Source organism: Enterococcus mundtii, from assembly GCF_013394305.1.
GTDB classification, from domain to species: domain Bacteria; phylum Bacillota; class Bacilli; order Lactobacillales; family Enterococcaceae; genus Enterococcus_B; species Enterococcus_B pernyi.
This window is the reverse complement of the sequence record NZ_AP019812.1, coordinates 1-57,671: the sequence shown is the minus strand read 5'-3', so window position 1 is coordinate 57,671 and position 57,671 is coordinate 1. Positions and strand designations below refer to the sequence as shown.

56 protein-coding genes and 2 pseudogenes (1 of these 58 running past the window's edge) are annotated in these 57,671 nt (G+C 34.0%); 56 read left to right on the top strand and 2 right to left on the bottom strand.

Annotation, left to right across the window (positions count from 1 at the left end; genetic code table 11):
- Positions 1-1,271, top strand: the 3' portion of a protein-coding gene (locus tag HZ311_RS15435) for a DEAD/DEAH box helicase (protein ID WP_178946900.1). It extends 1,237 nt beyond the left edge of the window; the window shows 1,271 of its 2,508 coding nt (coding positions 1,238-2,508); its start codon lies off the left edge, out of view; its stop codon occupies positions 1,269-1,271.
- Here HZ311_RS15435 and HZ311_RS15430 read toward each other — a convergent pair.
- Positions 1,268-1,541 (bottom strand): annotated as a pseudogene (locus tag HZ311_RS15430) (recombinase family protein); the annotation flags it as partial. The gene HZ311_RS15435 and the pseudogene HZ311_RS15430 sit on opposite strands and share 4 nt — an antisense overlap.
- A gap of 133 nt (positions 1,542-1,674) precedes the next feature.
- Between HZ311_RS15430 and HZ311_RS15425 the strand changes: the two are divergent.
- A complete protein-coding gene (locus HZ311_RS15425; RefSeq protein ID WP_178946899.1) occupies positions 1,675-3,051 on the top strand; it encodes a hypothetical protein in 1,377 nt (458 codons plus the stop codon).
- 30 nt (positions 3,052-3,081) lie between these two features.
- On the opposite strand, the gene HZ311_RS15420 is transcribed toward HZ311_RS15425, so the two are convergent.
- Positions 3,082-3,693, bottom strand: coding sequence for a recombinase family protein (locus HZ311_RS15420; RefSeq protein ID WP_178946898.1), 612 nt, complete (start codon positions 3,691-3,693; stop codon positions 3,082-3,084).
- A 281-nt stretch (positions 3,694-3,974) separates the two neighbouring features.
- On the opposite strand from HZ311_RS15420, the gene HZ311_RS15415 reads away from it, so the two are divergent.
- The 54 genes and pseudogenes from HZ311_RS15415 to HZ311_RS15160 all read left to right on the top strand — a co-directional run bounded on the left by HZ311_RS15415 (position 3,975) and on the right by HZ311_RS15160 (position 57,671).
- The gene (locus tag HZ311_RS15415) at positions 3,975-4,157 is read left to right on the top strand and encodes a hypothetical protein (RefSeq protein ID WP_178946897.1); all 183 of its coding nucleotides are present in this window, start codon (positions 3,975-3,977) and stop codon (positions 4,155-4,157) included.
- A gap of 193 nt (positions 4,158-4,350) precedes the next feature.
- Positions 4,351-5,826: a helix-turn-helix domain-containing protein gene (locus HZ311_RS15410; protein WP_178946896.1), complete on the top strand. Its 1,476-nt coding sequence runs from the start codon at positions 4,351-4,353 to the stop codon at positions 5,824-5,826.
- 312 nt (positions 5,827-6,138) lie between these two features.
- Positions 6,139-6,507: an LPXTG cell wall anchor domain-containing protein gene (locus tag HZ311_RS15405; protein WP_178946895.1), complete on the top strand. Its 369-nt coding sequence runs from the start codon at positions 6,139-6,141 to the stop codon at positions 6,505-6,507.
- A 4-nt stretch (positions 6,508-6,511) separates the two neighbouring features.
- Positions 6,512-7,300: a WxL domain-containing protein gene (locus tag HZ311_RS15400; RefSeq protein WP_178946894.1), complete on the top strand. Its 789-nt coding sequence runs from the start codon at positions 6,512-6,514 to the stop codon at positions 7,298-7,300.
- Between the two features lie 117 nt (positions 7,301-7,417).
- Positions 7,418-8,485 (top strand): DUF916 and DUF3324 domain-containing protein, encoded by a 1,068-nt coding sequence (locus HZ311_RS15395; RefSeq protein WP_178946893.1) that lies wholly within the window; start codon positions 7,418-7,420, stop codon positions 8,483-8,485.
- 18 nt (positions 8,486-8,503) lie between these two features.
- Positions 8,504-10,816, top strand: a complete 2,313-nt coding sequence (locus HZ311_RS15390; protein ID WP_232092515.1) for a WxL domain-containing protein — start codon at positions 8,504-8,506, stop codon at positions 10,814-10,816.
- A gap of 168 nt (positions 10,817-10,984) precedes the next feature.
- A complete protein-coding gene (locus HZ311_RS15385; RefSeq protein ID WP_178946892.1) occupies positions 10,985-11,338 on the top strand; it encodes a DUF7006 family protein in 354 nt (117 codons plus the stop codon).
- 452 nt (positions 11,339-11,790) lie between these two features.
- The gene (locus tag HZ311_RS15380; RefSeq protein ID WP_086335682.1) at positions 11,791-11,991 is read left to right on the top strand and encodes a cold-shock protein; all 201 of its coding nucleotides are present in this window, start codon (positions 11,791-11,793) and stop codon (positions 11,989-11,991) included.
- A 66-nt stretch (positions 11,992-12,057) separates the two neighbouring features.
- Entirely contained in the window at positions 12,058-12,273 is a 216-nt protein-coding gene (locus HZ311_RS15375) for a hypothetical protein (protein WP_178946891.1), read from the top strand.
- A gap of 458 nt (positions 12,274-12,731) precedes the next feature.
- Positions 12,732-15,197 carry a WxL domain-containing protein gene (locus HZ311_RS16100; protein ID WP_178946890.1) on the top strand — a complete coding sequence of 822 codons (2,466 nt, stop codon included), beginning with the start codon at positions 12,732-12,734 and terminating at the stop codon, positions 15,195-15,197.
- Positions 15,198-15,686: 489 nt separating this feature from the next.
- On the top strand, positions 15,687-16,292 hold the full coding sequence (gene fic, locus HZ311_RS15365) for a protein adenylyltransferase Fic (RefSeq protein WP_023520620.1): 606 nt from the start codon (positions 15,687-15,689) through the stop codon (positions 16,290-16,292).
- 15 nt (positions 16,293-16,307) lie between these two features.
- Positions 16,308-16,883, top strand: a complete 576-nt coding sequence (locus HZ311_RS15360; RefSeq protein ID WP_002300096.1) for a recombinase family protein — start codon at positions 16,308-16,310, stop codon at positions 16,881-16,883.
- A 159-nt stretch (positions 16,884-17,042) separates the two neighbouring features.
- Positions 17,043-17,246, top strand: a complete 204-nt coding sequence (locus tag HZ311_RS15355) for a hypothetical protein (RefSeq protein WP_010734340.1) — start codon at positions 17,043-17,045, stop codon at positions 17,244-17,246.
- Between the two features lie 549 nt (positions 17,247-17,795).
- Positions 17,796-19,262 (top strand): helix-turn-helix domain-containing protein, encoded by a 1,467-nt coding sequence (locus HZ311_RS15350; protein ID WP_074802078.1) that lies wholly within the window; start codon positions 17,796-17,798, stop codon positions 19,260-19,262.
- Between the two features lie 288 nt (positions 19,263-19,550).
- A complete protein-coding gene (locus HZ311_RS15345) occupies positions 19,551-19,910 on the top strand; it encodes an LPXTG cell wall anchor domain-containing protein (RefSeq protein WP_178946889.1) in 360 nt (119 codons plus the stop codon).
- 4 nt (positions 19,911-19,914) lie between these two features.
- Positions 19,915-20,721, top strand: a complete 807-nt coding sequence (locus HZ311_RS15340) for a WxL domain-containing protein (RefSeq protein WP_074802082.1) — start codon at positions 19,915-19,917, stop codon at positions 20,719-20,721.
- Between the two features lie 80 nt (positions 20,722-20,801).
- A complete protein-coding gene (locus HZ311_RS15335) occupies positions 20,802-21,869 on the top strand; it encodes a DUF916 and DUF3324 domain-containing protein (RefSeq protein WP_178946888.1) in 1,068 nt (355 codons plus the stop codon).
- Positions 21,870-21,874: 5 nt separating this feature from the next.
- Positions 21,875-26,164 (top strand): WxL domain-containing protein, encoded by a 4,290-nt coding sequence (locus tag HZ311_RS15865; RefSeq protein ID WP_229078148.1) that lies wholly within the window; start codon positions 21,875-21,877, stop codon positions 26,162-26,164.
- 177 nt (positions 26,165-26,341) lie between these two features.
- Complete coding sequence (locus HZ311_RS15325) at positions 26,342-26,695, top strand: DUF7006 family protein (protein ID WP_074802088.1); 354 nt, start codon at positions 26,342-26,344, stop codon at positions 26,693-26,695.
- Positions 26,696-27,142: 447 nt separating this feature from the next.
- Positions 27,143-27,346: a DNA helicase UvrA gene (locus tag HZ311_RS15320; RefSeq protein ID WP_169059075.1), complete on the top strand. Its 204-nt coding sequence runs from the start codon at positions 27,143-27,145 to the stop codon at positions 27,344-27,346.
- 109 nt (positions 27,347-27,455) lie between these two features.
- A pseudogene (locus HZ311_RS15315) lies at positions 27,456-28,244 on the top strand (Y-family DNA polymerase); the annotation flags it as partial.
- 123 nt (positions 28,245-28,367) lie between these two features.
- Positions 28,368-28,661 carry a type III secretion system protein PrgN gene (locus HZ311_RS15310; RefSeq protein WP_178946887.1) on the top strand — a complete coding sequence of 98 codons (294 nt, stop codon included), beginning with the start codon at positions 28,368-28,370 and terminating at the stop codon, positions 28,659-28,661.
- A gap of 212 nt (positions 28,662-28,873) precedes the next feature.
- Positions 28,874-29,692, top strand: a complete 819-nt coding sequence (locus tag HZ311_RS15305; protein WP_178946886.1) for a ParA family protein — start codon at positions 28,874-28,876, stop codon at positions 29,690-29,692.
- Positions 29,693-29,709: 17 nt separating this feature from the next.
- On the top strand, positions 29,710-30,117 hold the full coding sequence (locus HZ311_RS15300; RefSeq protein ID WP_142433693.1) for a hypothetical protein: 408 nt from the start codon (positions 29,710-29,712) through the stop codon (positions 30,115-30,117).
- Positions 30,118-30,437: 320 nt separating this feature from the next.
- Positions 30,438-31,484 (top strand): replication initiator protein A, encoded by a 1,047-nt coding sequence (locus HZ311_RS15295; RefSeq protein ID WP_178946885.1) that lies wholly within the window; start codon positions 30,438-30,440, stop codon positions 31,482-31,484.
- 178 nt (positions 31,485-31,662) lie between these two features.
- Positions 31,663-32,880, top strand: coding sequence for an AbiH family protein (locus HZ311_RS15290; RefSeq protein WP_178946884.1), 1,218 nt, complete (start codon positions 31,663-31,665; stop codon positions 32,878-32,880).
- Positions 32,881-32,990: 110 nt separating this feature from the next.
- On the top strand, positions 32,991-33,074 hold the full coding sequence (locus HZ311_RS16095; RefSeq protein ID WP_219336905.1) for a putative holin-like toxin: 84 nt from the start codon (positions 32,991-32,993) through the stop codon (positions 33,072-33,074).
- A 268-nt stretch (positions 33,075-33,342) separates the two neighbouring features.
- The gene (locus tag HZ311_RS15285) at positions 33,343-33,876 is read left to right on the top strand and encodes a hypothetical protein (protein WP_100495148.1); all 534 of its coding nucleotides are present in this window, start codon (positions 33,343-33,345) and stop codon (positions 33,874-33,876) included.
- A 438-nt stretch (positions 33,877-34,314) separates the two neighbouring features.
- Entirely contained in the window at positions 34,315-34,857 is a 543-nt protein-coding gene (locus tag HZ311_RS15280) for a hypothetical protein (RefSeq protein ID WP_100495147.1), read from the top strand.
- Positions 34,854-35,177, top strand: coding sequence for an arsenic metallochaperone ArsD family protein (locus HZ311_RS15275; protein ID WP_178946883.1), 324 nt, complete (start codon positions 34,854-34,856; stop codon positions 35,175-35,177). The genes HZ311_RS15280 and HZ311_RS15275 overlap by 4 nt, the downstream gene beginning before the upstream one ends.
- A 398-nt stretch (positions 35,178-35,575) precedes the next feature.
- Positions 35,576-35,662, top strand: coding sequence for a putative holin-like toxin (locus tag HZ311_RS16090; RefSeq protein ID WP_219842351.1), 87 nt, complete (start codon positions 35,576-35,578; stop codon positions 35,660-35,662).
- Positions 35,663-36,762: 1,100 nt separating this feature from the next.
- Positions 36,763-37,191: a hypothetical protein gene (locus tag HZ311_RS15270; RefSeq protein WP_178946882.1), complete on the top strand. Its 429-nt coding sequence runs from the start codon at positions 36,763-36,765 to the stop codon at positions 37,189-37,191.
- Positions 37,192-37,230: 39 nt separating this feature from the next.
- Positions 37,231-37,551, top strand: coding sequence for a DUF961 family protein (locus HZ311_RS15265; RefSeq protein WP_178946881.1), 321 nt, complete (start codon positions 37,231-37,233; stop codon positions 37,549-37,551).
- Between the two features lie 11 nt (positions 37,552-37,562).
- Positions 37,563-37,964, top strand: a complete 402-nt coding sequence (locus tag HZ311_RS15260; protein WP_023520783.1) for a DUF961 family protein — start codon at positions 37,563-37,565, stop codon at positions 37,962-37,964.
- A gap of 191 nt (positions 37,965-38,155) precedes the next feature.
- Positions 38,156-39,406 carry an FtsK/SpoIIIE domain-containing protein gene (locus HZ311_RS15255; protein ID WP_224435007.1) on the top strand — a complete coding sequence of 417 codons (1,251 nt, stop codon included), beginning with the start codon at positions 38,156-38,158 and terminating at the stop codon, positions 39,404-39,406.
- Between the two features lie 396 nt (positions 39,407-39,802).
- A complete protein-coding gene (locus tag HZ311_RS15250) occupies positions 39,803-41,026 on the top strand; it encodes an XRE family transcriptional regulator (RefSeq protein WP_232092516.1) in 1,224 nt (407 codons plus the stop codon).
- 104 nt (positions 41,027-41,130) lie between these two features.
- Positions 41,131-43,191, top strand: coding sequence for a hypothetical protein (locus HZ311_RS15245; protein WP_178946879.1), 2,061 nt, complete (start codon positions 41,131-41,133; stop codon positions 43,189-43,191).
- Positions 43,175-43,960 (top strand): class A sortase, encoded by a 786-nt coding sequence (locus HZ311_RS15240; protein ID WP_229078147.1) that lies wholly within the window; start codon positions 43,175-43,177, stop codon positions 43,958-43,960. Before HZ311_RS15245 ends, HZ311_RS15240 begins: the two co-directional genes overlap by 17 nt.
- The gene (locus HZ311_RS15235) at positions 43,957-44,355 is read left to right on the top strand and encodes a hypothetical protein (protein WP_178946878.1); all 399 of its coding nucleotides are present in this window, start codon (positions 43,957-43,959) and stop codon (positions 44,353-44,355) included. The genes HZ311_RS15240 and HZ311_RS15235 overlap by 4 nt, the downstream gene beginning before the upstream one ends.
- Positions 44,342-44,575: a helix-turn-helix domain-containing protein gene (locus HZ311_RS15230; RefSeq protein ID WP_178946877.1), complete on the top strand. Its 234-nt coding sequence runs from the start codon at positions 44,342-44,344 to the stop codon at positions 44,573-44,575. The genes HZ311_RS15235 and HZ311_RS15230 overlap by 14 nt, the downstream gene beginning before the upstream one ends.
- An 87-nt stretch (positions 44,576-44,662) precedes the next feature.
- Positions 44,663-46,222 (top strand): conjugal transfer protein, encoded by a 1,560-nt coding sequence (locus HZ311_RS15225; protein WP_178946876.1) that lies wholly within the window; start codon positions 44,663-44,665, stop codon positions 46,220-46,222.
- A 1-nt stretch (position 46,223) separates the two neighbouring features.
- The gene (locus HZ311_RS15220; protein WP_178946875.1) at positions 46,224-46,499 is read left to right on the top strand and encodes a TcpD family membrane protein; all 276 of its coding nucleotides are present in this window, start codon (positions 46,224-46,226) and stop codon (positions 46,497-46,499) included.
- A 3-nt stretch (positions 46,500-46,502) separates the two neighbouring features.
- Positions 46,503-46,898, top strand: a complete 396-nt coding sequence (locus tag HZ311_RS15215) for a conjugal transfer protein (protein WP_023520792.1) — start codon at positions 46,503-46,505, stop codon at positions 46,896-46,898.
- Between the two features lie 33 nt (positions 46,899-46,931).
- The gene (locus tag HZ311_RS15210; protein ID WP_178946874.1) at positions 46,932-49,436 is read left to right on the top strand and encodes an ATP-binding protein; all 2,505 of its coding nucleotides are present in this window, start codon (positions 46,932-46,934) and stop codon (positions 49,434-49,436) included.
- 11 nt (positions 49,437-49,447) lie between these two features.
- Entirely contained in the window at positions 49,448-51,175 is a 1,728-nt protein-coding gene (locus HZ311_RS15205) for a CD3337/EF1877 family mobilome membrane protein (RefSeq protein ID WP_178946873.1), read from the top strand.
- 26 nt (positions 51,176-51,201) lie between these two features.
- Complete coding sequence (locus HZ311_RS15200) at positions 51,202-51,465, top strand: hypothetical protein (protein WP_178946872.1); 264 nt, start codon at positions 51,202-51,204, stop codon at positions 51,463-51,465.
- Positions 51,452-52,597 carry a glucosaminidase domain-containing protein gene (locus HZ311_RS15195; RefSeq protein ID WP_178946871.1) on the top strand — a complete coding sequence of 382 codons (1,146 nt, stop codon included), beginning with the start codon at positions 51,452-51,454 and terminating at the stop codon, positions 52,595-52,597. The genes HZ311_RS15200 and HZ311_RS15195 overlap by 14 nt, the downstream gene beginning before the upstream one ends.
- A gap of 21 nt (positions 52,598-52,618) precedes the next feature.
- Positions 52,619-53,173 carry an EF0163 family protein gene (locus tag HZ311_RS15190; protein ID WP_023520796.1) on the top strand — a complete coding sequence of 185 codons (555 nt, stop codon included), beginning with the start codon at positions 52,619-52,621 and terminating at the stop codon, positions 53,171-53,173.
- Between the two features lie 81 nt (positions 53,174-53,254).
- Positions 53,255-53,656 carry a putative periplasmic lipoprotein gene (locus tag HZ311_RS15185; RefSeq protein WP_224435013.1) on the top strand — a complete coding sequence of 134 codons (402 nt, stop codon included), beginning with the start codon at positions 53,255-53,257 and terminating at the stop codon, positions 53,654-53,656.
- A gap of 223 nt (positions 53,657-53,879) precedes the next feature.
- Positions 53,880-54,161, top strand: a complete 282-nt coding sequence (locus HZ311_RS15180; protein WP_041684767.1) for a type II toxin-antitoxin system RelB/DinJ family antitoxin — start codon at positions 53,880-53,882, stop codon at positions 54,159-54,161.
- Positions 54,151-54,498, top strand: coding sequence for a type II toxin-antitoxin system PemK/MazF family toxin (locus tag HZ311_RS15175; protein ID WP_023520799.1), 348 nt, complete (start codon positions 54,151-54,153; stop codon positions 54,496-54,498). Before HZ311_RS15180 ends, HZ311_RS15175 begins: the two co-directional genes overlap by 11 nt.
- Positions 54,499-55,031: 533 nt before the next feature.
- The gene (locus HZ311_RS15170) at positions 55,032-55,184 is read left to right on the top strand and encodes a leucocin A/sakacin P family class II bacteriocin (RefSeq protein ID WP_039729568.1); all 153 of its coding nucleotides are present in this window, start codon (positions 55,032-55,034) and stop codon (positions 55,182-55,184) included.
- Between the two features lie 87 nt (positions 55,185-55,271).
- On the top strand, positions 55,272-57,350 hold the full coding sequence (locus HZ311_RS15165; RefSeq protein ID WP_178946870.1) for a peptidase domain-containing ABC transporter: 2,079 nt from the start codon (positions 55,272-55,274) through the stop codon (positions 57,348-57,350).
- 24 nt (positions 57,351-57,374) lie between these two features.
- Entirely contained in the window at positions 57,375-57,671 is a 297-nt protein-coding gene (locus HZ311_RS15160; RefSeq protein WP_023524142.1) for a bacteriocin immunity protein, read from the top strand.

The following is a 57,671-nucleotide window of genomic DNA, read 5'->3' as shown; positions in this document are numbered from 1 at the left end:
GACTTTTAATAATGGATGGTATTCCAATGGGTACCTCAAGTTATGAAATTTTTCGAGCAACAGCTTTGATGGGTGGGGATACTATTACAAGAATGATGACTCAAAGGATTGAACAAGGACTAGGTAGAGGTGCAAGAGGATCTTCCGATTATTGTATAGATATACTTGTAGGAAAAGATTTAACTTCATGGATTAGCTTAGAAAGTAATTTTTCTTATTTTACAAGTGCTACTAAAGCCCAAATTGAAATAGGCAAGAATGTAAGCAAAGAGGTAAAAAGCATTTCTGATTTATCTGAAGTTATAAATCAGAGTTTGAACAGAGATAGTGGATGGACTGGGTATCATTCTAGAGAATTAGTGGAGTATATTGATAGTGATCAAATTCTAGACAAAGATTTATCTTTTGCTATGTTAGAAAGAAAAATAGTAAATCTATGTAATAAGGGATGTTTAGATAAAGCTATTGAGAAAATAAATGAATTTTTAGAAAAAAGCAATTCTATAGACAAAAATGAAAAGGGCTGGTTGCAACAGCTTGCTGCTAGAATCGCATATATATTGAAAAATAAAAGTTTGTCTAAAGAATATCAAAATCAAGCATATTTTAATAATACCAATTTATTTAGAAGTAATAATTCAACTGTTGAATACATTCCACTAAAAATACCTTCTAGCCAATCTAAAATGATAATTAGAAAGTATAAAGAATTTAAAGAGCCGCGAGGAATTCTTGCTAAAATTGATGAGATAGAATCATTTATTACTCCAAAATCTAGTGCAAATCAATTCGAAGAAGCATTAAAAAATCTAGGTATTATTTTGGGGTTTTCAGCAGAAAGATATGATGATGAGGGAGTAGGGCCAGATTTATTATGGCTAATTAGTGAAAAAAAGGGTTTGATAATAGAAGCTAAAAGTCGAAAAAAAGAAAATAATGCTTTTAGAAAAGAGGAACATGGACAGCTTCTTGTTGCAGAAAAATGGTTTAAAGATAACTATTCTGACATAGAAGCATTGCCAGTTAGTGTTCATTCAGACAACAAAGCCACTCACTCTTCTTATGCAGAAAATGTTCTAGTACTCACACTACCTAATATATTGCTTATTATAAGTGAAGTTAGAAAATTTTATAATCAACTAATAGAATCTCATGTAGGTGAAGATGTTTTGGAGGCAAAATGTCAACAATTACTTTCCAGTTCAAATTTAAGCAGCGAGAAAATTACAGGAACATATCTAACTACTTTTGAGACAATGGAAGATAGCTAATTATTAGTATTTTTTATTCGATAAACTGTTTGTCTCGTAATATTATGGTCCTTTGAAATAGCAACCCCCTGATTTAAAACCTCAACGATGCTTTTATAAACAAGGCGACGTTGGGGATCTTTTGCGTCTGTAATATATAGGTTGCCATCCTTTGTAAACACCATTCGCTTTTGCAATCCTAATTCCTTGTGTCTGGCGGCGTTTAGATTCTGTACGTTCCTGTTTGGCAATCATGGCCAATATCTGAATGATTGAATCTTTAATCAATTCATGGTCAATAAACTGGTTGTAAAGACATGTACGTTTTATTTTTACAATTATTATTGAAACTTGAAACAAACGCATGTTTGTTTCAAGTGATTTAACATGATAATATAAATTTAGCTAGATGGGAGGGGATATTTTGTCTAATAAACTATTAATTAACTCGAAGGACAGAAAGTTATTACTTTTTAGTGATTTTGTTAAAAATACTGAACCAGAGATTTTTGGAATACTTGAGGAAAATAATACCATTTCTATTGACCTTGCTATTCAGTTAAATATATTTAATAAGATAAAACAAGGTTTACCGTTTTGGTTAGAGTTTTCTAGAAAAGAATGGATTCCAGACAAACAAAACCCAAGATTAGTAGCAAAAAATGGTGATTTTAAAAAATGCCAATTATGTGCTACTCCCAATAAATTTCAATATAAAATTGAGAACAAAACAAATGGCAATATTTTACTAATTGGTGGAGACTGTGTAAATTCTTTTAAAGAATTAAGAACAATGAAAAAATTAATAACAAATGATGAAGAATATACAAGGTATCAAAATTTATTGAGTTATAATCCGTATTTCTATGAAGTTCTAGTAACAAACACTAATATTTTAACTAGTACAGAAATTATTTTACCTTCTTACTATAAGGATAGCTTTAAAAAAATTCAAAAGAGATTGATTCAAAAATTACGTGGTTATATAAAACATGGTCAAGAACTTAATGAAAAAGAAATTAGTCATTTAATTGCAGTATATAAAAATGAAATACAAACAATAAATGAATTTGTAAATAAGAATAAAAATAATGATGACTATCTATCTAGGGATATAGCAGATAAAATTAAAAAGAATCAAAAAAATGAATTTGAAAAAATATTAGATAGTGTAGAGAATAATGGTGGGAGAATTCCAAAATTCACTTCGTTAATAATTAAAGTTGAATCGTATCTTGAATTATTTATTAAAAAAATAAAATATAGGTTACCAAAAAAGTTTAATCTAGTAAGAGCCCAATTTGGGGCATTTGAATTAATCGTTACAAATGAAAAAGTTGACTATAAGTTTAAAATTGATTCAAAGCTACTTATGACTCAATATTTTGAAAATAAATTAAAAAGTATTTCTGAGTTTTTTTTGAATAATATTGATGTACTCGTTATTAATGAACCATCAACTAGAGATAAACTAGTACAAAAAGGACAAAGTAAAATTTTAGAAGAAATGAGTGGAGAATTTTACGAGGCTAATATAAAAAAAATTATTCATATATATGATAAAAATCTAACCCCTAAGGAATATGCTGAGACTTACAATAAGGTTGAATCAATAATTGAAAATTTCTTTGTAATTAAAAATCCTAAAGATGAAGTTTTGAGTATTTTTCCTATAAATGATTTAATACCAATAGGTAAAAAATTACTATTTTCAGATGGTAAAATCAATCTAAATGAATTACATTATAGAAAAGTTACGGTGAAAAACTTCCAACAATTTATTGTGTCACAAATTGTTTAGAATAATATATCAAAGTAACATGGACAACTATTACTCATTGGGCATGCCATCTTTTTTGATTCTGTATACAGTTTGTCTCGTAACATTGTAAGCTTTAGCAATCTTTGAAATAGCAACGCCATTCTCAAGATCCTCAACGATGCTTTTATAAACAAGGCGAAGTTGGGGATCTTTTGTATCTGCGCTATATAACTTAGGACGTCCTTTGTAAACACCATTCGCTTTTGCAATCTTAATTCCTTGTGCCTGGCGTCGTTTAGATTCAGAACGCTCTTGTTCAGCAATCATGGCCAAGATCTGAATGATCAAATCTTTAATAAATTTATCCAGGAGAGGATTTCCAATTGCTTCAGCCATGATTGGTAAACTAGTGATGATTAGTTGTACATTTTTCTTTTTGAGGTAATTGACTGAGTCAATGATTTCGTCATAATTTCTGCCTAATCGATCGATGGCTTCGACAATAAAAATATCTTGTTCTCTGACAAACTCTAAAGCTTCCTGAAAAATCGGTCGTTGGGTGATCGTTGCTCCAGATTGTTTCTCGATGAAAATTTTTTCTGCGCCATACTTTTTCATTTCTTCAATTTGCCGTTGTTCATTTTGATCAATCGACGAAACTCGAATATAAGCAATTTTCAATTTTTTACCTACTTTCTCGAATTATTTAAAATACACCCTAATCATACATTAGAAATCGAGATTTTTCAATGATTGGCTAGTGTCTATTTAGGGTACGCTTGTGTCAGAAAATTAAAATTTTTTGACATCATTTTTTACTATAGGAGAAACACAGGAGAGATGAAAGAGAATTGTTATTAATTCCAATAATCAACTCACCACACGTACTTCTCAAACGGATCTTTTGGGTCGATCATGAAGAACAAATCGATTCATAAAAAGAGGAAACTGATTGATTACATATGCCCCAAATGATCAATAGTGACGGTGTAGCAATCGGTGTAAACGAAGCATGGATTGTTTCTTCCCCAATGAACAATACGTATCGAAGAAAAGAGATAGCTGTGCGTACTCGGATCCATAAAGAAAGATCAAAAGCTGTACTCTTTGGGGGTCTAGCACGGTTATGTGCTTTTATTATTTGAGTGGGTATATAAAAAGCTTGTTTGAACTTATTATTTGTCTCCTTAGTGAACAATTTCCAACTGTAAGCGCCCTCCTCCTGTTCTTTTTTACTTATTTATCAATTTTGATGAAAAATAAGGTTTATCATTTTCAACGATTATGCTATGTATGTAATAGTACTAGTAAGCATTCAATTGGAAATGAGGGGGAAACATGAGGGATCTACAATTGGCTTTTATCAGTAATCGCGTGACGAGTCGATTATTTAAACTATTAAGTGTCATCGAGCGTAATCGTCTCTTTACGATCGGTGAACTGGCAGAAAAAATTCAAGTGACGGAACGGACGATCGCTAATGATCTAAAATATATGCGAGATTATTTTGGGGAAAGTATCACATTGATGTCTGGAAACAGTGGTTTTGTATTTGAAGAAACAAGACCGTCGATTTATCAAGAACGAAAACAACATCTATTGGAAAATGAATGCTTGTTTGAAATCATTGGTAATATTTTTTATGGCAAGTTGTATCGAGTCGATGAACTAGCGGATTACTATCACTTTTCAGAGAGTTCGTTTCGCCGGATGCTCACGCAAAGCAATTCGGCACTAAAAAGCTACGGGCTGCAGTGGGCGTCAAACCCACTGACGATTCAAGGAGATGAAGCCAGTCTGCGCAAATTTTTCAAAGATTTTTATTACGAAGGAATCGAAACAGGCTACACCGTACTGCCAGACCCTGCCGTCCAAGACCTGGTTTTGACACAGTTAAATGGAAAACTCGGTAATTATAGGATTGGGTCAGGGACGACGCCAACAGCTCTTTACTATACGTGTTTTATTGCTTTAAAACGAGCCAGTTTAGGGTATAGCATAAACTTGCCTGAAAAATTGACAAACCTGGCTTATACCGGAGCTGATTTTTCGCTGATGTATTCTTTGAAAGAAAGCTTTGAGCAGCTATATGGAAACGAAATTCCCAAAGAAGAGTTTGCCTGGATTTATTTAATGACGATCGTCGAGCGTACACTAGGTCGTGAAGATCAGGAACAACTCTTTTATGATCATTTCCATCAAGAAAAAGAAAGCGCTCAGTTGACCGAGGCGTTCTTAAAAATGCATGAACTACCGCAAACCAACCGCCAAACAGTTGCCACGTTTATACGATCCTTTTTTTTATCGAGAAAACTCAATCATTTGATTGCACCTGCATTAAATAAGGAAATGACAGATATTAAAGAGCAAGTTATTTATTCTGATCATGAAACATACCAGAAGAATCTTCATTTTTTGGAGGAACAGGGACTTATTGCCTTTGGTCTATCTAAATATTTAGAAGATATTTGTGTTAGCTTAACACTGTATAGCGGGTTAATTTTAGACTTGTACTCACCAAAGAAAACCATTTACTTCCTTTTAGAGGGCGATCATTTCATCTGTCAGTATATTCGAACCCGCGCGATCCAACAATTTGGATCGAAACATAAGCTAACCTTTCTGCCATTACAGTCTCTAACAAGCGAAAGCTTACAACAAGATGAGGTTGATTTGATCGTAACTAATTATTCTCGCTACGTGTTGGACTCTGTCATTGAAACAGCGTACCTCTTGTTAAAAGAAGTGCCAGATGACCAAGATTGGCACCAATTAGAACAAACGATCGATCCTTACCGCAAGAAATTGAAATAACCGATCACGCCCATACCAAGCCGCTGTAGGCGTTGTTCGCTTTTTTCAGGCGTCGATGAAAAGAACGATTTTGTTTTTTTGCCTTCTCCAAGTATGATGATTCTTGTAAGGAAAACATGCATGAATACTTATAGAAATATTTTATCAAAAACCTTCGTTTTTGGGTAGACGACAAAAAAAGGCATCCGTTATGATTAGATGCCTTGAAAAAGTTGTTAGATTTGGTTTTCTAGAAACGGGTTACATAGATAATCACTACTCTGAAAAACGAAGATTTTCGAGAAATCTAAGAAAGATTATAGGGGGAGGGATATGAAACACAAAAAAAAATACATACTGAGTATAGGTATGTTGCTGATTCAAGTATATGCACCATTAGTTGTTTATGGGAAAGAAGTACGCTCTGTTGAAACTGAAGGGGAAATTGGGTTTACTGGCGTCTATGAAACACCAGGAACACCGATGCCAGCACCAGAAGTTGAGGTAAAACCAATCTTCCCTAAAGAAATTGCCCAATCACCCTCAGAAGGGAGAAAGAGCGAGCATAGAAGACTACCACAAACGAACGAGCGTCAGATGGGTACTTGGAAAATGTTGGGGATTCTGCTCATCATAGTCACACTTAGTTTTTGGTTTTGGAACCGCAAAAAGAAAAAAACAAACAAAGAAAGTAGGATTTAAATACATGAAATTCGTTAGATTAGCTACCATTGCAGCATTAACATCCACTATTTTAGTTGGAAGTGTCACAGCCTTCGCAGATGAAGTACGTAACGTCACTACGGATGGAACGATTGAATTTACACCAAATGAAGATGAAGAATTAGTCGTTGTGCCACCAGAAACAGAGCCCGAGGTTGAAATTAATCCTGAAGTACCAGTAACAACTGGACCGTTATCGATTATGAAAGCTGTCACAATGAATTTTGGTTCACAAGTGATCTCGAATCAGGATCAAACATACGACATGATTGCAGAAAAACAACAAAAAGCGGGTACGACGGGTGAAGCAAACAAAATCCCTTATGTCAGTTTTGCACAAGTACAGGATGTCCGTGGAACGAATGCAGGTTGGGATTTACAAGTACGTATGACAGATTTTAAAGCAACAAAAGAAACAGTCAATGATACCTTGCTTGGGGCAGAGATTTCATTGTTAAGTCCAAGAATCCAGTATGAAGGAAGCACGACTGGGAACGCGCCAGTAGCTCATACCGATGGATTGAAATTGATACCAAATGCTTCTGCTGTGTCAGTGATGACTGCAGAAAAAGATAAAGGCGCTGGTGTCTCTTCCGTAGTTTGGGGAAACCAGGCCAACTTAAACACACAAGAGGCTGACCCAGAAACGGATGTAGTAACTAACAATGCCATCCAATTATTTGTGCCAGGCTCGACAGCGAAAGATGCGGCACAATACAACTCTACACTTACTTGGGAATTATCTTCTACTCCTGATAATATTGAGGCTTAACCAGGTTGAAATAATGGATTATAATCCTGACGAAACCAACGGTTTCAATTGATCGAAGTGAATGATGTAGCGTTACAAATTTGTAACGCTACTTTCTTTAAAGGAAGGGGTAAACGAATGAAACAAGTAAGTACATATCGAAAAAATAAAATCCAACAAGCAGGGCTAATACTGCTTATGGTGTTCGTTAGTTTGTTGGCACCAATGCATGTGGGCGCAGAAGAAGGAACGTTGAATTTTTATGTAACACCGGAATTTTCAGACAATCAAAAAGCAGGAAATGAACGTTACTTTCATTTAACACTTGCACCGGATGCGATAGAAAAGTTGACATTGAAACTACAAAATGCCAACGCAGAAGCAAAGAAAATCAAAATTACGCCACATACTGCGTATACGAATGTGATGGGGGTCGTGGAGTACGGACAAGACGCGGAAAAAGCTGATCCCACACTCAAGTATTCGCTAGATGAGTTGATTGAACAACCAGAAATCATTGAACTTGCTGGAAATGAAACGAAAACAGTGACACTTGATCTGAAGATGCCAAAAGAAGCCTTTGAAGGATTTCTAGCGGGTGGCTTACGGATCGAAGAAGTCAAAGAAGACACAACGGAAGAAACGAGCGATGGAGAAGGCGTCGCCATCCAAAATGAGTTTGCGTATATCATCGGTGTGGTTGTGAGCAACAAACAAGACGCCGTGCAACCTGATTTAGATTTGCTAGATGTTTTTGCCGATCAACTCAACTACCGTAATGTGATTAGTGCGAATCTACAAAACTTCACCCCGACATTCGTGAACCGTTTAGAAGTTGAAGCAACGGTACAAAAAGTAGGCGAAGAAGAAATTTTATATCAAGCCAGTCAAGAACAGATGCAAATGGCGCCAAACTCCAATTTCAACTTTCCGATTTCCTTAGAAGGGGATCGTTTTCGCAGTGGGGAGTACCTGTTGAAACTAAAAGCTACCTCAGGGGAAGAGGAATGGCAATGGGAAAGAACCTTTACGATCGATGCAGATGAAGCCCGAGCATTGAATCAGCAAGATGTCACGATTGATACAGGTATTAATTGGTGGATGATTGGTTCAATCATGTTACTTGTGTTATTACTTGGAATCAATCTTTATTTATTTTTCCATAAAAGAAAAAACGAGCAATCGAATAAGAGTAATGAAAAGTAATGAAAAGGAGTGAATGCAGTGATCTCAAGATTAAGAAGAGTAATGCTTGTGTTAGGGACGACCATCTTGATTATGCCAGCCGTATTCATGCCAGCTGGAATGGTTTATGCAGAGACAATGACTGATACAGAGGAACAAGAACAAATGAAGTTATCTATCTTTCAAAATCCCATTGAGGAACTAGCTAGTGATCCTAAGTTTTTCTTTCATCAATCTCATTTACAAGGAACGGTGGAAGAACCCCTTCAAGTGACATTCTTTTCTGATCAAAAAGTGTCCGAAGCGAGTGTATTCTTACCAGAAGAAGCAACACTCTTAAAAAATAAATTACAAACAGGGATATCAGTTTCGGAAGGGGCGCAGCCTAATGAATGGATCGTTCAGTCAGGAAGGGCGCAAAATACGTTTGTTCTTCCTCTGGTATTCGAGGTAACAGGGATGTATGAGGTTACTATGGCAGAAGATACAGTGAAAATTGAAATTTCTGATCACGAAAAAACACAAATGGATGAGGACGATTCAATTGAAGAAAAATCAGATCAAGATTATGTTACTGAGTATGATTTGGGTTATCAGAAAAATAGTGCCGCTCAACTTTCTGAGACTTCACCAAGAAATTGGAATATTAATAATTTCCCCTTGATTATAAGTAGAGGAGACCAATTAATACGTCCGGAATTGATACCAGATACTTATCATTACGTCCAAGCACATAACTCTAGCCTGCCAGCAGGTTTTGGTTGGATGAGAGCATCCGATCGTATGGCGCTCAACTCTGGGAGCCTGTCAGCTATTAAGTATATTTTCCCCGATATTGTTCAAGATACAACTGGAAGCAATCTAGATCTATTTTTCGATGTTTCACAAAGTTCAGATATGTTGATACGGAGTAACCGTGGGTGGTTGTGGAGTAATGGTAATGGTTGGTCTGTACCAGCAAGCTTTACCGCCGATATATCACTGGAGAATTCAAACGGTTTGGCAGTAGAGGCACCTATATACTTTTATCATTCCAATTCGAGTTATACATTGCACATCAAGAAAGATGATCTTATTGGGGTGATACTTCCTTCAAATATAAATACTTTTACCGTAGTTGAATCTGAAGACTCTTACGCAATTGATGTAGCTGCTATGGGTTCTAATACAACCGGATGGATTATTAGAAATGGTGCACAATTTCGGGCAACTACTACTAGAGGACAGGGTTTTTCGATGTTTTCACCTAGACCTTCAAATTCTGCAGTCAAGAATTTAGCGTTTGAAATTTTTCCTATAGAAGGGGGAAGTGCTGAGTCAAACAAGACTTCTGTGTTTCAAGGGGAAACAGTGGGAATTAGCGCATTTCCTAATCCGGGCTATCAATTTAGCCGGTGGGAGATTGCATCTGGAACAGGCGGCGTGATTGAAGATGTAGAATTAGAGAATACTAATTTTACTATGGGAAGCTCTAATACCGTTCTTCGAGCAATATTTGAAGAAATTAAATATGAGGTTGTTTTAGAAGCCAATCCAATAAATGGAGGAACGCCTGAAGTAGAGACACCCCAACTATCTCCAGGGGAAAAAACAGTGATTCGTGCAAATCCAAACCAAGGATATGATTTTGTTCGATGGGAAATCATTAATGGAGAGGATAGCGTGATTGACAATGACTTCAATGCAGTAACAACTGTCACAATTGGAAACGAAAATACTACGATTCGAGCGGTTTATGAAGCGAAGGTTGTATCACCGGTAGATCCTTTGGATCCAGAAGTAGAGGTAGCTCCAGAAAACATACCGGAATTGCCTGAGGATCAAGGTCAACTAAGTATAGATTTTATTTCGTCCTTCGACTTTGGTTCACAAGCTATTTCTGTTCATGACCAAACCTATTATGCCAAACCGCAACGTTTACTGAATGAAGATGGAACGGTTAACGAGACGAAAGAGCGTCCAAACTATGTGCAGATCAGTGACCGTCGTGCCGCCAATGAGCGCAATGGATGGCAATTATCAGTTACTCAGAACGGACAATTCCGTAATGAAAGCGGACATGAATTGATTGGGTCTGAAATCCAGTTATTCAATCAAGAACTAGTGACTGCACAAGGTGGAACTATACCTGAACTAGAAGAAGAACCTGTGCAGCAAATCTTACCAAATACAAGAAAAGTACTCATACAAGCAAACGGAGAATCTGGGACAGGAACGTGGATCTATCGTTTTGGAAATCAACAAACGGCAGATAAAAGTGTCGGTCTATATGTCCCTGGAGGGACAAATCCAGAAGCGACTAGTTATTCGACCAAGTTGACATGGGAATTAAGTAGTGTTCCTGAAAATTAGAAAAGAATACCGTTTTTTCTCTAGTTTTATCTTTAGAATCTCTGATAAATCAAATTTTTATCCAGAATGATGAATCTACAATACTGTATCTAGATCAATAAAAAAGTAGAAAATTTTATCAAATCAATCAGAAATGAAGGAAAAGGGCAAGAGAAAGGAGCATACAACATGAACCCATCTCTAACGAAAGATGAATATATGCGTCAATTTCAAGAAAATACACCACAAGATAAAAGAAAATCAGAAGAACTGAATGTTTATCTGGCACAACAGTTCGAACAACTTGACCAATTGACAAGCACAATTTCACCAGAAAACTTTTGGGAAAATCTTCCTATAGTTCTAGGAATTGACGCAAAATTAAGTCTAATCACCGAGCTAATTCATTATGACTATAATAAATTACCAATAAATGAAATCTTACGAATTGTTGAGAAAGATTATCGCACGTACTTCAAGGAACTTTGTGGGAATAATTTAAGTACAAATAATTACTATTCGATGGTATACAATCTGAAATGAAAATAGGCTAAAAAATTGTCCAGAAAAAACTTTCTGGGCAATCTTTTTTTGTTTGTATACTTTAGAAAACTCATTTTCCATCATAAAATCCCTTAAATAATTTATGTTCAGTTAATCAATACATTCAAGAGATAATATGGGTCCAACAAGGTATACTCTATTGACCGTTCTTTTTGATAAAATATATAAATCATTATGAGAGGTCATGTAGGTTGGGCAAAATCATTTCTCGAATCATAAAATATCCAAGATTAATTTTTTGAGAAAAAGTATATAGAAAATGACCAAATTTTATAAAATTAGAATACAATCCAATTGTGTGGTATACTGAATGTAGTGATATACTTTGAAACGTATTAAGAGTGCTATGCTTCCATTTATACTCTCCTTTTGCTTATCAAACATTTATTGCAACAAAACGCATACGTAGTGATGCACAAGGAGGAAATAGGATGAATAATGGTACAGTAAAATGGTTTAATGCAGATAAAGGTTTTGGTTTTATCACCGGAGAGAATGGACAAGAGGTCTTTGCTCATTTTTCTGCGATTCAAGCAGATGGCTACAAGTCTCTTGATGAAGGTCAAGCAGTCACCTTTGATACTGAAGAAGGTCAACGTGGCATGCAAGCCGTTAATATTTGCACAGCATAAATGATTTGTTTAACCGTCTCAATTGCTTGAGACGGTTTTTTTAATACTTAAAAAGGGGAGATTATTATGAGTTTTGGAAAGTGGAAACCAATAGAACCATCGATCGAAGGCTTGGCTTTTAAAGAAAATCAACTGGTATCATTTAAACATAAAAAGAAACAAGTCGTTGGAACCATCGTATTCCTGCTAAACAATTCGGCCGTTGTCACTCTAAGTATAGCCCAAGTAAGCGTTACTTCAGAAAAAACGGTGATCAGTTATAAAAATTTAATAGCTATCTGAATTAAGTGCTATTCGTTGAAAAATGTAATATTGTATTTGCGAAAGCGGATTTCTGTTTGGAATAAGCTAAATGTGTAAGCTCTTACTTTGATAAGAGCTTTTTTTATGGTTAATTATCATCTGTTTTTATAAATGTGTAAATAGCTTATGGGAATACTTAAAAAGGTCTGATAGGAAACCAAGGGATCAATTACGAGTCTTTTATGTATTGATTTTTCTATTTCACTTTATATTTTTTTAATTGAATTTTTTGTTAAGTGAGTATAATTCAAAAACAGAAACAACCCCTTCGATGATATTCAATGTGGTATAATATCAAGGGATATAACAGAATGAACTACCAGAAAGTTTTTTTAGAAAAATATAGACTCAAGCAAGAAAAAAAGAAAGATAGTGACTAAAAAATACGAAAAGAGGTTTGAGACAATTATTGGTAAATCAATAAAAAGGAGAGAAAGATGGACAAAAAAAATATGACAATGACCTTAAATGCTCTAATAATACTATTTTTAGGGCTACTAATAATCACGCCAATCGAAGAAATACATGCCCAAGACCACCAAAAGGGGAACACCAAAATACAAGAATCAGCTTGGTTAGATGCGACGGATCAAGAAATCTTTGGCACCAATGCGCTACATAAAGAGAGTGCCTTTGATCAGTCAGTAAAGCTACAAGCTATTATCGATCAGGCAATGACACAGACAAACAAAGTCTATATTCCTGCAGGCATCTATATCCTTGATGAAAATGTGACATTACGAAGTGGACTAAAACTTAAAGGCGATCAATCAGCACCCACGATCTTCAAAAATACAACCAGTAAGAATGTCACTCTATCTGATGAAGATTATCAAACGAGTCATAATATTGAACTCAGTCAATTATTTTTTGATGGGATCGGTATCTTTACTCGTCGATCCAACAGTATTGTAATCAAGGATAATGTCTTTTATCACCCGGTTTCTTTATACCCAATCAATTTACAAGCATCCAATGGGGCAACAATACAAAATAACATCTTTATGAGAGATCATGAACATTCGACTCCTGATACTGAAAATCGAGCTATTTATATTGGAGGATTTGCAACATCGGGAATCTATGAATATATGAAAAATGTACGCATCAATGATAATTTGTTTGGTTTACGAATCAATGAATTAGATGCAATAAAAAGCTTTAGTAATGAAGCGATTGTTCAAACTATCAACCGTCTCCAGTCTGCGTTACAGTCACAGGAAATAGTCCTTGCACATAATGACCAAAACTACCTTTCTTGTGGTGTAAATTCTTATAATAATACAAAAAATGTGTTGATCAAAGATAATTTTTTTCAACAAATGTATGAAAATGAGGATCGTTTTGGGGTCGTAGGGGATCATGCGATTTATCTTCGAGGATCACAAAGTGTCCAAGTTGTCGGGAACCACGTTCGTGGGCTACATAATGGCCCCTATGGGGGATTTAAGTTTAAATCCGGTCGTGATATCACAATTATGAATAATTATCTTCGTAATACGGGTCTTATATTGTATGAAACACCAGAATTTGGGTTAGGGGATAGTTTTGCTCAAGGAACGGTGGCAGAGTTATCGAATTTTCTGGTTGCCAATAATGTCTTTGATTTCAAAGAGTGGCAGGATCGCTATGCAATTGGGATGGAATATAACCGACATACAGGGATAGATAATGTTTTTAATGGGGTCTTCATCGATAATCACTTTGTAAATTACCACAATATCCCGGCAGATCGTAGGCGAGAATTGCTAATTATGAATGGGGCAAGGGAAGGATTTAAAGGAGCATCCACCTTTGTTTCTGGTAATACGCGTGATGATACAGCAGATCGAGTATTGAATGTTGAGTACTGGAGGTCTGAAGACTATCAACAGATGCCCGTCTCTTGGACAGACCTCATTGATCCAACAGTTTATGAGCAGTACAAAGACGTGCGAATTCCAGTTTCTAATACTTTTCCTATTGGTCTAGAGGTAGAATTAATTCTGGGGAAATCGTACGATCCGTTTGACTTTGTGTCTCAAACGCATGATAGTGATGACGAGAAGCCGGAGATTACTCTTATCAATCCAGAAGTTCTAACAAAAGTCGGGCAACATCAATTAGAATTACTTCTCACCTATGCGAATGGTCGCGAGGTACGCGTTTTTTCAACTGTAACGGTCGTTTCTCAATCAAGTGATGAAACTGGATCAAATACCCCTACCAATAACGTTAAAACCCAAGGGCAAATTACATTTCTGCCTAACTCAGAGGAGTTAATCGTCATTCCTCCAGAAACGAGCCCTGAAGTAACCATTCCACCTGAGATCCCGGGTGGAACAGGCCCCTTGTCGATTATGAAAGCAATATCGATGGATTTTGGACCCCAAGTGATTTCTACAAAAAATCAGACCTATCAAATGAAAGCAGAAATGGCTGATCTAGAAGATGGAACTGGTCAAGTACCTTATGTCAGCTTTGCGCAAGTACAAGATGTCCGCGGAACAAATGCAGGATGGGACTTGCAAGTTAGTCTAAGTGACTTCACATCAACTACTCAAAACGGAGTCTTGACTGGTGCAGAGATCGAATTTCTCGACTCTCGTATCCAATACGAAGGAAGCACTACTGAAAATACGCCTACAGCACACGAAGCAGGACTAAAATTACTTCCAAACGGTGCAGCACAATCAGTGATGACTGCGGCTCAAGGACAAGGTGCAGGTGCTTCTTCTGTTATTTGGGGGAACCAATCAGACTTGAATGCACAATTTGCGAATGAAGAGGTTGAAGTTGTAGAAAATAGCGCAATTCAATTATCGATTCCTGGATCAACTGCGAAAGATGCGACGAGGTATACTTCGACATTGACTTGGGAATTGGTCATGATTCCAGATCTTAATGAGTTACTCTCAAATTGATAAAAACCAGGACAACTAGGCATTTAGTATTTGTTCTACAAAATTTTGATTCATTTTTAATTTGTCACTTTTCACACTTTTTGTTATTAGTAATGCAAAAACGTTAATCATTGTATTTAATGATGCTTTCATCCAAAATAATATTGGCATGCACAATTAGTTAGTAACAGTAGAATTCGGATTGACAACAAAAATAAGATGTGTATTTTTAAAAAATGATCTTGTAGATAAAGAAAACCGAGAGGGTACAGAAAAAACTAATTTCTGTACCCTCTTTTTTAAGTATTGTTGATATTTGTTACTATATTTTTGTGTCAATTAACTCTCAGACAAATCATTGTTAATTAAAAAAATCAGATTCATGAGTTTTAGAACAATTCTTCAATAGGTGTCAGAAACTTAATAGTTTTTGACACATGGTTAAATTCGCGATATAATAGGCTTGAGAGTGTTTCATAAACTTATGTCATAAAGTTAAGGGGATTTTGCATGATTTTAGAGAATAAATTGGGTTTAACCAATCAAGTTGAGTTGGCAAAAGCAGAAGAAAAACTTAGCAAGCAAAAAGCGAAGGAATTATACGATTCGGGGAAAATAAATGAAATCGAAGTCGGCACGTTTAAAGGCTTATCTGAAATTCATGATTTTCTCTTTTCAGAAATCTACGATTTTGCAGGAAAAATTCGAACGGTCAATATCGCAAAAGGAAATTTTCGATTTGCACCGGTCATGTACCTGGAACATTCGTTAAAGCATGTTGATCAAATGCCGCAAACTTCTTTTGACGAGATTATTAAAAAATACGTAGAAATGAATATCGCTCACCCGTTTCGTGAAGGAAATGGACGAAGCACTAGAATTTGGCTGGATCTCATTTTGAAAGAAGAATTGCAAAAAGTTGTCGACTGGAACTTAATCGATAAAGCAGACTATCTTTCCGCAATGGAGCGCAGTCCAATAAATGACTTAGAAATACGCTATTTAATTTCTAACGCTCTGACTGATAAAATTGACGATCGCGAGTTATATATGAAAGGAATCGATGTCAGCTATTTTTATGAAGGATACTCTGAGTATACGATAGATGATTTGTAAGAGCAGGTGGGTTAAATGACAAAATATGGCTATGCACGTGTCTCAACTGCTTCTCAAAGTACAAAGGAGCAGATCCAACAGCTGCTTGAGAACGGTGTTGAGAAGAAGAATATTTTTTCTGAAAAATTTACAGGTACGAAACGAGATCGACCAAAGTTTAATCAGCTGTTGGCTGGTCTGAAGCCTGGAGACGAAATCGTTGTTACGAAACTTGATCGATTCGCCCGTAATACAAGAGAAGCACTAGAGATTATTGAACCTTTACTCGATGATAATGTCACGATTAAGGTATTGAATCTTGGAACGATCGAAAATACGTCAATGGGTCGAATGGTTACACGCACGTTGTTGAGTGTAGCTGAAATGGAACGTGATATGATTGTAGAACGTACTCAGGAAGGGAAATTGTTTGCGAAAAAGAATAATCCTAATTTTAAAGAGGGACGTCCGAAAGCAACAATTACACCAAAGAAGAGGCACGCATATGAATTGATTACTTCCGGTAAATCGTACAAAGAAGTGGAAGCCATAACGGGGTTCAGTCGTAGCACGCTTTTTAGAATTAAGAAACAAATAGAAGCGAGTGAGTAGAAGATTTATAAAATGAATATAAAAATCTCTTTCAAATCAAACAGATCGTTGTTTATACGAGCATTCTAAGATCAAGTTCACTTTTTGAGATGTATCAGTGGCCAAACAAAGCGTTATACTAGCTACGAATAGAGATATTTTTAGAGAGGAATGAAGTAAATGAAAGAACAACAATTAGGCTATACTTTTTGGGGACGTCCATTATATGGATTAGAACGAAGAACGGCTGTATCGATCGATTGTGCTTGCGGTGAGCTGATTCAGCAAAATATTCAAACGAAACAATATCATTGTAAAAATTGTGGGAATTGTTACCAATTCATTGATCAAGACTTCCAATTGCTAAACGAAAAAAACAAGTAGGTGTATGATAGTCAGACAGTTGTCTGGCTATTTTTCTGTTTAGAGAAGATCCTCGTTGTAAACACGAATGTATGTTTCCGTAACGTGAAGGAAGATAGGAGAACAACTGTCATTTTTATGTTTAAATGGAACAAATTTTTCTAATTATTTGTCGTTTAAATATAAAAATGACAATGATCGGCTAGTGTCTATTTAGGGTAAACTCTAATAATACACATAAGTAATATTATACTAATAAAAAGTATAGTAGCTTATAGATAATTATTTGAGATTATTTAATGATTTTATTTGGTATGTATATTACGTATAACTAAATCTGGATTAAAAAAAGCTTTATTAAATTCTTTTATATGCTATGACTAAACTTTTTTTATTGAATTAAATAATATTAAGAATAGTATAAGTCTAAGAGTTACTTTGAGATAACTAAATAGAAAATATATATTATAATAAAATTATTAAATAATCGTATTATTATTTTCAATTTACAACAAATAGATTTATAAGTTACAAGAGTAAAGTTCTAATGATGAGTTGGGGGAGTATACAATGAAGGAATTTCAGTTAGAATTTTTAAGTAATAAAAAAAATAAGCGTTGGTTAACTATATTAAATTTTTTAGAACTATCTGAAGTAATTTCTTCAACGGATTTATCGAAAGCCATAGGAGTTGCAGAAAGAACAATAATATTAGATGTAAATCAAATAAAAAATGAAATTTCAAAATACTCAGAAATTACTTCATTTCATACGGGATATACTCTAAAAATAAAAAATATGGAGAAATACTTATCTTTTAAGAAAGAGCTATTGAGTCAGGAACCGTTGTTTATCATTTTAGAAAATATTTTTTATAGTAATCTTTATTCTATTGATGAATGGTCCGATAAATTATATATTTCTAAAACAACATTAGTGAGATATTTAACTAAAGTAGAGGATATTTTTACTAAATATAAGCTTTCAATACAATATAACCCCTTGAATTTTGTCGGTTCGGAAGTAAATATACGTAAATTTTTTGTAGATTTCTACTATATTTCTAATTATACTCCTCATACTGTCTTTCCAGATTTGAAGGTAGTAGAACTTGCAGAAACTTTATTTAAAAATGAAAAATTTCAAAATAATACTTCTATTACTTCTTTAGAGCTTGCATATTATATATATATATCGATTGAAAGATCCTTGCAAGGTCATATTGTTTCATTGTCAAAAGAAAGTAATAAGATATATATCAATAATAATAACAATGAATTTGAAAAATTAGATAGGTATGTGTATATGGTCTATAATCACCAATTACCTGTCGATGAGTTAGCTTATATTTATTATCTATATATTAGTAACCGAACGACAAATCAATCAAAAGAATTAGAATTCTGTCATCAATTTTCAAGTTATTTTCAAATAGATAGTTTAGTAAAAAAAATTTTTAATGACCAAAGAATATTTAGTGAAAACAAGCAACTAGATTTTATTTTTCTAACCTCATTTTTTACGTCTGTCAAAATAAAACATTTATTGTCATCAGTCTATTTGATGAATATAACTGATCATACTACAGATAGTATAAATTATAATTTAGTAGCGTATGAAAATTTATATCCGTACGTTCAACTAGTACTTAAAAAATTGAAAATAGACATTTATAAAGAGGATATTGTTAGTAATTTTTTAAGATTAAGACAAACGCTGAGAGATATATATGTAAAGAAACAAAAAAATATCGTGTTTTTACTAGAAGGTGATACGTTTATTAGACAAAACATTAAAGCAAAAGCAACTAAATATTTTTCATTTCATAATTTATTTTTTATAGATAAAATGTATTTTGAAAATTTTATGGAATCTAATTACATCGACATAGTCGTTACCAATTACAGTGAATATTTTGAAAATATATCGACAAAAAAATATATATTATTTAATACAATACCTAATATTAATGATTGGGAGACTTTATTAATTGAAATTAGCTCAAAAGAAGATCTTGAATTTCTTCTAAAAAAATAAAATTCTTTTAGAAAATAGTTTTAGTAGGTAAATGTAAGGAATCTTATCAATAATCAGTCTGAGAGAAAACCGTCTCAGGTGGATTCTTTGAATAAAAATTGTATTGGTAGAAAACAAGATTTTTTCTACCAATACTACATATTAAATAAATAAAACCGTAATTATCATACATGCCTGATAATTACGGTTTTATTTGTGAATTATTTATAGTTATTCTAATTAAGAAGATTAAGAAGTTAATTAAAATTAGTTTCTTAATTATTCAAAGACTTATAAAGGAGGAGGGATATGAAATACAAAAAAAAATACATACTAAGTATGGGTATGTTACTGATTCAATTTTATGCACCACTAGTTGTTTATGGGGCAGAGGTACGTTCGGCGGAAACTGAAGGGGCCATTGGTTTTACTGGTGTATATGAAACACCTGGAACACCAGTTCCGGCACCAGAAGCTGAGGTCAAACCAGATTTACCAAAAGAAATTTCCCAGCAACCGTCAGATACCGAACACGGAATATCCAGAAGATTACCGAAAACAAATGAGGAACAGAAGAGTATATGGACAATTTTTGGTCTTCTGTTGATCATAGCAACACTTGGCTTTTGGCTATGGAAAAAAGAAAAAAATGAAGAAAGTAGGATTTAAATAAATGAAATTTGTTAGATTAGCAACCATTGCAGCAGTAACATCCACAATTTTTGTCGGGGGTATCACAGCCTTCGCAGAAGAAGTACGTAATGTAACAACTGATGGAACAATTGAATTTACAGCGAATGAGGATGAAGAATTAGTCGTTGTTCCACCAGAAGAAGGTCCAGATGTAGAAATTTCTCCTGAAGTACCAGGAACCACAGGACCTTTATCCATCATGAAAGCTGCAACGATGAATTTCGGTTCACAAGTTATCTCTAATCAAGATCAAACCTACAATATGATTGCAGAAAAGCAACAAAAAACGGGCACGACTGGTGAAGAAAACAAAGTCCCTTATGTCAGTTTTGCGCAAGTACAAGATGTGCGTGGAACGAATGCTGGTTGGGATCTGCAAGTACGTATGACCGACTTTAAAGCAACGAATGAAACAGTCAATGATACATTGCTTGGTGCAGAGATTTCATTGTTGAATCCAAGAATCCAGTACGAAGGAAGTACGCCTGAGAATGCGCCAGTGGCTCATACGGATGGATTGAAATTGATACCAAATGCTTCTTCTGTATCAGTAATGACAGCAGAAAAAGATAAAGGCGCAGGTGTCTCTTCAGTCGTTTGGGGCAACCAAGCAAACTTAGATGCACAAGAGGCGGACGATGCTACTGACGTAGTAACAAATGATGCGATCCAATTATTTGTTCCTGGTTCTACAGCAAAAGATGCGACACAATACAAATCAACACTAACTTGGGAATTATCCACTACACCTGATAGTAGCGGTGTAGATGAAGAGAACGAAGCATAGTCTTTACGAAACTTATATAAGTACATGGAGTAGCGTTACAAGTTTGTAGCGCTACTCTCTTCAAAGGAAGGGGTAGAAGAATGAAAAAAACAAATACATATCGAAAAAATAAAATCCATCAAGCAGGGATCATACTGCTCATGTTATTGGTTAGTTTTTTGTCATCGATGCGTGTGGGCGCAGAAGAAGAAACATTGAATTTTTATGTGACACCGGAGTTCTCAGAAAATCAAAAGTCAGGAAATGATCGTTATTTTCAATTGAATCTTGCACCAAATACGACAGAAAAACTCACGCTGAAACTACAAAATGCCAATGCAAAAGCAAAGAAAATCCAAATTACTCCACATACTGCTTATACCAACGTGATGGGAGTAGTAGAATACGGACAAGACGCGGATAAAGCAGATCCAACACTCAAACATTCACTGGCTGAGTTGATTGAACAACCAAAAATCCTTGAACTTGCTGGAAATGAAACAAAGACCGTTACGCTTGACTTGAACATGCCTACAGAAGAATTTGAAGGATTATTAGCGGGTGGATTACGAGTGTCAGAAGTCAAAGAAGAAGCATCAGAAGAAACGAGTAATGAAGAGGGTGTCGCCATCCAAAATGAGTTTGCGTATATCATAGGTGTAGTTGTGAGCAACAAACAAAATGCTGTACAACCGGATTTAGAGTTGTTAGATGTTTTTGCTGATCAACTCAACTATCGCAATGTGATCAGTGCGAATCTACAAAACTTCACACCGACCTTCGTGAATCGCTTAGAAGTCGAAGCTACGGTTCAAAAAGTGGGCGAAGAAGAGATTTTATACCAAGCAAGTCAAGAACAAATGCAAATGGCACCAAACTCCAATTTCAACTTTCCGATCTCTTTAGAAGGTGATCGTTTTCGCAGTGGTGACTATTTATTGAAAATGACGGCACGTTCAGGAGAAGAGGAATGGCAATGGGAAAAAACCTTTACGATCGAAGCAGATGAAGCACGAGCATTGAATCAGAAAGATGTCACAATCGATACGAGCATTAATTGGTGGATGATTGGCTCCATTACTTTACTTGTTTTATTACTTGGAATCGTTCTTTATCCACTAATTAAAAAAAAGCTAGAGCAAACGAACAAGATAAGTAAGAAGGAGTGAATGTAATGACTACAAGATTAAGAAGGGCGATACTTTTGTTGGGAACGGCAATTTTAATGATGCAATCAGTATCCATATCAGGCAGTATGGTTTCCGCAGATACATCGATGGATACCGAGGAACATGAACTAGTGGAACTACTGTCTGTTCAAAACTCCTTAGAAGAACTATTCAGTGATCCTCACTTTTTCTTTCCTCAATCTCAATTACAAGGGAAGGTAGAAGAACCCTTACAAGTGACATTCTTTTCGGATAAAGAAGTTTCAGAGGCGCGAGTTATCTTACCCAAAGAAGCAACGATCATCAAAGAGCAATTGCCAGAAGGGATTTCAGTCGAACAAGGAGAGCAATCTCATGAATGGATTATTCATTCAGAACGTATTCAAACTAAGTTTGGCCTTCCTTTAGTATTTGACACAGCAGGTAGTTATGAAGTGTTTGTAGAAGAAGTAAATGCAACTATTGAGATTCAACAAGATAAGAGCAATAACATCATGGATTCAACACAAGATGTAGAGCAACCTGATAATTCTGTAAAAGATGAAGAGAAAGATCATAATGATAAAACAATCGATGAAGATGCTTCTGATGAAAATACAGATGGAGATGAGGGCATAGATACATCAGCACCATTATTGGATCAACCTGTTGATGATGTTGAAGAAAAGATAATCAACCATACACATTTTGATGGAGAAACCATTGAAGTCAATACGTTTGAAGAATTTCGCTTAGCCGTTGCTAATCCTGAAATTGGAGTTATTGAGGTGCGTGATAATCTGAATCGAAGCGACACTGGTGTATCAACAGCAATTGGTTCAATAGATCGAAGCTTATTAGTCAAAGGAAATGGTCACTCAATTAATTTTGGCGCTGACAATGGTAGTTTAGTTTTATCTGGCTATTCAGAGAATACAAAAAGAACATTACGTTTTGAAAATACTACACTTTCAAAAATTGGGCAAAGACCAATATTTGAAAGTACAAATACTGATAGTTATAACTGGGTAGTTGAATTAGAAAATATTGGAGAATCATCTATAAATAGATCTCCATTAATTCTTGCACGTAGAGCTAAGATTCATTTCACAGGAGGAGTAAATAAGTTTGAAAATACCCAATCAGCTTCAGATACATTTATTAATGTCACAGATATAGAGGTTAGCGGTTCATCAGAAGTAAATATTGAAAAAGCGAATACTTATATATTTTATACGGCTCCTGATATGCCCAATCCAAGTATAAATATTAATGACAACTCTTATGTAAATATTAAAACTTTAGCAGGGACAGCAAATGTAATCGATATGAGGGGAGGAAACGCAAAATTCAATTTAGAGAATTCTCGTTTAACTATAGATGCTATAGGAACAACAGCGCAGCCTTCTAATACAAGTAATAATGTAATTACTTTACCAGGAGCAAGACCAACAGTTAGTATCAGCGGACAAAGCAATCTGACTGTGAGAAGCACTGCCTCTAAAAGAGGACTGCATCTATCTGGAGATAATCCTAAACTATTGGTAGAAAACTCGGAGTTATCGGTCACATCCGAAACGCAATCAGCAGTGAACTTAGAGGGAACTGGTGCTGATATAAAACTTAATGATAGTCATGTTAATATCAATACTACAATAGGATATGGTATAAATTTAAGGGGAAATACTATTAATTTTCATGCATCAAAAAGTGATATTGATATCAAAACTACTGGTTCTGCAAATGGAATAACTATGAATGGGCAAGACTCTTCTCTGGAGATTTTGGATAATAGTGCAATCTCTATAGAGGGTGGAGTTGGTGTGCATGAAAATATCTTAGTAGGAAATGGAAATGCGAATCCATCATTAAAAGTAAGTGATAACTCTAACATATCAATCAGTGCACGGAGCAACTCAAACACTGCAGCAGATGGAAATAACAATGCTATAAGAATTGATGGGGCTTCACCTATTTTAGAAGTTTCAAAAAATTCAAAGATATCTATTGATGTTCTTTCAGGAGGACGTAGAAGCATATTTATGAATGGTGAATCTGCAGTTTTTACGGTAGATAATAATTCTGAAATTCTAAGTAATAATTTGTATGGTACTTCTATAGGAATGAGTACAGCGAATGCTGAAGTTACTATAGATAATTTTTCGAAAATAAACATTGAGAGCTCAGCAAGAAGAAATAATCCTTTAATTAATTTTGCTGGAGGTTCAAATAATCTATCTATAAAAAATAATGCGTCAGTTTTCACAAAACATGTTGAATTTGATAACCCTGGTAATAATACTCGTGCCATATCCATGGCTGGTTCCAATAATAACATTAGTATTACAAGCGGGGGAAATCTAGATTTAGATAATACTCATTATACCGACCGTCCGAGTAGTGGATCTATTTCAGAAAATTTTTCTACTGTCTATCTTGGCGATGGAAACAATAGTTTTAGTATTGATAACAATGGCGCAGAGGGAACTAGATCACAATTACGATTAATAAATGATTATGCATCAGCTTTGCATTCTGCTGGTGGACATCTAACGTTTAATCAAAATCCAGATACAGTTTTTTATTCAGAAGGATCTTCAAATAGTACTCGTGAATATGGTGTTTTCGTGGCAGGAGATACCATGGACTTCAATGTAGATTCTCCATACTATTTCGACTTTAAGAATGTAAGACAAGCCGGAGGAGATATTTTCGGAACGAAAGCTGGTTCTCATTTAAATATTACTAATACCTTTTTTTCTGCATGGTCAACAGGAAGCCATTTTGATAGTGATCCTGATATCGGTTTCTTTAAAAAAATTGATGTCTCTTATGAAGGTCGGGATTTTGCTTCTGCTTCTTCGAACAATAACCCTGATCTTTCAACATCTTTACCTGGACTGTCAGGAAGAGTATCTAGAATATCAGCTAATAACTCAAAACCTATTTTTGAAGGATTTAGACAGCCGACGAATGCTGATAAATCATTTATAGCTGAGTTTTCTTATAAAGAGGGTCTAGATGATAAAAGAGAAGCTGGTACGGATGAAATTACAGCTGAAATAAAAGTTACAGATCCTGATAATAATTCTAAAAATTATACAGCTTCTACCGTAGGAAATGAATCTCCAATTCAAACTTGGGAAGAAAAAGAAGCTAATGATCCAGGAAAAGGAGGAAGAATACTGTTTGAATTTGAAGACCTTCTTAATAAAGGGTCTACCATTGAATTTGTTTCAATCAGCAGAGGATCGAATGAAGGGAGAATCTCTTTGTCAGAAGACGAATTAGAATTAATTAGCCCAATAACAGTATTGAATGTAACTCCACCGGAATTAGTTGACTTCGGGCATAATATAAACTTAACTACTAATACAACTAATATCGAGGCATTTCCAAACTCAATAAACATCCCTGGAAATAATGCTTTATTATATATTAATAATCAATTTATAGAAAAGCAACAAGTTAAAAATGATGGTAGTTTTTCTTTTGAACTTAAAAGTAAGCTAATGGAGGGGGATGAAGTACAAGTATCAATGGAAGACAACGAAGGAGTCTTGATTGATCATTTTAGTACTATTGATAGTGTTTTTAGAAGGCCTGAAACTAATAGTGAGTATGGGAATAGAAATCCGATAGCAAATGATTATACTTATCATGATGCAATATTTAAAAAAGCTAAAACTTATATTGTTGAGCTCTCAGATAATGTTTTACCGGTAGATCCTTTGGATCCTGAAATAGAAGTGACTCCAGAAAATCCACCAGTTCTTCCAGAAGAACAAGGTCCACTAAGTATCGATTTTGCCTCTCGCTTCAATTTTGGAGAACAGAATATCTCAGTCAAAGATAAAACATATTATGCGCAACCGCAACGTTTACTGAACGAAGACGGAACGGTCAATGAAACACAAGATCGCCCAAATTATATTCAGATTAGTGATCGACGTCCAGAATCTAAGCGAAACGGTTGGGAATTGGCGGTTACACAAAATGAACAGTTTAAAGGCAAAGAGAACCAAATGCTTAATGGAGCTAGTTTAATTCTGTCAAACCAACAAGTCGTTACTGCTCAAGGTGGAACGGAACCAGGACTCCAATTTACTGTTCCATGTAGGTTAGTACCTGGAAATCGGCGGACGTTACTTAAAGCACAAGGGAATGAGGGGACAGGTACTTGGATCTATCGTTTCGGTGATAGCGAGACGGCAGGAGAAAGTGTCAGTCTGTATGTACCTAAAGGAACGAATCCAGAAGCAACCAGTTATTCGACAACGTTGACATGGGAATTAAGTGCAGTTCCTGACAATTAGAAAAGAGTATCATTTTCTCTTATCTTGCTATGTCTTTAGAATCTCTGATAGATCAAATCGTTACCCAGAATGATGATTTAAAAATCCTCGATGGGTTACTGTAGTCTGATCAATAAATAAGCAGAAAAATTTTATCAAATCAGTCAGAAATGATTAAAAAAGAAAGGAGTGCACAAAATGAAACCACTCTTAACGAAGGATGCATATATGCGTCAGTTTGAAAAAAGTATGCCCCAAGACAAAAGGGAAGCAGAAGAACTGAATGATTACCTTGTACAACAGTTCGAGCAACTCGATCAACTGATAAGTACGATTTCGCCAGAAAATTTTTGGGAAAAGCTTCCTAGAGTGTTGGGAATCGATGCGAAACTAACACTGATAGCAGAGTTGATTCGTTATGACTATAATAAATGGCCTATAAAAGAAATCCTGCGAATCGTTGAGACGGACTATCGTACGTACCTCAAAGAACTTTGTGGAAATGAGTTAAGTGTGGAAATCAATAACTCTCTAGTATTTCATGTCGTATAAAATAAGTGTAACGCAATAGATCTTATAAAAAGAGCTTTCAGAAAAATATTTTCTGAAGGCTTTTTTTATAAGTATATGATTTGAACGGTCATTAGCTTTTGTTTCAATAATCTTATCATTAGATCATTGTTCATTAAAATAAAATTTATTAATGCATGAACAATTTATCAGAGACGGATACTTCTGAGTTTCTGATCATTCAATAAGAATAAATATTTCAATTCACATTGTTGTGAAACAAATACTGAGGGAAATTTAGACGAAACATTAAATACAAATGTGTTACAGTTAAGAGATAGTAAATAGGGAGTAATCTGTTTTAATTCAAAATATGGTTGTTCATACGAACATTCTAAGGTCCGGTTCACTCATTGAGACGTATCATTGGTTGAACTAAGCGTTATACCAACTACAGATAAAATATATTTTTATGGAGGAATGAAGTGAATGAAAGAACAACAATTAGGCTACACTTTTTGGGGACGTCCATTATATGGATTAGAACGAAGAACGGCTGTATCGATCGATTGTGCTTGTGGTGAGCTGATTCAACTCAATATTCAAACGAAACAATACCATTGTAAAAATTGTGGGAATTGTTACCAATTCATTGATCAAGACTTTCAATTGCTAAACGAAAAAAATAAGTAGGTGTATGATAGTCAGACAAATAGTCTGACTTTTTTGCTATTTTAGAATGTTCCCCTTTACAAATGCGAACGTATGTTTGTATAATCGAATTGAAATGGGGGAGAAAAATATGCTTGTTTACTCAAATGAGCTAGTCAATGATTACTTTTTGATCGATATAAAAAGTTTTTATGCGAGCGTTGAATGTGTCGAAAGAAATTTAGATCCATTAACAACGCCTTTAGTTGTGATGAGTCGAGCAGATAATACAGGGTCAGGACTTACTTTAGCCGCTTCACCCACTGCCAAAAGTAAATACGGAATCACAAACGTTAGTAGACCACGTGATTTACCTTATCCTTTGCCTAAAGAACTGCACATTGTTCCGCCAAGAATGAACCTGTATATAAAGAAAAATATGGAAGTAAACAGTATTTTTCGGCAATACGTCGCAGATGAAGACTTATTGATTTATTCGATCGACGAATCAATTCTTAAAGTAACAAAATCGCTGAACTTATTTACGACACCTGGTACAAGAAGTGAGAGACGCAGACAGCTCGCAAGACAGATACAGTTACACGTTTACCGTCAAACTGGTTTGATCGCAACCGTCGGTGTCGGTGATAATCCACTTTTGGCTAAACTTGCCTTAGATAATGAAGCCAAGCATAATAAAGGATTTGTGGCGGAATGGACGTATCAAAATGTGCCAGAAAAAATTTGGACGATTAAAGATATGACGGACTTTTGGGGGATTGGCTCACGAATGAAAAAAAGACTGAATCATATGGGAATCTTGAGTATCAAAGATTTAGCCAATTGGAACCCATACGCGCTCAAGAGGCAATTAGGTGTGATTGGACTACAGCTCTATATGGATGAAGAAAGAATAGACAACCAAGAATGGGTTAAGCCTATTTTTTTGATGCCGATATTAGGGATTAGTCCTAGTGAATAAAAGAAGTAGACAATAGCAGGTTATAAACGTTAAAATATTATTGCGAAAGCAATAATATTAGGAGAGGTAGGCTTACCCACCATGTCTCGAAATACTTTTGTTTATTCCCACCCAATCAACGTATTTATTATCAAGTATCTAGGAGTTACTGTGGATCAATTTTGTGAGTCTTATGGCTATAGTCAAGGTACTGTCGCAAGCTGGATCACACGGAATCGACGAGTTGAATCACTGCCCGTAGGTTTCATTTATGACTTAGGACTTGCGGCAAGCTTAAACATGTCTGATGTGTATGAAAAATTATTGATACTAGAAAATGAATACGACCAATTTACTTCAAATCAGCGGCGAAAATTAAAGACACAAATAGATTAAAAATTTATATTTACCAACTCATTAAGGTATAAGTTATACCTTAATTATTAAAAGTATAACTTATACCTTTAACAAAAAAGTATAGTTTATACTTTTTTTTGCCTATATTTCAACGTTTTTATAGAACAATATTTAACTTATACTTTTATTATTGACCATTATTGATATTTAAGTTATACTTTAAATATCAATTAAGGCTTAGGAGGATTTATATGGATAATTTTCAGGGAACTACATTTACAGTTGGCAATTTCAAAGGCGGCGTTGGTAAAACTAAGATTGTCAGCATGCTTGCTTATGACAATGCAATTATAAGAAATAGAAAAACACTCATTATAGATTTAGATCCACAAGCAAACTTAACACAAGTTATTGCAAGAACTTTTGGTATAACCACTATCAACACTACTATAACAACTGGTATTGCAAAGGGAGAATTAGCAAGTAGTATTATTAATATAAATGAAAACCTTGATCTACTAGCATGTGACACAAGTTTTCGATCGTTCTCTTCTTTTGCAAACAAACATGAAAATGAATTAGATCAAGTTACAGTCTTAAAAAAATTACTTCTACCAATAAAGAACAACTATCAAGAAATATTTATTGATGTTCCGCCGACAATTAGCGAGTTTTCCGATAATGCTATGGCAGCTTCAGACTATTCGATAATTTCATTTCAGACAGCCGAAGAATCTTTGGAAGGAGTTAACAAATATGTAAATTATCAAAAATTCATGGTCGATAGATATAAACTTAATTTACAAATTATAGATATTGTACCTTGTATGGTAGAACCAAATGATGATTTTGATAAAGAAATATTAGAAGAAGCAATCGAAAAATACGGAACTGTGGTATCCAAAAATCTCATTCACTATCAAAAGAGATTAAGAAGATACTCTAAAATTGGCATACAATTAAGAAAATATAAAAATGGAAATTTTGATCAATGGGATTATAAAGCACACCAAGTATTTATAAATATTTTGGCAGAACTGGATGCCAGACAAGAGTTTTTAAATAAATAAAAGGAGTTGTATAGGTAATGCCTAAAGACTTTGATATTCCTAAAACAATGAAAAATGGTGAGTTTGAACCATTATTACCAAATAACAAACGACAAGACGTAAATATATCCGGTGAATTTAACTTTAGCAATAGTGCGTTGAGTAACACAAAAAATATATCCTTCAAAAAAAGAGGACGACCAGTTTCAATTACCGATACAAGAAATAAAGTATCAGTTCCCAAGAAGATCTCTCCAGCATTAAATAGTAAATTATCAATTTTACAAGATTATATGACAGAGTTACAAAGTGAAAAAGGACGAATTTCTTTTGAAAAAATCGTAAACACATTAGCAGATTCGTATATCCAGCATAGACTAGGAGTAGCAAAAGAAGAACATATAAAAGAAGAAATACAAGAAGAATTTGATAAGCTACCAAAATAATTTTTCCTCATGTAACATCAAATTAAAGTATAACTTATATCATATAAACATAAATTAAAGTATAACTTATACTTTAATTTATTTAAAGTATAAGTTAATTATCCACCAATATATTAGCTATTAAATCAGCATTATCATAATTATATTTAAAGTATAAGTTATACATTATTTGGATTTAAAGTATAACTTATACTTATTTTTTTAATGTATAACTTATACCTTAAATACGGTAGTTGTTTTATTAAGTTTAAATACATGATATAGTTCAATTGTTGAAAATCGAGAATTGATATATAAATTTTTAAGAAAGAAGGCAAACAATGAGTACTTTTAATTATTTAAAAGCAAATCGTGCTTATAACGAATTATACTATCAATACCCAAAAGTCTTTATTGAAAGTGATACTTATAAAGAATTGTCGGAAGGTGCAAAAATTGCATACATGCTATTAAAAGCAAGAAGTGAACTTGCTATAATAAAAAATCAAATTGACGAGCAAGGTAATCTCTATTTCGAATTTACTGGAAAAGAATTAGCCAATATGATGAATTGCAGCGAGCGACGTATTACAAGCATAAAAAAAGAATTAGAAGATTTTTGCCTTCTAAAACAAGTGCCTATGGGATTCAACAAAACTACTGGTAAAAATGAAAAAAATAGACTTTATTTAGCGGAACTAGAAGTATCAAATCAAGATGTATATTTAATGCAAAAAAGGGAAAATCATGCTCAAAAGCTTGACAATAGCGGACTAGCAGAATTTGCTACCCAGTCTAAAGAAGCAAAAACTTCCGAATCCCTTGATAATAGCGGACTAGCAGAATTTGCTACCCACTCGAAAAGCTCTCAATCCTTTGATAATAGCGGACTAGCAAAATCTGCCAAAGAACTTAATAATAATAACTTAGACACTAACAGACACAATATAGACACTGAGAAAGATCACCTACAAGATCAATTATTGCTAGATAATTTTGAAACGATCATGAAAGACAATAGCATTGCCACGTTTATCCCTGAGAGAGTACTAAGTTTGATTAAAACATTCTCATCTAGTTACAGTGAAGCTCAAAAGACCGTTCAGACAATCCATAACGCAAAAGCAAAAGCAGAAAAAGATACTCAGACTAAAATTATTTTTGAGGATCTAGATATTTATGGGCTTAATGCCGAGCAAGAATTATATCAAACTCTTTTAAAAGCCTATCAAAAACAGAAAACAGAAAAAGTTGAAAATATTCAAAATCTAATCTTTGTTTACGTTAAAAACTGGTTTATGGAAAATCCGATTGCTGCAAAACAACAAGCTGAATCAAGAGAAGCATTCCCGACGGTCTCTTTGCATGATTGGACAAGCGAAGTTTGAAATCAGTAGTGACCATAGGAATTGGCTCAGAGTATCTTTTAGTAAAGAGTCCACAGTTACTAGTCTTAGTCGTGTTATAATTTCAGTTAAAAGGGCAAAAAAAGTTGATAGAACTGATACTTGTTATAATCGAGATTATGTAAACTAGATAGTTAAATAACAAAAAGGTGTATAAAAAATGGAAAATAAAAAATTAATCATTTTGGGCAATGGTTTTGATTTAGCCTGTGGCTTAAAATCTAGATATGCGGACTTTTTTGAAAAAAGAATTACTGAAAATATAAACGATGGTTTATTAGAAATTTATAGAATATTTGAACAAAAGCATAAACTTGGATCAACTGGACTAAATGCTCCTGTGTATTCATTTTCTACACTTTTTGATCTTAAAACTACTCATGCTAAGAGAAAGAAAGGTTTTTATAATATACATGAGTATGAGGTACTTGAGATAAGGTTAGGTATGCAAGGAACAATCAAAGCTAGTAATTTAACTTTTTGGGATATCGTATTATTTTATTTTCAAAAAGTTGGTCAAATAAATTTAGAAGATATTCAATGGCAAAATATTGAAGATAGAATGTTAGATTTTTTAACTAATGAAAAAACAGAAACACCTTCATTTAAAGAAATTTGTCGAGTTATTAATGAGGATTACGATATGGGTCTTTCTAGCTGGGTTTGTTTACACGTAGCAAGTTTTTTACCCGATCGAAATAAGAAGTATCAAGAGGATGATTTTTTACAATATTTGTATGATGAATTACGTTTATTTGAAAAAGATTTTGCAGAATATATTAAAACCGAATCTAGCAAAAATTCTTATAAGCATAATGCAATAAATAAAATTTGTGAAATTTCTGGTAAATCTATAAATAATTTTACTGACAAAATTTTTTCATTTAACTATACAGATCCTTTTAGTAGAAGAAGCTTAGATGTTATAAATGTTCATGGAAAAGCTGAAACAGACTCAATATTATTTGGTATAGATCAAGAAGCCATTTTACCTAGTTCAGAAGTTTATAGTTTTACGAAAACCTTTCGACAAATGACTGAAACAAAATTAGCAAAAAACTATAAGGTAGATATTTTGCCTAGTAAAGATGAAATTGAAGAAATAGCTTTTTTTGGTCATTCATTAAGTAACTTGGATTATTCATATTTTCAAACTATTTTTGATCATTATGATGTATATGACTCCTATGTTAAATTGGTTTTCTACTACGAAAGATATGGAGATAAAACCACTAGGGATATGGAGTTAGATTTGGCTAGTAAAATTAGTCAGCTGCTGCATGCTTATTCTCCAAGTATTGATAATGAAAAAAAAGGAAGAAATTTATTACACAAATTGTTATTAGAAAAAAGACTGATTATCGAAGAAATTAACTGATGGCATATGGTATAATTGAGAGGTAGAAAAGTGAAAAGATGGTGGCTAATCTCTTGAAAAAGGGGTGATGCCTATGGTTCATAGCTTTATCCCTAGAAGGGAGTAGGCACGTGTCAACTTTTGAAGCAATTCAACTGATGATCGCTTTTGCGACGTTAGTTTTGCTGATTATTGACCATAAGGACAAAAAATAACCATCTAAACACTTTGACAGGGCGTTAGATGGTTTGAATAAAACAATTAATATCTGTCACCGTCTTTTTAACGGTTCTACATAGGAGCTATGTTGACGCATAGCTCCTTTTGTTAATTAGATTATAGCAAAATATTATCAAATTCGCAAATATAGACTAGGCGAACTGCAGTATTGAACGCTTAGATAAAGATAAAACGCACGTTTTTAATTTTAATTTAATTCAAAATAACGATTATGAGTTCAAAACCAAAGGAAAGAGTGATCTGTTGAAAGAATTTTTTAAAAAGAACTGGAAAGATATTTTTACAATAGTTGTAGCTACTTTAAGTTTATTAATAAGTTTATTATCGTATAGACAAGTATCTTTAGACAGAATAAATCAAGTTAGTATCGATTTGAAAGATAATAGAGTATTTTCTGGTACTGAAAAGATTCAGTATGATGTTACATTACATAATGGCTCGGATTTAACTATTTACAATGTGACAGTTGCAACTCCTGAAAATATTGCTGAAATGCACAGTGGTTTAATTTCGCTTGATGAAGAAGAAAGACCCAGAGGAATATATTTAGGAGATATAGCCCCTAGAACTAGTATCACTCGCACATTTGTACTAAGAAATTCAGAAAAAGCCCAGTTAGAAAACTTTTATATAGAGTTTATGTCTGTGAAAAGTTTTCCATTTGAAAAGAGAATTTGGTGGAATAAAAATGTTGGAAATCCACCTCAAAAACTAAATATTACTGAAAGTCAGTTTACTCAAATTGTGGGAATAACAACAATTCGAGAAGCTGAATAAAGGAATGTTAGTAAGTTTAGATGAATTATCATGTACTTACTAGTATAGTTGTGTTTTTTTCATAAAAAGCACCGCAGAAAATAAAGTGCTATAATAGTTTTGAGTATTACAAATAAAAATAGAGGTCGTTCTTTAACAGAACGACCTCTATTTTTATATTTTTTTAAATCATAAGCTTTTTTAGTTTTTTTTACATATGTAACACGATTATGTGTTTAAAATAGCTTTTTATGATATTTTTGCTAAAAATTATTTCAGTCATGATATAGTCTCAATATGGAAATTTTAGGAGGGTTAGCGATGGATTAGAATTAGGAGAAATTTGTTGTCTGTTTAAGACTGAAAATTCAGAAAATTTAAAATGTTTGTGGTTTAGAGAATATTAAAGATAGTTTGTTGTTGTTTAATTTGGAGAAAACTTAAAGGAGAAATCGTATTATGAAAAAAGTATTAACTATAGTTTTAATTTCTTTATTTGGTTTTGTTGGTTTTGGATTGTCAAGTATGGTAGTAAATGGTGAAGAGATTGATTTACAGACACAAGAACAAGCTATTCCATTCCATGAATTAACGTTAGATGAACAAGAATATTTTAAGTCTAAAGGATTTGATAGTGGAGATACTTTTTATACTACAGAAACTGTGTCTGATCAAGATTCTAAATTACGTTTATCTGCAAATGTGTTACGATTAACAGCTTCAACGAAAAAAATAAGTAATACTCAAGGTCGCACAGAATATATTATAACAAGTCCAAATTCACCAATGTATCGTATATCTACACGATTAAATTTAGGCAATGTACAATCATATACACAGACAGTAAATTTATATAATGTGACTGGTTATAGCGGAGGTATGTATTTTACGTATACTGGAAAAAGAAATTATTATAGTGTTAGATTGGCTATGCAGGTATACAATACTTTTGGTGTTGGATCGGTTTCAAGTACTGCAGGAGGATTGACAATAGGAAAATGATAATTTCATATTATGTGTTTGATCAAGTTGATGATGAAGAACTATTTATTTTCAAATCGTTACATGAAGATTTTGCTACAAAAGAGTTTTATAATCGTACAAATGAAAAAAAATTAGAAACAAATTTGTTTATTTTAAGTGACTCAATTAAACCTTTTATTGAAAATTCTAAAGTTTTCGAGCTATTGAGAATTAAAGACATTAAAAGTTTACCAATCATTGAAATTGATAAACAAATTGTAAAAATTGGAAATTATTTAAGTTTAGATGAGTTATCTGAACTTACTGGTATAGGGATGTCTGTTCAGAGAAAAGATTGATATGATTTAAATTAGCGGAAAATAAAGTGCTATAATGGTTTTGGATATTACAAATCAAAGGAGAGGTCGTTCGTCAAAAGAATGGCTTCTTTTTTATGTTCCATGTACTCCGAATTGCCTTTTTATTATAGATTATATAGTGGTGTAACTAATTTAGATATGGAGTTACATTTATCCAAAAAAATTATTAAAATCTATAGTCCTAGTATTGGAAATGAAAATTAGGTTAATAATTTGATTCACAAATTACTATTAGAGAAAAGACTAATTATCGAAGAAATTAGCTTATAAAATATGATATAATTGAGAGGTAGAGAAGTGAAAAGATGGTGGCTAGTCTCTTGAAAAAGGGGTGATGCCTATGGTTCATAGCTTTATCCCTAGAAGGGAGTAAGCAAGTGTCAACTTTTGAAGCAATCCAACTGATGATCGCTTTTGCGACGTTAGTTTTGCTGATTATTGACCATAAAGACCAAAAAAAATAACCATCTAGCACTTTGACCAGTTGTAGATGGTTAAATCCGTATTATAACAGTCACCGTCTTTTTAACGGTTCTACATGGGAGCTATGTTCGCGCATAGCTCCTTTTTGTTAATTAAATTATAGCAAATTTGTATCTAATTCGCAAACATATAGTAAGCGGACTTCAGTATTGAACGCTTAAATATAAAAATAAAACGATGATAAAAAACACGAATTTCTAATTATAATTTAATTTAAAATAACGATTATGAGTTCAAACTCAACGGTTATGATTTTTCGGACGCAAAAAAAGAACAAGCGTTTGTTTATTTGGTTTTGTTATGTTAAACTTTTTACTTGTAAGATTTGATTGATTAAATTTTACATATATGCTTATTCCGATATTTTACTTGACAATTATTTTAATTAAGGGTAAAGTCGTAAGCGAGTTGATTGTGATACTTAGCACAGTCAGTTATGTGTACGTAGATACAAAAAAAATGAAGGAAGGCTTAAAGGCTCAGGGCTGGTAACCCTTCGACGCCAGAAAGCCACAAGACCTAGCACACCTAGGCTCCTTCACTGTTATGGCTTGCGCCACAACGGTAATATGATAACACATTCTTGGTAATAGTTCTACGATTTATAATTATTATATTTATTTTTTATATATAATTTTTAGGAAACGTAGGGAATCTATTGTGTGTGGAATCATGTTATTTATCGGCGCAACCAACGTTTTAACAGTGAAAAAAGGAGTCAGTTGCTACTAAGGCGACTGACTCTTTTTTTCGTTTTTTTTTACGGTTATCACAATCAACTCAATTATTAACGAATGATCTTTGACAACTGAATAGTGAGCAAGAAAAAATCCAGTAATAGCTTCTTTCTTGTTCCATATACACATAACAAATGTGCATAGCATAGCCTAGGAAACTATACTATAGCATGTTTTAGTTAATTTGTGTAGTTGGTTGAGGAACCATTTATAAAATCCTTAAGACGCTTGCTAAAGCGAGCGCTGATGATACTAGATGGAACTTGTGATTTCGTGAGAATAAGCAAGGGTATTTGACTGACAAAGTGTCTGTATTTCAGGTGTGCGGTTGGAGCAGAAATGCCATGATGATCCCTGAAAAAAAGATAGCACAAGAAAAAAGCCAAAATATAAGTGAGGCAGGCGCAGTGTATAATACAGATTATTTTAATCAATTATTTACAGAAAAAGTTCGAAATTATTTTTCGGATTACAGCCGTTTTTTTGATCAGTGTAGAGATCAATTAGCAGAAAAGAAAGGATCAAATCCTTTAAACAAATTGGAACAAGAGTATAACGAAGCAGTAATTCGTTTAAAACAAATTTCAGAAAAGCTTCACTTAAAATCTTTGCAAGAATATGAAGAACAGCAGTTTACCAATCAAAGGGATTCTATTTCTTATTGCCATAAACTGTTGGACGGAAAGATCGATAATTTTTTAGAATTTTATTTTGAAGAAGCCAAAAAAGAGTTACAAGAAAAACTAGTTCATTGTCAGACAATGTTTACTTAAAATGGACAGTAAAACAAGAAACAGAAAGTAGGACGATACATGGAATTTTTAAAGATAAAACCACAAGAAACATTTGGAACATTATCTTTTGTTGGAAAACCAATTAAAGGTGCAGAATATACACAAGGTTTGGGACAAGCTCGTAAGCATGTTGGTAACTATTGTCGTTTACTAAGCGCTAAGCAGTCAGAAGCAATTGAAGTTATTTTTCCAACTCGTGTGAATTTAAGTGACTTTGCTTTCGGTGATGTGGTGTCAATTGCAGATGTAAGAGTTGAACCTATCAGTGAGAGTACAGGTAGCGGAGCGATTACAGGTTGGCGTATATTTGCACAAAGTATTAAAAAAGGAACTGTGTAGGGGGAAAATAAATGGCTAAAAGAAATGAATTGAATGCAGGCATGGAAATTGATGCAGATGAAACGTTTGGAGACATGACCTTTTTACGTATGAAGTCACCAAAAACAGAAGTGGATGAAGATACAGGTGAGCGTATTCCAGTAGCGCTACGCTATGTTGTAATTGCGAGGAAACAATTATCTGAAGAAATTATTACTGTGCCAGTTGAAACACCATTACGTGAATTGGTTGCTGGTGATAAAGTAAAACTAGTGAATCCGACGACTAATCTACTGGGTTTTGGAAATGGAAATTTTGCAAGTAGCTATATTCAAGTGTTTGCGGAAGATATCAAAAAATTGAATGAACCAACAACTGAACCAGTTGGAACGACGAATACTCCAAAAGATCCAAAAAAGAATCAAAATAATTAGGAGGATTTACTATTTCTAAATTTATTCGGTATCGAGGGATTAAAATAAGAAAAATTCATACAAACATTTATCGCTTTTATTTGTTTTTTATGGCTTTACCTTTTTTAGTTGGGGTAGGCTTTTTTTGTTACTTTCAAATCTATCCTATTGTAAAACCGATGATCGCAAATAGTAGATTTGAGTATCGAGTATTGATACTTCCAACAGCCCAATTAGTCGGTTTAATTACGTTGATTTTTGTTGTTTTAGCAGGTATAAGAAGAACTTCAAAAGTACGAGGGAAATTTTTTGTACGAGTTTTGCACCGACAAATGTTAGCTCAAATGATTGTTAGTCGTAATTGGGTTGATCGAAAAATAAAAAAAGGAACAGATGGAAAAGCACAAGAAAGAATCAAATTTCCTAAGTTATACTATCGGCATAAAAAGTTTACAACGTTAATCACAGTACCAACCGACGGTAAAAGGTATCATGAACAAATGTTGAAAATTGGTCCTGTATTAGAACAAATGTTTTTTGCGGATCTAATTGATTCAAGAAGCGAGCTTGGTTTTACGCAACATGAGCTTTTAATTGGGTTGGGAACGAATCGTATTTCAATTAATGATGTGAAAGTAACAAAAACGTCAGTTCAAATCATGAAAGATTTTACTTGGGATTTTGCTAAAATGCCACATATGCTTATTGGTGGTGGTACTGGTGGGGGGAAAACCTTTTTCTTGTTTACGCTCATTTTACATTTATCAAAGATAGGTACAGTGTATATTTGCGATCCTAAAAACGCAGATTTAGTCGCAATTGGCGAATTACCAGCGTTTAAAAATCATGCCTTTAGTGGCGTTGATCGCATTGTACGTTGCTTAAAAGACGCTGAAACAGAAATGATCAATCGTTTTGCGTATATGAAAACACACTCAAATTATAAATGGGGAGCAGATTATACGTACTACGATATGGCACCTTATTTTGTAGTTGCTGATGAGTGGAGTGCGTTAATGGCAGAAGTAAATGATGATTTTAAAAAACGTCAAGAAATCATGAAGCCGTTAACTCAAATCATTCTAAAAGGTCGTCAAGCAGGTGTCTTTATTATTCTAGCAACTCAACGCCCAGACACGGAAGATATTGATGGTAAATTAAGAGATCAATTTAATTTACGTCTTTCTCTTGGTAAGTTAGAAGGAAACGGCTATCGAATGATTTTTGGGAAAGCTGGAGAAAATAAGAATTTCTTCAATAATGAAGTACGTGGACGTGGTTATATTAGTGATGGAGGAATGCCAAGGGAGGCTTATTCTCCATTAGTTCCTAAAAGTTTTGATTTTAAGGAAGCTTTGTCTAAAATACCGAACATGATTGAAGAAGATTATTCACGATTAAGTTTATCGGAAGTTGAGAAAGGACAACTTGAAAAAGAGTTAGAAATCGAAGGCGGAATATGATACACAGAACTTGTTGATATGGCTACATTATGCCAACGTTTTGACCGTTTTTACTGAGTTGGAAAGTTTTCCGAAGTTGTTGCTTACTGTGCGGAGCGAACAAGGTCTCCTTGTGAGAGGTGGGCGCTTTAGCGCCCACCGTTGAACGCAACGACGAATACGAGGTCTCCTCGTGTGAGGACTGAACAGTAAGCTTACAAATTCGTGAAAGGCGCTGGTTTTGCGCCATTTTCAAGTAAAAACATAGGGAAAAACGGGCTTGGCGAGCTTTGCTCGTCAAGCTGTAACCCCCGTACTCTAACAGGGGGGTAGTGGAGATGTAAAATTCAAGTTTCAGAGGTTCTAAAGACTGATATAACAGCTTTTTCATTGGTTGCACACTCTCGAAAAAAAATCGTGATTTTGACAACTAAATTAAGTGGGGGAGAAACGATTGATAATTTAGTATTAAATGACTTAGGAAGAAGCGTAAAAGCTTCAAGAATAAGGTTTCGTATGACGCAAACGGAGTTTGCAAAGGAAATAGGTGTGAGTCGTCAGGTTATCAGTGAATTAGAGCGTGATATAGTGAGAGTTTCTGAGGAAACGTTAAATAAAATTTTTGATTATATTGCCATGCAGGATCGACATGATCCGTTAGAATGTATTATTGATTATCTGAGAGTCACATTTCCTGTAAATGATGTTGCTGGCATATTTAAAGATGTGTTAAAGATTGAGAAAGCTTATTTTGCCGAAGTGGATTCACATTTGTACGGTTATATAGGTGGTTATCAATTAGATTATATCCAAGTTCTCTATTCAAAGAAGAATGATGAACGTGGTGTATTAATTCAACTATCAGGACAAGGTTGTCGTCAATTTGAAGCCTTCCTTGAAGCGCAAGGTCGAACGTGGTTCGACTTTTTTTATTGCTGTTTTGAATATAATTGCCGAGTAACAAGACTTGATTTGGCAATCAATGATTATCAAGAATATTTAAGTATACCAACGCTCTTAAACAAGGTGTTTCGGCAAGAATTAATTTCACGATTTCGTAAATTTGATTTTAATGGCTCAGGAAGTATTTCCGAAAAGAAACAGGAAGGCACAAGTATTTATTTTGGATCGAAGAAAAGTGAGTTCTATATCACTTTTTATCAAAAAAATTACGAACAAGCTCGGAAATTAGGGATTCCTGTCGAAGAAGTGCCAATAAAAAATCGTTATGAACTACGATTTAAGAACGAACGTGCAATGTTGGTGATAAAAGAGTTCATGCGTTCTGGAGATTTAGCAAATATTGTCTTGGGTATCATAAAAGATTATTTATTGTTTACTGATCGAAGAGCAGGTGTTAGTAGAAAATACTGGAGCGTGAACCGAAAATGGCAAACTTTCTTAGGGGACGCTGAAAAAATGCGTTTAGCTGTTGAACCAAACGAACAGCTGTATGAACGATCAAAGAACTGGTTTAAACGGACAGCAGCTGCCACTGCTAAAATCATACAAGAAATTGATGAGATTAAAGGTACACAAGAATTTCAAGAAATTATCGATGAAATTGAATTAAGTGAGAAACAACAACATGTGATAGAAGTGCAAACAACACCTATCTTAGAAATGATTTGTTCCGCTTAACATGCAATTAACACGATCGATAAAAATAGTAACAAATTTAGAGGAGGCGAAAGAAATCGTGTCCTTTTTAGTTGTTTCAAATTTAATAGGAATGAGGACGTGACGTGAAGAACTTTAGTAAAAGTAATATGAAAAAGCATGTGGCAGTTGCCATGATGCTTGTAGGAACGGTTGCTGGTGTTGCAACGAGTAGTGTGAATACTTGGGCAACAGAAACAAGCAGTAGTGATTCAAGCAGTTTATCAGAAAGCGTGAAATTAAATTCAGAGCAGTTAGGACAAGTTACTAAGACGAATGGTTCAAACAAATTAATTGATGATCCTAATACTACTGTGGTTACAGATGATACAGTTATTTCTTCTGATTATAGTTTTTTTGTTCAGTTTATTAAGGGGAAGACAACGGTCGAAACCATTGGTGATTCTTGGAGTGAAAAAATGAAGACTCCAGAAGGTGAACAAAAGGATCGGTCGGTTAGTATTCCAATAAAAGATGTTCAAAAAGGAAAGTCAGGGGTTATCTATCGCAATGTGAGTGCTTTTGGGGAAGAGGTGGACGCCAGATTTATTATCGAGGATTTTAAGGAAGGAAAGACGACTGATGGAAAGGTACCAACAGATGGTCAAATTGCTTTTAATACGAGAGATCAAGTAGGGGTTTATCAAAATAGGATTCAAGAAGCGACTTTCAGTATTGAGTTCTTGAAAGCTGGTACAAATGAACCTATTCATTTAGATGGTTTTTATACTTTTTCTGATATCGATTGGACACAATATATTACGTTGCATAGTGATATGTTAGATAAATCTACAGGTATTCTGGCAGATCCTACGTGCTGGTTAGTTTTAACAGAAAATGAGGACAAATCAAAGACATTTGCAGAAGTGAATAATCAAGGAAGTGATGATTATGACATTCATGCGATGTTTACAGTGCTATTTAGAGATTTATCAAAATTTACAGTTAGTTTTGGATCAGCCCATGCGACCGATAAATTACCAGTCAATAATGATTGGGAGTGGAGTTGGTTTGGGAATACAGCGGTTAAACCTGCAAGATCTGATGATCCTAATCCTGAAAAAACAGTAACGGATATTGATGAAAAAGAAGTGACACAAAATCAATTAGCGCAAATGAATGAAACATTCACTTATAGTATTACTCAAAACATTTCAGGGCAATTAGAACAATTTTATCACCGCTCGTTTGAAATGATTGATGAAATTATACCAGAACTAGAACGAATATCAGAGGTCAAAGTAGTAGATGAATCTGGCGAAGATCGTTCTAACTTTTTTAAAGATCAATCTGAAGGAAACAAAGTACATGTTGTAGCTACAGAAGAAGCCTTGAATACGCAAGATTTTTATGGTCATACGTATACATTTAGCTTTGATACGAACGTTCGTGAAGCAATGAATCTCGATAAATATTTTAATCAAGAAGAGAAGATGTATTATTTTCCAAATCAAGCAAAAACGGTAATCAATAATCAAGAAAAATTAACGAATCAAACGCAAACAAAAGTTGGCGAGACACCAGATGATAACCCAATTAAAAAAATTAAAGATTCCAATGGGAAAGAAGTAGATGTATCACAAGTGAAACAAGGCGAAGTTGTTGAATTTGTTATTTCTAATCCAACAGGTGTACCGTATTCTTCGATTGGAAAGCCAGTTTCTATTTATGATGATTTAGAAGATGTTTTCATGTTAGATGATAAATCAATCAAAATGGAAATCGCTGATCTAGGGGATCAGGTCGAATTTACAGATATTACTGATAAAGGGAACTTGCTTATTGATAAAGAGGCGGAAAAAGCTACATGGTCAATTGAAGATGGTTCTATTTTAGCAGGAAAGCAATATCGATTAACTATCTCTGGAACGGTAAAGACAGATGTTGACTTTTCAAGTTACGTTGATGATTCGGGAAATATTCGTGTACCGAATATCGCTTATCAAATAATTGGCGATGAAGAAAAAACAACGAATCAAGTGAATGTTATTGTGCCACAAGAAAAACCTGAAATTTTACCACCAACAGCTATTGATAATGGAAATAATCAATTATTAGTGGTAACTGTTTTAGTCTGTCTTGTGTCTGCCTTGTGTCTAATGGGTGTCTTTTTGGTGAAAGGTAAAAAGAATGAGAGAAACAACTAAAAAAAAACATTTATTTGGAGCAATTGGAATCGGTCTGATTGCTCTTTCTTATATGATTTTTTTTATCATTCATATCAGTATTGACCATTCAGCAGGAAAAGAAAGGGAAATTAAACCGAGTGATACAAGCTTTATAGAAGAAAGTCGAAGGAACGATTTATCAGATAGTTCTATTTATGAAGAAGAAATCACTGAATCGGGGATAAGCAAGAAGAGCGAGACTGCGTCTAAGGAAAGTAGTACTCCATCGACAAAAGAATCCAAATTGACGAATACAAGTCAGCTTGATTCCGCAGGTAATGAAGATTTTTCTGAAATGGAGCGTCCAACACTTGAAGAAATTAATCATGCGCAAAGTAATCGTGAGGGTATGTCTGATCAAGTAGTTGGTGGAATTGAAATCCCAACGATTCAATTGAAATTATCTATTTTAGAAGGAACAACGTATCAAAAAATGCTTTATGGAGCGACAACTTTATTAGCTAATCCGATAATGGGGCGTGGAAACTATGCACTGGCTTCTCATAACATGGGGGTTGAAGGAAGTATGTTTACGTCTATTTATCAATTAAAAGAGGGTGAGGATATCTATTTAAAAGATAAACAAGGAAAAACCTATCATTATCAAGTGATTTCAAATGAGGTTGTCGATTTCAGAAATACAGAGAAATTAAATTTAACTCGAAAACCAACGATTACCCTAATTACTTGTCAAACTGTTCAAACAACAGATAATCGAGTAATCGTTCAAGGAGAATTGGTAGAGTGAAACGGTCGTTTAGCCCACCTTTAAATACTATTTTAAAAAATAAGTATGGATTTTGTTCATTTGTTAGCAGTCCAACTCCAAAAGATCGAGAAGACTATTTAAAAGTGTGTGAGTGGACAAAACGCAATGATCTACCCTTTACGCCAAGGGTGCCAGTGCTTTATGAACGAAAATTATCAAAGACAACTAGCTTGATGATTGAAGGTACAGTAATGTACAGCGAAACAGGACTTTCATTAGGTTATCGTTACGATTTTTACAAAGTACGATATTTTGGTAAATCAGAACCAAATGACATTAAAATTTATTGCCAAAATGTAAGTAGAAAAGAATTACTACAGCGTTTGACTAAATTCAGTTTTTTAGAAAAGGAGAAAGAACATGTTTCGTTTTAGTTATGAGGAAGACAAATTAAAAGCAGAGCTTTTCTCAAAAAATTTAAAAAAAATCAGAGAAGAACGTGAATTGGTCGTAGAACAAATTGCTTTATTGGCTGGGGTATCAACGGCAAGCATTCGCAGTTATGAAGCAGGAACGACGTTACCAAATGTTAAACGTGTGTTAAAACTTGCTAATTTTTTTGATGTATCACTAGATTATTTTTTCACAGAATAAGAGCCAAACAGCAATGGCTAATAGCTGAATTGAAGCAAAAGCCATTGTGGGTCAAGATGAGCAAAACTTAAAGAAAGGGGTGTTGATGTGGCGTTACAAATAGTTTTATTTATTGTTTGTCTTGTTGTAGTTATTGGAGTGGCTGGGTATGTATTAGCTCATTTTTTACAGCAAAAAAAGACAAAAGCAACGGAACAGGAAAAAAGAGAGGAGGAAGAAAATCGACAGCCAGTGCATTTTAGAGAATTAGAAACACCAAAAAGTGCAAAAAAAGAAGAATCTAAAATTTATCTTGTGAAAGGTGATCGGACAGATAGTTATAAAATTACCGTTCGGTTAAATAATGAAATTTATGAAAAAGAATATTATGCGTATGATTCGACTATTTCACGTGAACAAATTTTAAATGAATTTTATTACGTAAATGAACGAGAAATTGTATTGATTGATGAAGAAGGCGAGCATTATTACAATCAACAAGCAATTGAACGTATTGATTTTATTCATAGAAAAATTTTAATAAGTCAAATTGATCAGGAAGAACAAGAAAAACAAGAAGAACAAGAAGTCCCAGAAAAACAGGAAGTACTGAAACAGGAACAGATTCCTGAGAATGAGGGTAAAGAAGAAACAGAAGAAAAACAGGAGATTGACAACGATTCGAATGTATCAAATGAGGAACAGTTTTCCACTGTTGCATTAGAGTCTAAGCCAAAAAAATTCTTTAAAAAAGATAAGACTGGGAAACAGTCTTTAAAACCAATGCAAGCTAAAACATTTAATCGTTTATTTTTAGCTAGTTTAGTTTTATTGGTTAGTATCAGTGTGCTTGGTTTCACACGTACGTTAGGGTTAAGTTCTCGTGTCGATAAGGTACAGGCGAGTGTTACTCAACTTCCTAAAGAATTCGCTGGTTCAAATGAATCCAATTATTCGTCCATTTATCGAATGAATTTTTATATGCAAGAATTTTTTGAAACGTACATTCCTTTATCGACAAATAGTGTAGAAATGAGTACTAGAAATGAAGCATTAAAATCTTATTTTGCAGATAATGTCTCATTAAAATTAGAGAGTAGTACGGTCAATCGTGAGTTTATTTCGTCAGAACTTATTGATGTGGATACGACCGATAAAATCATTCATGCTAAGTATCGAGTTGTGACAATGACAGAACAAGCAGATGAAAAAATCAAAGATCAATCCGTATATGTCGTGCATTTAGTTGAAAACAACGGAAAATTTAGTTTAGTTTCTTTACCTTCCATTTCTAAAAATGAAAGTTTTAAAACAGGCTTTTCTGGTATTGAAGTAGAAGAAGAAGGAAACAAATTAACAGATACTGATCATACAAATGTAAATGATTTTTGCGAATTATTTCTAAAAAAATATGCTAGTGGAACAGAGGCAGAACTTGAATACATGATGAACGATGTGGAATCGATGGGCGAAGCGTATACTTTAGAATCGATTGATTCTTCTGAATACTATGAGTCAGAAGGTTCGATTCATGGCTATGTTCGAGCGACCTTTAAAGAAAATGCCACAAGTGCATTACACCAAGAAGACTTCTCTTTTGAAATTTCAAAAGCAGGCGATCAATACAAAATTATAAAAATGAATCATTATTTAGGAGGACTAAATTAATATGTTATCAACCAGTTTTGTAAATTTATCAACGAGTTTTTATCTAGCAGCAGCCAAACCAACGTTAGGGGATACCAAAGTATGGTTTACCGGAGAAATGAAAACAGCATTAGGGATTATTGTGTTAGCCTTATGTTGTTACTTTATCTTTAAGCAAAAGATTGGCATGATGGTATCAACCGTTGTTGTAGGGGCGTTTATTTGGTTCTTAGCCAGTGATCCAGTGGTTATCTTCGATTCTATCGGTCATTTATTTAAACCAATTTTTGGTGGGTAAGCCATGAAACGTAAGAATCTATATAACTATAAAAAAGCACTAAATGTTCCTTATATGGTACAAAAATTGACAAAAAAATTCTCATTAGAAAATCCGATAAAAGTAACAAAGATTGCGGTGTTTGCCTTAACACTGCTTTCTCTTTTTACCATATTTAAACCGCTGATGATCATGTTACGTGTGATACCGGGGCTTGATTTAGCTTGTTATGCGTTGATCCCAATCAGTGTCACGATGATGTACGATAGCGTTGAGCCAGACGGTTTGAAAATTTATCATTATCTATGGGATTCTGTGAGCTATATTCTTCAATATAAGTTAATTCCTAAAAGAATTTATCAGGATAAAAAGTATCGAGCAGAAGTAGATGAAAAAATACAATTTGAAAAAATGGGCTAGGAGAAATTCTCCTAGCTTTTTTGGAGGGATCTTGTGAAATTAGCAATACCATTAAAGCATGTATACGAGAATATGATGTATACAAAAGATAATGAAATATGGGCATATTATCGTATTCAATCTGTCAGTATGCCAGTGACAGCAGATAAAAAGAAAGAAGAAGTAAAGGCAAAATTTCGACACTTGATAGGTGAGCTAAAGGAAAGTGGAAATGTCGATATTTTTATGGTACCAAAAGATATGACATTAGAAGAACGATTTGAAGAATTGTCGGATTCGTTTTGTAAGGATTTACCAGAGGTAGCTAGATACTATGCAAAAAATACGATTAAACGTTTGGAACATGAAATGGGATTGATTTATACCTATGATTGGATTATTGGGGTTCCATTGAAATCCAATGAATTGATTGATTCGTTTAAAGACGGAATGAAAAAAACGTATGAAAAATTCCGTACCAATGTGGTGACACAACTAGGGTATGACGTTGTTGTCGGCGAAAAAGAATTTCTAGCTTATCGAGAAGCTGAATTATTAATCAGACGGAAAATGAATTTGTTTCAAGGAAAACCATTAAATGAAGAAGAAATGAAGTACTTGAACCGACTGAACTTTATTCGGAATATGCCCCATACATTAGAAGAGGAGTATGCCAATGATACATTGGAAAATATTACTGATTCTGAAATTGATCCAAGCAGTCGAGCAGGTGTATTGAAATTAAAAAGTATTGAAGGTGAGAGCGCGATTGCGGTGTTGCCTATTTCTGATACCCCTTTAGAAGTCTCTTACATGCACGTAGCGGAGATTGTACAGACCTTGCCATTTCCGGTGGAACTTCGTTTTAAATTGAATTTCACGCAAACTAAGGGCGCTTTAGGCATGGAAGGGAAGGCGAATCGTTCTTCTTTACGTTTAAAGAATGTGGTTCGAGAGAGTCGAGCAGTAGGAAACGCAGAAGGTCGAGAAATTTCAGATAGTCGGAAAGTCGTTGGAAATTTGCAAGAGCAATTAAACGCTGAAAAAGAAATTGTCGATTGGTTAGGTGGGATTGTCGTATATGCCAAAGATGAGAAAGAGTGTCGAAAACGTGTAGGAATGATTATTTCTTTATTTAAAGCACGAAAAATCAAGATTTCTCGTGCGCAATTCCAACAAGTTTATTTATTTTACAAGTTTATGATGGGTGAGAGCTTAAAAACAGCTGATAAGAAATGGGTTCAAACAACGACTGTAGCAGGCTTTTGCGAAAATTTATTAGCGATCAATCAACGTGTGGGCTATCATACTGGTTGGTATTTAGGGCGTGTTGATCCCCATTTAACACCTGCCAGTACATTGCAAAGTGCGATTCGAGGAAGTCGTAATATTATTTTATCTAATCCTTTTGTCGCCAATAAATATAATGAGGCAATGAAAACTGCTTCATTACACCAAGTCGTTACTGGTGAAACTGGACAAGGAAAATCCTTCTTAGTCAGTTTATTATTCATGTATATGGCAATGTTAGACGTCAAAGGGTTATTTATTGATCCGAAGACAGAAAAAAATAAACAAATAAAGGCTTTCCTAGCCAAAAAAGAAAATCAAAAGAAATATCCCTATCTTTATCGTCTCGTTCGGTCTTTTCATTTAGTCGCACTTGATCCTGACAAAGAAGAAAACTGGGGCGTTCTTGATCCTATTGTGTTTTTGAAAGGAACAGACGCAAAAGATACTGCAGAAGCAATGATTTATCAAATTATCAATTTAGATGATAGTCGTTTAGCACAAACAGAAGTTTCACGTAATATCCGTTTAACCATTGAAGAACGAGCGCAAGGTCAACGTGTAGGTATGATGAATGTGATTGAAAAGCTTCAAGGGCATGAAGAAAAAGAAGTGAAACAAGTAGGGGATTTATTAGCTGAAAAAGTAGCTGGTAGTGTCTTGCGTTTAGGTTTTAGTAATGGAAACACGGAGGGGTTAAGTTTTACTAATCGAATTACGATTGTAGGCGTTTTAGGTTTATCTGTACCAAAAGAAACAGATGATCCACGCTTTTATACGACGGCAGAAAAAAGTAGTTTAGCATTAATGGTGCCATTAGGTAAGTTTTGTGAACGATTCGGTGCAATGAATGAAGAGGAAGAAACGTTTGAAGTGTTTGAAGAAGCATGGCTGTTCAATACGTCACCTGTCGGTCGAAAAGTCTTGAATGCAATGAAACGTGTTGGTCGGTCACAAAATAATATGTTGATCTATTCTACACAGTCAGTTGCAGATGTGAACCAAGAAGACGATCATGGAAATTTTGGTACTATTTTTGCTTTCAATGAACCAAAAGAAGAAGATAAAATTTTGGAACATGTCGGGGTGACTGTTTCAGAAAAAAATAAAGAGTGGTTATCTGGTATGAAGAAAGGACAGTGTTTGATGCTTGATCCTTATGGAAATGTGCAAAAAATCAGTGTACATGCTCTTTTTCCAGAAATGCTTCAATTATTCCAAACGGTCAAAGAAACCAGTGGCTCAAATGCCGAACAACGGTTTAGTTAAGGAGGAATGACATGGGAAATTATGCACTTAATTCATATCGTTCCTTACTGTACACAAAAGGTTCTTTTTGGTTTAGCGCCAGTGAAACGTTCTATCAAGCAATGAACGGTTTGATCAATTTTATTTTGACTGCGAATGCGTGGATTTATCGTGTATTTGATTTGGGGTTACAGATTTTTTTATCGAATGATGTGTTTGATCAAACAATCGGCTCGGTTTTTACAACCATAATTGCCATGTATAATTCATTGTTTAGTTCTGTTGGGATATTAATTTTCTTAGTGGCAATTTTTTCAATCTTTTGTGTATTTATGTTCAAAAATCCGAATGAAGCGCTAAAGAAAATGTTTTTACTTTTTTGTATTATTGGGATTAACTCAGTGATCTATAGCAATGGCGAACAGTATATGAAAGACATTAACCATTTAGCCGATGATTTTGAAACGCAACTTGTTAAAGCGGTCAAGGTACCGACATTTAGAGAAAATGGTGAGATTGCGAAAGAGACGATAAATGTCGGGGAAAAATCGTCCGTAGATCGCATTAGAGAAGCGTATTTTACGATGGCGATCGAACAACCCTATTCTATGATCAATTTTGGAACCGTCCAAATTACCGAAGAACAGGAAAAATTCTTGTATAAAGAAAATGAAGTCGCTGGAGACAAGAAGGAAGATAAAATAAACAAAATTAATGAACTAGTAGAAAATGCCAGCGAAAAAAATGTTTATCTAACACCTGATAGTATTTGGGATAAATTATTTATTTCCATTTTTTCCTTAGTGAATAATATTTTTGTTGGCGGGGTCTTTTTATTAATTGCAGCTACGAAATTTCTACTAAAATTATTGATTTTTTGTATGTTATTCTTACTGCCGATCGTTTCCATGTTAAGTATGATCCCACAATTTGGCAATTCCTTGTTCAATGCGTTAGGAAAGATTTTAGCGGTCTTTTTAGGTGGCGCCTTTATTTCTTTAGGTTTGTTTGTGTTTTATTTTATTATGACATTGATTGACTATTCGATTATTCGTATGGCTGGAACCGTCGATATTGTTACGTGTATTTTGGCGCTAATTGTTAAAATTATTGTTATTACACTGCTTTATAAAAATTCTGGGAAAATCTTATCCTTTGTGACTGGTGGTCGTATAACTGGAAATGTGACGATCCCTGATTCAGGATTACACACAAGCGACCGAGAGAAGGGGTTAACGGAAGACAAAATAGCAGAAACAGAAGATCCAGAGACAGAGTCAGAAGGGGAAGGAAACAATGCGAATCATTTAACTGGGCGTCAATCAACTATGAATTCTGATGAGGTTGGACGGTCGTTAATTGAAGGGTTTGAGGATTCAGATTCCAATTCCAATTCCGATCAGGAGGATCATACGTCGAATGATCGGTTGACGGAGGAAGATCCAACTATGATGGAGTCAGACGAGGAAGAAAATTCAGAGACTTTTGAATACGAAGAAGAGCCGTCAGAACTAGAAGAACTCGAGGAAGATTCGCTTGATATACCAGAACAAGATTGGGCGGAGGAAGACGAATTTGAGGAAGATTATGAGGCGCTTGACCTTCCAGAAGAGTATGACGACTACGACGAAGCGTTCGATGAAGACGAGTTAAGCGAACTACCTGAAATAGCTGATGATTTTGAGCAAGAATCTGAAGTGGAACCTCTAGAAATAGAGGCAGAAGAGGGGGATTTGAGGAGGAATCACTTGATGACCTAACGCCTTCTGAAATCAAAGAGCGTGAGGTGATAGAAGAAGTAGATGACAAAGAGCCTGTATCTATCGAGAATGTCGAACCTTCTACAGGCGTTTCTTATGATTCACCGACTCCTTCTGAAAATCAAGTAACAGATTCGTCCGATTTAGAAAACAATCAGACAGATCAACCGATTATTTCTCCTGAACATTCAGCCGATACTCATGAAGCCAGCGACGATCAGCTAACAATGGAAGAAGAAGTAATGATTCATATGGAAGATGTGAAAGAAGCAGAAGATGAAAGCAGTTAAACAGTATCGAAAATGGAAATGGCTAGGGATTGTCGCTGTCCCTTGTCTCTTTCTTTTTTTCTTTATCTTTTTCTTTGGTGGTGTTTTAGATGATGTCGGCTCAACTGGTGGGGAAGAGATCGGATTTACAGGCGAATATACCGAAGAATTACCTGAATTTCCAGAAATAACAGGCAAAGGGAATATCCCTGACGAAGTGGCGCAGTTCGCTGTAGGAACAGCGGTCAAGTATCGTTTGTTACCGAGTGTTGTGATGAGTCAGTGGGCGTATGAAAGTGCATGGGGGACTTCTCAACCCGCTAAAGAAGATAATAATTTTTTTGGTATTACATGGTTTGCCGGTTGTCCCTTTCCTAAAGGTTCCGCTCGAGGCGTGAATGGCTCAGAAGGGGGCTGGTACATGAAGTTTCCTTCTGTAAAAGCAAGCTTTAGTTATTATGGCTTTATGCTGGCTAGTCAATCCAATTTTAATGCCGTTGTGGGGAATAAAGATCCACGAGCGTGTTTACTCATTTTAGGTCGGGGTGGCTATGCCGCAGCGGGAATTACTGAAAGTAGTCCTTATTTCACTAGTTGTATGTCCATTATTGAAGCCAATCATTTAACGAATTATGATGAGTTTGCGATAAAAAAATGGCAAACTTTGGCTCCTAGTCTTCCAACAGGGCAGGCAACTGGTTCACAAGGCTTAAAAGAGTTAGAAAACCTTTTAGGACAACGTGTTGGGAATGGACAGTGTTATGGACTAACAGCCCAATATTCAGGCGTTTTAAATGGTTGTGGCTTAGGTGCAGGGACTCGTTATACGTTAAGCCATGTCATTGGTAATACAGAGTCTGCTTCTGATATTGGCATTGCTTATGATTGGTCAGCTGTCGGCTGGAAAGTCATTAAAAATCCTACTTATGATCAATTAGTAGTGGGTGCGATTATTAACTGGTCAAGAGGTGGACAAGTAGGTTCATGGAGCGCCGATCCTACGTATGGTCATACAGGTATTATCCGAGGGTTACAAGGCGGGCGGATTCAAACCTATGAACAGAATACGGAATTAGGGATGGTCTGTGCGAAGTTAGATCGAGAATTTTATCATTCTGGAGCGATCTCCTCGATTGTCATTCCACCTAAATAAGTCGAATGGAAAGGAAATTTTATGAAGAAAATTGCGAGTTTTAGTCTTATTATTTTAGGATTAGTTGTTTTTTTAAGTGGTTGTAGTATTGAAAAATCGAATGAAACAAAAGCTGATTCGAAAGACCTTTTTTATGACACCGATCATAGTCCGCAAACAGAAATATCGACTAGCGATGATACGTTAGACTCTTCTCGTAGTACTAATACGAGCGTTGTAGCTGAAATTGATGGAGAGAGTGGCGATGAAGAAGTGTCAGAGAAAGAAGTCTTAAACGAATTTGCGAACGCCTATTATAATTTTCAGTCGATTAATGATCGAAACAAAGCATTGGCAAAGTACGGAACACCAGAATTGATTGAAGAAAACGGACTGGCTATTGAGGTTGAAGTCGCTTATGATTCGGTTGGTTTTGTCAAAGGAATTTATCAAAATTTGGACGACCCAGCACATTATTCTATTTTTTGTGAGTCCACAGTAAACAATGTCACGATTCAAAGTGTGTTAATTTGTCAAATCACGAGTGAGAATAAAATTGAGTCTTTCGAAGAACAGGTATTCAAAGAAAAATACTGAGAGCATGTGAATAATTTAATTAAGTGTGTTATTTTGGTTGAGGTTTGTTATAATTAAAAGAAAAAGATGAGGTCGGATATTGTGCGAAAATGGTTGTTAGTGTTGGTTTCTGGTATGGCTATAGTGTTATTAAGTGCTTGTGGAGGATCTTCAACAAAAGATGAGGGAACACAAGAAGTAATTGATAAAATTATTGAAAGTAAAATCCGAATTGATAATAATACGCTAAATTCAGGAGACGAAAGATATAGCTATACGGAGGATGATTTTAGTTTTCTTATTTATTATGACTCGGATACCAAATTATATCTGGTTGATAGCTGGATTCCATTCGAAGGGAAACCCAATGACCTTAACAGAAAATATCAAGTGAATTTATTTAAAGATAAACTACAAACGTATCAGATTGATTCTCTGTTTGATGATGACAAACAATCAGGTAACTATGAAGCAGTTTATAAATCAGGGCAATTTGCAGATTAAAAAAGAACCTTTAACAGCTATTTGATAGTTGTTAAAGGTTCTTTTTTTGTATTAAGTGAAATTGAAAGACTGTATAGAAATCATGTTTATTAAAAACAACAAAATAGAGTTTTGATTTGACTAAATTATTTGTAATACAAGTGATTTAAGAGTATTATGTAATCGCAAAGTCATTTAAAATCTGCAAAATTGAGTATAAACAACTCAGAAGGGGATGGGAAAAATGAAGGTAAAAAAACGAATTGAAAAAAGTAGAATACAGGTCGGAATGGATAAGGATTTAAAAGAGAATGCCGAAATGATATTGGAAGAACTAGGATTAAATCCTACGACAGCAATTACAATCCTTTACAAGCAAGTTGTCGCAAGAGGTGAGTTTCCAGTAGAGATAAAGCTAAGTGAAGAGGAAAAGCAAGGGATCAGATTGCAACAGCTAACTAAAGATATGCCAGTAGATTTTCTAGATACCGATGAGAAGTTAGAAGAGTGGTTCAATGAAGCCTAATGAAATAGTGACTGTCTACGTAGCTTTTACGGATAAAGGCGGAGGTAAAAGAAGACCAATATTGGTAGTAAGTGACAAAAGAGATAGGGTAGAATTTTTCGGAATAACAAGCCAATATGAGAAAAAGTCAGAAAAGATAAAGAAAGTATATTTTCCAATTACTGAATGGGAAAAAACTGGCTTAAAGAAACAGTCATGGATTGATGTTGGTTCTTTAAGGGCTATACAAAAAAGCAATGAGAACATATCTTTTAAAAAGGTTGGCATGCTGTCAGTTAGTGATACGAAAAAGCTAAATCAATTTATTGAGAGATTACAAAGAAGGATGAATAAATGAGTAATTCAATGGTTATGAATGGTTCGGTTTGATTTTTATAATAGATTTAACTAAAAAGATAAGTCGGTATTCAAGTATTCAAAATAAAAAAGTTAAATAGGGGCAAAAATCGCTTAAAGGGATTTTTGCCCTTTGTGCACTCTTGGATGCTTATATTAATCAATTATTCTTTTTTAAAGAGTGTTGCATACGGAATAGTTCTTATGTCTTCTTGCTGTGCCGATGGCTTTTATTAATTTAAATTATTTGAGACAAACTTTTATATTTTTTTAGATTTAGGCAAATGAATCAAAGTAAGTATATTTACGATTATGACATTAAAAATAACTTTTATGACATCAAAAGCTACATTCATGAAGCCCATATTAATAATAAAATAAAATATGTTTTCAGATGACAAAATTGTAAGTTAAAATAACGTGGTTTTAACTTAAAAAATATAAATAATATGCTATCTTTTAAATAAGGACAATTATTTATTGTTCAAAAAATGAGAGAAGGTTTAAGTTTTGAAGAAATTAACAGCAAAAGAAATGTCACAAGTAGTAGGTGGAAAATACTACGGTAATGGAGTCTCATGTAATAAAAAAGGGTGCAGTGTTGATTGGGGAAAAGCTATTGGCATTATTGGAAATAATTCTGCTGCGAATTTAGCTACTGGTGGAGCAGCTGGTTGGAAAAGTTAATTTGAGCCTTTTATTTTAGTATATTATATTTTTAGAATACTCATTCAAAAATTCTATGGATGAGTATTCTTATTTATAGGTGATTCTTTGAGACAAAAATTAATAAAACAGTATAATGAAGTTGATTGTGGTATAGCCTGTATGCAGATGATTTTAAATAATTTTCATTCATGGAGTTCAGTGGAAGTTTTAAGAGACTTAACTGAAACCGATTCTGAAGGTACCTGTGCATTAGGTATAGTTAACGGATTTGCTAAATTAGGAATAAATTGTGAAGCCTATAAAGCTAATAGTGATGTATGGAAAGAAAATGAGTTCAATTATCCCGTAATTGCTAATATAGTAATGAATAATCAATTTCTTCATTATTGTATTGTATATGGTGTGAAAAAAGAGAAATTGTTAATAGCTGACCCTGCGATTGGAAAATACAAAGAATCAATAGAAAAGTTCAACAACAATTGGACTGGTGTTATTTTAGTTGCTGAAAAGACGCCTGATTTCCAACCCATAAATAATACAAAAAAAAGTTTTTTTTCTTCAATAAGTTTATTAAAAGATCAATATAAAAAAATTTTATTGGTGATATTATCTTCATTAATAATAACAATTATAGGAATACTATCAAGTTACTATTTTAGAATTTTAATAGATTGGTTACTTCCTGAAAAAGACTTTTTAAATCTATTTATGATATCAATTAGCTATATCATAGGCATTTTTATAACAAGTATATTTGAAATTACAAGAAGATATAATTTAGAAAAGCTAGGACAAGATGTAGGTAGAAGCATTTTATTTAAATATTTAGATCATATTTTCATTTTACCAGCTTCCTTTTTTTCTAAAAGAAAAACTGGAGATATTGTCTCTAGATTTTCTGATGCTAATAAAATTATAGAAGCTTTAGCTAGCTTTACTATATCTATTTTTTTAGATTTAAGTTCAGTCATTGTTGTGGGGATTATATTGATCAATATTAATAAACAATTATTTTTAATAACGTTAAGTTCTATTCCATTTTATATAATAATTATATTAGGATCAAATAAAAAAATGAGTCGATTAAACGGAGAAGAGATGCAAACAAATTCAATAGTTGATTCTAATTTTATTGAAGGATTAAACGGAATATATACTATAAAAGCACTTTGTAGTGAGAATAAGATTGTAAATCAAATATATAGAAGTTTAAATGAATTTTTTGATGTATCACTAAAGAGAAATATGTATGATTCTATAATTCAAAATTTAAAAATTTTGGTTTCTCTTTTAACCTCGGCTTTTGTATTATGGTTTGGTTCGTATTATGTTATCAATGGAGAAATTACAATAGGAGAACTAATAACTTTCAATTCATTATCTATATTTTTTTCTACACCTCTACAAAATATAATAAATCTACAAGAAAAATTCCAAAAAGCACAAGTTGCAAATAATCGGCTTAACGATGTATTTTCTATAAATAATGAAAATAAAGACAAGTTTATTCATTTGGCTAAATTAACTGAAAAAGCAACGATTACATTTGAAAATGTATATTTTAGTTATTCTACTAAATATCCTAATGTGTTAGATAATATGAGTTTTTCTCTACCTGTGAGTAAAAATATAGGAGTAAAAGGTGATAGTGGTGCTGGGAAATCAACTTTAGCACAACTTCTAGCTGGATTTTACTCTCCAGATAATGGAAGAATTTGTATAAATGAGCAAAATATTGAAAATATTCATAGAAAAGATTTACGTAAGTTGATTACCTATGTGCCTCAAGAATCTTTTATTATGAGTGGAACTATTAAAGACAATTTATTTTTAGGTTTAGAAAGTATTCCTGATGAACAAGAACTCGAAAAAGTACTGAAAGATACTTGTTTATGGAGTTATATTACTGCGCTTCCTCTAGGACTTGATACGTATCTAGAGGAAAATGGTGCGAATTTATCAGGTGGTCAAAAGCAAAGAATTGCTTTAGCAAGAGTTTTATTATCAGGAAGTAAAATTTTATTATTAGATGAAGCTACGAGTGCTCTAGATTCTAAAACTGAAATGCTGATTTTTGAAAAAATATTAAAGTACCCTAACAAGTCAATCATTATTATATCTCATAATGATAAATTAATAGACAAGTGTGACATAATCATTGATTTAGACGAAAGGGATTCGTAAAAAGGAATCAAGGAGGATGAATAAATGAGTAATTTAAAGTGGTTTTCTGGTGGAGACGATCGACGTAAAAAAGCAGAAGTGATTATTACTGAATTATTAGATGATTTAGAGATAGATCTTGGAAATGAATCTCTTCGAAAAGTATTAGGCTCCTATCTTAAAAAGTTGAAAAATGAAGGAACTTCAGTTCCGTTAGTTTTAAGTCGTATGAATATAGAGATATCTAATGCAATAAAAAAAGACGGTGTATCGTTAAATGAAAATCAATCTAAAAAATTAAAAGAACTAATGTCTATATCTAATATTAGATATGGTTACTAG

Excerpts from the sequence above, each read along its gene's own strand:
- HZ311_RS15415 (WP_178946897.1), top strand. The coding sequence starts at position 3,975 with ATGCCCCAAATGATCAATAGTGACGGTGTAGCAATCGGTGTAAACGAA.
- HZ311_RS15410 (WP_178946896.1), top strand. The coding sequence starts at position 4,351 with ATGAGGGATCTACAATTGGCTTTTATCAGTAATCGCGTGACGAGTCGA.
- HZ311_RS15405 (WP_178946895.1), top strand. The coding sequence starts at position 6,139 with ATGAAACACAAAAAAAAATACATACTGAGTATAGGTATGTTGCTGATT.
- HZ311_RS15400 (WP_178946894.1), top strand. The coding sequence starts at position 6,512 with ATGAAATTCGTTAGATTAGCTACCATTGCAGCATTAACATCCACTATT.
- HZ311_RS15395 (WP_178946893.1), top strand. The coding sequence starts at position 7,418 with ATGAAACAAGTAAGTACATATCGAAAAAATAAAATCCAACAAGCAGGG.
- HZ311_RS15385 (WP_178946892.1), top strand. The coding sequence starts at position 10,985 with ATGAACCCATCTCTAACGAAAGATGAATATATGCGTCAATTTCAAGAA.
- HZ311_RS15380 (WP_086335682.1), top strand. The coding sequence starts at position 11,791 with ATGAATAATGGTACAGTAAAATGGTTTAATGCAGATAAAGGTTTTGGT.
- HZ311_RS15375 (WP_178946891.1), top strand. The coding sequence starts at position 12,058 with ATGAGTTTTGGAAAGTGGAAACCAATAGAACCATCGATCGAAGGCTTG.
- HZ311_RS16100 (WP_178946890.1), top strand. The coding sequence starts at position 12,732 with ATGGACAAAAAAAATATGACAATGACCTTAAATGCTCTAATAATACTA.
- fic (WP_023520620.1), top strand. The coding sequence starts at position 15,687 with ATGATTTTAGAGAATAAATTGGGTTTAACCAATCAAGTTGAGTTGGCA.
- HZ311_RS15360 (WP_002300096.1), top strand. The coding sequence starts at position 16,308 with ATGACAAAATATGGCTATGCACGTGTCTCAACTGCTTCTCAAAGTACA.
- HZ311_RS15355 (WP_010734340.1), top strand. The coding sequence starts at position 17,043 with ATGAAAGAACAACAATTAGGCTATACTTTTTGGGGACGTCCATTATAT.
- HZ311_RS15350 (WP_074802078.1), top strand. The coding sequence starts at position 17,796 with ATGAAGGAATTTCAGTTAGAATTTTTAAGTAATAAAAAAAATAAGCGT.
- HZ311_RS15345 (WP_178946889.1), top strand. The coding sequence starts at position 19,551 with ATGAAATACAAAAAAAAATACATACTAAGTATGGGTATGTTACTGATT.
- HZ311_RS15340 (WP_074802082.1), top strand. The coding sequence starts at position 19,915 with ATGAAATTTGTTAGATTAGCAACCATTGCAGCAGTAACATCCACAATT.
- HZ311_RS15335 (WP_178946888.1), top strand. The coding sequence starts at position 20,802 with ATGAAAAAAACAAATACATATCGAAAAAATAAAATCCATCAAGCAGGG.
- HZ311_RS15865 (WP_229078148.1), top strand. The coding sequence starts at position 21,875 with ATGACTACAAGATTAAGAAGGGCGATACTTTTGTTGGGAACGGCAATT.
- HZ311_RS15325 (WP_074802088.1), top strand. The coding sequence starts at position 26,342 with ATGAAACCACTCTTAACGAAGGATGCATATATGCGTCAGTTTGAAAAA.
- HZ311_RS15320 (WP_169059075.1), top strand. The coding sequence starts at position 27,143 with ATGAAAGAACAACAATTAGGCTACACTTTTTGGGGACGTCCATTATAT.
- HZ311_RS15310 (WP_178946887.1), top strand. The coding sequence starts at position 28,368 with ATGTCTCGAAATACTTTTGTTTATTCCCACCCAATCAACGTATTTATT.
- HZ311_RS15305 (WP_178946886.1), top strand. The coding sequence starts at position 28,874 with ATGGATAATTTTCAGGGAACTACATTTACAGTTGGCAATTTCAAAGGC.
- HZ311_RS15300 (WP_142433693.1), top strand. The coding sequence starts at position 29,710 with ATGCCTAAAGACTTTGATATTCCTAAAACAATGAAAAATGGTGAGTTT.
- HZ311_RS15295 (WP_178946885.1), top strand. The coding sequence starts at position 30,438 with ATGAGTACTTTTAATTATTTAAAAGCAAATCGTGCTTATAACGAATTA.
- HZ311_RS15290 (WP_178946884.1), top strand. The coding sequence starts at position 31,663 with ATGGAAAATAAAAAATTAATCATTTTGGGCAATGGTTTTGATTTAGCC.
- HZ311_RS15280 (WP_100495147.1), top strand. The coding sequence starts at position 34,315 with ATGAAAAAAGTATTAACTATAGTTTTAATTTCTTTATTTGGTTTTGTT.
- HZ311_RS15275 (WP_178946883.1), top strand. The coding sequence starts at position 34,854 with ATGATAATTTCATATTATGTGTTTGATCAAGTTGATGATGAAGAACTA.
- HZ311_RS15270 (WP_178946882.1), top strand. The coding sequence starts at position 36,763 with ATGATGATCCCTGAAAAAAAGATAGCACAAGAAAAAAGCCAAAATATA.
- HZ311_RS15265 (WP_178946881.1), top strand. The coding sequence starts at position 37,231 with ATGGAATTTTTAAAGATAAAACCACAAGAAACATTTGGAACATTATCT.
- HZ311_RS15260 (WP_023520783.1), top strand. The coding sequence starts at position 37,563 with ATGGCTAAAAGAAATGAATTGAATGCAGGCATGGAAATTGATGCAGAT.
- HZ311_RS15240 (WP_229078147.1), top strand. The coding sequence starts at position 43,175 with ATGAGAGAAACAACTAAAAAAAAACATTTATTTGGAGCAATTGGAATC.
- HZ311_RS15230 (WP_178946877.1), top strand. The coding sequence starts at position 44,342 with ATGTTTCGTTTTAGTTATGAGGAAGACAAATTAAAAGCAGAGCTTTTC.
- HZ311_RS15220 (WP_178946875.1), top strand. The coding sequence starts at position 46,224 with ATGTTATCAACCAGTTTTGTAAATTTATCAACGAGTTTTTATCTAGCA.
- HZ311_RS15215 (WP_023520792.1), top strand. The coding sequence starts at position 46,503 with ATGAAACGTAAGAATCTATATAACTATAAAAAAGCACTAAATGTTCCT.
- HZ311_RS15205 (WP_178946873.1), top strand. The coding sequence starts at position 49,448 with ATGGGAAATTATGCACTTAATTCATATCGTTCCTTACTGTACACAAAA.
- HZ311_RS15195 (WP_178946871.1), top strand. The coding sequence starts at position 51,452 with ATGAAAGCAGTTAAACAGTATCGAAAATGGAAATGGCTAGGGATTGTC.
- HZ311_RS15190 (WP_023520796.1), top strand. The coding sequence starts at position 52,619 with ATGAAGAAAATTGCGAGTTTTAGTCTTATTATTTTAGGATTAGTTGTT.
- HZ311_RS15180 (WP_041684767.1), top strand. The coding sequence starts at position 53,880 with ATGAAGGTAAAAAAACGAATTGAAAAAAGTAGAATACAGGTCGGAATG.
- HZ311_RS15175 (WP_023520799.1), top strand. The coding sequence starts at position 54,151 with ATGAAGCCTAATGAAATAGTGACTGTCTACGTAGCTTTTACGGATAAA.
- HZ311_RS15170 (WP_039729568.1), top strand. The coding sequence starts at position 55,032 with ATGTCACAAGTAGTAGGTGGAAAATACTACGGTAATGGAGTCTCATGT.
- HZ311_RS15160 (WP_023524142.1), top strand. The coding sequence starts at position 57,375 with ATGAGTAATTTAAAGTGGTTTTCTGGTGGAGACGATCGACGTAAAAAA.